This is a genomic window from Cupriavidus sp. FW305-27 (genome assembly GCF_058787995.1).
The window spans coordinates 56,248-112,713 of record NZ_JBYTAG010000011.1; the positions used below are offsets into that span (position 1 = coordinate 56,248).

At 66.1% G+C, this 56,466-nt stretch carries 52 protein-coding genes (1 of these 52 only partly in view); 24 read left to right on the forward strand and 28 right to left on the reverse strand.

The features are described 5' to 3' along the window. Positions 1-10 precede the first annotated feature (10 nt). Positions 11-1,045, forward strand: coding sequence for an endonuclease/exonuclease/phosphatase family protein (locus AC3WRI_RS07535; protein ID WP_439669909.1), 1,035 nt, complete (start codon positions 11-13; stop codon positions 1,043-1,045). 56 nt (positions 1,046-1,101) lie between these two features. On the opposite strand, the gene ppk1 is transcribed toward AC3WRI_RS07535, so the two are convergent. Then, positions 1,102-3,237: a polyphosphate kinase 1 gene (gene ppk1, locus AC3WRI_RS07540; RefSeq protein ID WP_011616956.1), complete on the reverse strand. Its 2,136-nt coding sequence runs from the start codon at positions 3,235-3,237 to the stop codon at positions 1,102-1,104. Between the two features lie 200 nt (positions 3,238-3,437). Here ppk1 and AC3WRI_RS07545 point away from each other — a divergent pair, with 200 nt between their 5' ends. The 5 genes from AC3WRI_RS07545 (at position 3,438) to AC3WRI_RS07565 (ending at position 8,447) form a co-directional block, all read left to right on the forward strand. Beyond that, on the forward strand, positions 3,438-3,719 hold the full coding sequence (locus tag AC3WRI_RS07545; RefSeq protein WP_010809744.1) for a hypothetical protein: 282 nt from the start codon (positions 3,438-3,440) through the stop codon (positions 3,717-3,719). A gap of 85 nt (positions 3,720-3,804) precedes the next feature. After that, a complete protein-coding gene (locus AC3WRI_RS07550) occupies positions 3,805-4,035 on the forward strand; it encodes a hypothetical protein (RefSeq protein ID WP_041688054.1) in 231 nt (76 codons plus the stop codon). Then, positions 4,036-5,568 (forward strand): CYTH and CHAD domain-containing protein, encoded by a 1,533-nt coding sequence (locus AC3WRI_RS07555; protein ID WP_492292955.1) that lies wholly within the window; start codon positions 4,036-4,038, stop codon positions 5,566-5,568. Positions 5,569-5,894: 326 nt separating this feature from the next. After that, complete coding sequence (locus AC3WRI_RS07560; protein ID WP_492292957.1) at positions 5,895-6,935, forward strand: isocitrate/isopropylmalate dehydrogenase family protein; 1,041 nt, start codon at positions 5,895-5,897, stop codon at positions 6,933-6,935. A gap of 189 nt (positions 6,936-7,124) precedes the next feature. Then, positions 7,125-8,447, forward strand: a complete 1,323-nt coding sequence (locus AC3WRI_RS07565) for a CitMHS family transporter (protein ID WP_492292959.1) — start codon at positions 7,125-7,127, stop codon at positions 8,445-8,447. Between the two features lie 131 nt (positions 8,448-8,578). Here AC3WRI_RS07565 and AC3WRI_RS07570 read toward each other — a convergent pair whose 3' ends face one another. Then, positions 8,579-8,884, reverse strand: coding sequence for a hypothetical protein (locus AC3WRI_RS07570; protein WP_136227858.1), 306 nt, complete (start codon positions 8,882-8,884; stop codon positions 8,579-8,581). Between the two features lie 225 nt (positions 8,885-9,109). Here AC3WRI_RS07570 and AC3WRI_RS07575 point away from each other — a divergent pair, with 225 nt between their 5' ends. Then, positions 9,110-10,333: a polyhydroxyalkanoate depolymerase gene (locus AC3WRI_RS07575; RefSeq protein ID WP_011616952.1), complete on the forward strand. Its 1,224-nt coding sequence runs from the start codon at positions 9,110-9,112 to the stop codon at positions 10,331-10,333. A 426-nt stretch (positions 10,334-10,759) separates the two neighbouring features. Continuing rightward, the gene (locus tag AC3WRI_RS07580; RefSeq protein ID WP_492292960.1) at positions 10,760-11,980 is read left to right on the forward strand and encodes a cyanophycinase; all 1,221 of its coding nucleotides are present in this window, start codon (positions 10,760-10,762) and stop codon (positions 11,978-11,980) included. A 60-nt stretch (positions 11,981-12,040) separates the two neighbouring features. On the opposite strand, the gene AC3WRI_RS07585 is transcribed toward AC3WRI_RS07580, so the two are convergent. Further along, on the reverse strand, positions 12,041-13,315 hold the full coding sequence (locus AC3WRI_RS07585; RefSeq protein WP_492292962.1) for an MFS transporter: 1,275 nt from the start codon (positions 13,313-13,315) through the stop codon (positions 12,041-12,043). Next, a complete protein-coding gene (locus tag AC3WRI_RS07590) occupies positions 13,293-13,550 on the reverse strand; it encodes a hypothetical protein (RefSeq protein ID WP_136227857.1) in 258 nt (85 codons plus the stop codon). The genes AC3WRI_RS07585 and AC3WRI_RS07590 overlap by 23 nt, the downstream gene beginning before the upstream one ends. Positions 13,551-13,837: 287 nt before the next feature. Here AC3WRI_RS07590 and AC3WRI_RS07595 point away from each other — a divergent pair, with 287 nt between their 5' ends. Then, positions 13,838-14,281: a cupin domain-containing protein gene (locus AC3WRI_RS07595; protein WP_010809735.1), complete on the forward strand. Its 444-nt coding sequence runs from the start codon at positions 13,838-13,840 to the stop codon at positions 14,279-14,281. 80 nt (positions 14,282-14,361) lie between these two features. On the opposite strand, the gene AC3WRI_RS07600 is transcribed toward AC3WRI_RS07595, so the two are convergent. Continuing rightward, positions 14,362-15,009, reverse strand: coding sequence for a TetR family transcriptional regulator (locus AC3WRI_RS07600; RefSeq protein WP_492292964.1), 648 nt, complete (start codon positions 15,007-15,009; stop codon positions 14,362-14,364). 164 nt (positions 15,010-15,173) lie between these two features. On the opposite strand from AC3WRI_RS07600, the gene AC3WRI_RS07605 reads away from it, so the two are divergent. Beyond that, entirely contained in the window at positions 15,174-18,461 is a 3,288-nt protein-coding gene (locus AC3WRI_RS07605) for a bifunctional cytochrome P450/NADPH--P450 reductase (protein ID WP_492292966.1), read from the forward strand. 28 nt (positions 18,462-18,489) lie between these two features. Here the strand turns inward: AC3WRI_RS07605 and AC3WRI_RS07610 are convergent, their stop codons facing one another. The 6 genes from AC3WRI_RS07610 to AC3WRI_RS07635 all read right to left on the reverse strand — a co-directional run bounded on the left by AC3WRI_RS07610 (position 18,490) and on the right by AC3WRI_RS07635 (position 23,464). Next, a complete protein-coding gene (locus AC3WRI_RS07610) occupies positions 18,490-18,831 on the reverse strand; it encodes a zinc ribbon domain-containing protein YjdM (RefSeq protein WP_010809729.1) in 342 nt (113 codons plus the stop codon). Between the two features lie 57 nt (positions 18,832-18,888). Next, complete coding sequence (locus AC3WRI_RS07615) at positions 18,889-19,272, reverse strand: hypothetical protein (RefSeq protein WP_010809728.1); 384 nt, start codon at positions 19,270-19,272, stop codon at positions 18,889-18,891. A 122-nt stretch (positions 19,273-19,394) separates the two neighbouring features. Further along, positions 19,395-20,405: a Bug family tripartite tricarboxylate transporter substrate binding protein gene (locus AC3WRI_RS07620; RefSeq protein ID WP_010809727.1), complete on the reverse strand. Its 1,011-nt coding sequence runs from the start codon at positions 20,403-20,405 to the stop codon at positions 19,395-19,397. 114 nt (positions 20,406-20,519) lie between these two features. Continuing rightward, positions 20,520-21,578, reverse strand: a complete 1,059-nt coding sequence (locus tag AC3WRI_RS07625; RefSeq protein WP_010809726.1) for a beta-keto acid cleavage family enzyme — start codon at positions 21,576-21,578, stop codon at positions 20,520-20,522. Between the two features lie 50 nt (positions 21,579-21,628). Beyond that, on the reverse strand, positions 21,629-22,471 hold the full coding sequence (locus AC3WRI_RS07630; protein ID WP_010809725.1) for a TauD/TfdA dioxygenase family protein: 843 nt from the start codon (positions 22,469-22,471) through the stop codon (positions 21,629-21,631). Between the two features lie 12 nt (positions 22,472-22,483). Then, positions 22,484-23,464, reverse strand: coding sequence for a quinone oxidoreductase family protein (locus tag AC3WRI_RS07635; RefSeq protein WP_492292968.1), 981 nt, complete (start codon positions 23,462-23,464; stop codon positions 22,484-22,486). A gap of 161 nt (positions 23,465-23,625) precedes the next feature. On the opposite strand from AC3WRI_RS07635, the gene AC3WRI_RS07640 reads away from it, so the two are divergent. Beyond that, positions 23,626-24,624 carry an AraC family transcriptional regulator gene (locus tag AC3WRI_RS07640; RefSeq protein ID WP_492292970.1) on the forward strand — a complete coding sequence of 333 codons (999 nt, stop codon included), beginning with the start codon at positions 23,626-23,628 and terminating at the stop codon, positions 24,622-24,624. A gap of 10 nt (positions 24,625-24,634) precedes the next feature. On the opposite strand, the gene AC3WRI_RS07645 is transcribed toward AC3WRI_RS07640, so the two are convergent. Next, entirely contained in the window at positions 24,635-25,054 is a 420-nt protein-coding gene (locus tag AC3WRI_RS07645) for a PaaI family thioesterase (protein WP_011616948.1), read from the reverse strand. A gap of 306 nt (positions 25,055-25,360) precedes the next feature. On the opposite strand from AC3WRI_RS07645, the gene AC3WRI_RS07650 reads away from it, so the two are divergent. Then, on the forward strand, positions 25,361-26,767 hold the full coding sequence (locus AC3WRI_RS07650; protein WP_010809721.1) for a selenium-binding protein SBP56-related protein: 1,407 nt from the start codon (positions 25,361-25,363) through the stop codon (positions 26,765-26,767). Next, positions 26,764-27,429, forward strand: coding sequence for a hypothetical protein (locus AC3WRI_RS07655; protein WP_010809720.1), 666 nt, complete (start codon positions 26,764-26,766; stop codon positions 27,427-27,429). The genes AC3WRI_RS07650 and AC3WRI_RS07655 overlap by 4 nt, the downstream gene beginning before the upstream one ends. A gap of 9 nt (positions 27,430-27,438) precedes the next feature. On the opposite strand, the gene uraD is transcribed toward AC3WRI_RS07655, so the two are convergent. Further along, a complete protein-coding gene (gene uraD / locus AC3WRI_RS07660) occupies positions 27,439-27,957 on the reverse strand; it encodes a 2-oxo-4-hydroxy-4-carboxy-5-ureidoimidazoline decarboxylase (protein ID WP_010809719.1) in 519 nt (172 codons plus the stop codon). A gap of 124 nt (positions 27,958-28,081) precedes the next feature. Next, positions 28,082-29,026 (reverse strand): LysR family transcriptional regulator, encoded by a 945-nt coding sequence (locus tag AC3WRI_RS07665; protein WP_011616945.1) that lies wholly within the window; start codon positions 29,024-29,026, stop codon positions 28,082-28,084. 390 nt (positions 29,027-29,416) lie between these two features. Between AC3WRI_RS07665 and AC3WRI_RS07670 the strand changes: the two genes are divergently transcribed. From AC3WRI_RS07670 to uraH (AC3WRI_RS07680), 3 genes are read left to right on the forward strand one after another with little or no spacing between them, the layout of a single operon-like run. After that, positions 29,417-30,763, forward strand: coding sequence for an MFS transporter (locus AC3WRI_RS07670; RefSeq protein WP_492292972.1), 1,347 nt, complete (start codon positions 29,417-29,419; stop codon positions 30,761-30,763). Between the two features lies 1 nt (position 30,764). After that, positions 30,765-31,274, forward strand: a complete 510-nt coding sequence (gene uraH, locus AC3WRI_RS07675) for a hydroxyisourate hydrolase (protein WP_010809716.1) — start codon at positions 30,765-30,767, stop codon at positions 31,272-31,274. A gap of 31 nt (positions 31,275-31,305) precedes the next feature. Further along, positions 31,306-31,641: a hydroxyisourate hydrolase gene (gene uraH / locus AC3WRI_RS07680; protein WP_010809715.1), complete on the forward strand. Its 336-nt coding sequence runs from the start codon at positions 31,306-31,308 to the stop codon at positions 31,639-31,641. Positions 31,642-31,707: 66 nt separating this feature from the next. Here the strand turns inward: uraH (AC3WRI_RS07680) and AC3WRI_RS07685 are convergent, their stop codons facing one another. After that, complete coding sequence (locus AC3WRI_RS07685) at positions 31,708-32,154, reverse strand: winged helix-turn-helix transcriptional regulator (RefSeq protein ID WP_010809714.1); 447 nt, start codon at positions 32,152-32,154, stop codon at positions 31,708-31,710. 103 nt (positions 32,155-32,257) lie between these two features. Between AC3WRI_RS07685 and AC3WRI_RS07690 the strand changes: the two genes are divergently transcribed. Next, positions 32,258-33,505: an MFS transporter gene (locus AC3WRI_RS07690; RefSeq protein WP_492292974.1), complete on the forward strand. Its 1,248-nt coding sequence runs from the start codon at positions 32,258-32,260 to the stop codon at positions 33,503-33,505. Between the two features lie 47 nt (positions 33,506-33,552). On the opposite strand, the gene AC3WRI_RS07695 is transcribed toward AC3WRI_RS07690, so the two are convergent. The 6 genes from AC3WRI_RS07695 to AC3WRI_RS07720 are packed head-to-tail and all read right to left on the reverse strand — an operon-like array spanning position 33,553 to position 40,024. After that, a complete protein-coding gene (locus AC3WRI_RS07695) occupies positions 33,553-34,539 on the reverse strand; it encodes a Bug family tripartite tricarboxylate transporter substrate binding protein (protein ID WP_052181609.1) in 987 nt (328 codons plus the stop codon). Between the two features lie 59 nt (positions 34,540-34,598). Continuing rightward, positions 34,599-35,360, reverse strand: coding sequence for a cupin domain-containing protein (locus AC3WRI_RS07700; RefSeq protein WP_011616939.1), 762 nt, complete (start codon positions 35,358-35,360; stop codon positions 34,599-34,601). Between the two features lie 14 nt (positions 35,361-35,374). Next, positions 35,375-36,202 carry a GntR family transcriptional regulator gene (locus AC3WRI_RS07705; protein WP_492292976.1) on the reverse strand — a complete coding sequence of 276 codons (828 nt, stop codon included), beginning with the start codon at positions 36,200-36,202 and terminating at the stop codon, positions 35,375-35,377. Continuing rightward, positions 36,199-37,980 (reverse strand): acyclic terpene utilization AtuA family protein, encoded by a 1,782-nt coding sequence (locus tag AC3WRI_RS07710; protein ID WP_492292978.1) that lies wholly within the window; start codon positions 37,978-37,980, stop codon positions 36,199-36,201. The genes AC3WRI_RS07705 and AC3WRI_RS07710 overlap by 4 nt, the downstream gene beginning before the upstream one ends. 23 nt (positions 37,981-38,003) lie before the next feature. After that, entirely contained in the window at positions 38,004-38,771 is a 768-nt protein-coding gene (locus AC3WRI_RS07715) for an enoyl-CoA hydratase/isomerase family protein (protein ID WP_010809708.1), read from the reverse strand. 2 nt (positions 38,772-38,773) lie between these two features. Continuing rightward, positions 38,774-40,024 carry a CaiB/BaiF CoA transferase family protein gene (locus AC3WRI_RS07720; RefSeq protein WP_011616935.1) on the reverse strand — a complete coding sequence of 417 codons (1,251 nt, stop codon included), beginning with the start codon at positions 40,022-40,024 and terminating at the stop codon, positions 38,774-38,776. Positions 40,025-40,170: 146 nt separating this feature from the next. Between AC3WRI_RS07720 and AC3WRI_RS07725 the strand changes: the two genes are divergently transcribed. Continuing rightward, a complete protein-coding gene (locus AC3WRI_RS07725) occupies positions 40,171-40,764 on the forward strand; it encodes a hypothetical protein (protein ID WP_041688048.1) in 594 nt (197 codons plus the stop codon). 17 nt (positions 40,765-40,781) lie between these two features. Here the strand turns inward: AC3WRI_RS07725 and AC3WRI_RS07730 are convergent, their stop codons facing one another. The 4 genes from AC3WRI_RS07730 to AC3WRI_RS07745 form a co-directional block, all read right to left on the reverse strand. Further along, positions 40,782-42,371 carry a gamma-glutamyltransferase family protein gene (locus AC3WRI_RS07730; protein WP_439672604.1) on the reverse strand — a complete coding sequence of 530 codons (1,590 nt, stop codon included), beginning with the start codon at positions 42,369-42,371 and terminating at the stop codon, positions 40,782-40,784. Positions 42,372-42,436: 65 nt separating this feature from the next. Continuing rightward, entirely contained in the window at positions 42,437-43,414 is a 978-nt protein-coding gene (locus AC3WRI_RS07735) for a Bug family tripartite tricarboxylate transporter substrate binding protein (protein WP_439672603.1), read from the reverse strand. 273 nt (positions 43,415-43,687) lie between these two features. Next, positions 43,688-45,139 carry an NAD-dependent succinate-semialdehyde dehydrogenase gene (locus tag AC3WRI_RS07740; protein WP_010809703.1) on the reverse strand — a complete coding sequence of 484 codons (1,452 nt, stop codon included), beginning with the start codon at positions 45,137-45,139 and terminating at the stop codon, positions 43,688-43,690. A 9-nt stretch (positions 45,140-45,148) separates the two neighbouring features. Further along, positions 45,149-46,414 (reverse strand): 4-aminobutyrate--2-oxoglutarate transaminase, encoded by a 1,266-nt coding sequence (locus tag AC3WRI_RS07745; protein WP_010809702.1) that lies wholly within the window; start codon positions 46,412-46,414, stop codon positions 45,149-45,151. 140 nt (positions 46,415-46,554) lie between these two features. Between AC3WRI_RS07745 and pdxR the strand changes: the two genes are divergently transcribed. The 4 genes from pdxR to AC3WRI_RS07765 all read left to right on the forward strand — a co-directional run bounded on the left by pdxR (position 46,555) and on the right by AC3WRI_RS07765 (position 50,899). Then, positions 46,555-48,069 carry a MocR-like pyridoxine biosynthesis transcription factor PdxR gene (gene pdxR, locus AC3WRI_RS07750; protein WP_010809701.1) on the forward strand — a complete coding sequence of 505 codons (1,515 nt, stop codon included), beginning with the start codon at positions 46,555-46,557 and terminating at the stop codon, positions 48,067-48,069. A 65-nt stretch (positions 48,070-48,134) separates the two neighbouring features. Then, positions 48,135-49,319 carry an amidohydrolase family protein gene (locus AC3WRI_RS07755; protein WP_439672602.1) on the forward strand — a complete coding sequence of 395 codons (1,185 nt, stop codon included), beginning with the start codon at positions 48,135-48,137 and terminating at the stop codon, positions 49,317-49,319. Between the two features lie 136 nt (positions 49,320-49,455). Then, positions 49,456-49,797 carry a hypothetical protein gene (locus AC3WRI_RS07760; protein ID WP_010809699.1) on the forward strand — a complete coding sequence of 114 codons (342 nt, stop codon included), beginning with the start codon at positions 49,456-49,458 and terminating at the stop codon, positions 49,795-49,797. Positions 49,798-49,858: 61 nt separating this feature from the next. Then, positions 49,859-50,899, forward strand: a complete 1,041-nt coding sequence (locus tag AC3WRI_RS07765) for a ribonuclease Z (RefSeq protein ID WP_011616929.1) — start codon at positions 49,859-49,861, stop codon at positions 50,897-50,899. Here AC3WRI_RS07765 and AC3WRI_RS07770 read toward each other — a convergent pair. After that, the gene (locus tag AC3WRI_RS07770; protein WP_492292980.1) at positions 50,896-52,797 is read right to left on the reverse strand and encodes a potassium transporter Kup; all 1,902 of its coding nucleotides are present in this window, start codon (positions 52,795-52,797) and stop codon (positions 50,896-50,898) included. The two genes, AC3WRI_RS07765 and AC3WRI_RS07770, sit on opposite strands and share 4 nt — an antisense overlap. Positions 52,798-53,014: 217 nt before the next feature. Here AC3WRI_RS07770 and AC3WRI_RS07775 point away from each other — a divergent pair, with 217 nt between their 5' ends. Further along, complete coding sequence (locus tag AC3WRI_RS07775; RefSeq protein ID WP_011616927.1) at positions 53,015-53,578, forward strand: ProQ/FinO family protein; 564 nt, start codon at positions 53,015-53,017, stop codon at positions 53,576-53,578. A 27-nt stretch (positions 53,579-53,605) separates the two neighbouring features. Here the strand turns inward: AC3WRI_RS07775 and AC3WRI_RS07780 are convergent, their stop codons facing one another. Together AC3WRI_RS07780 and AC3WRI_RS07785 are read right to left on the reverse strand one after the other, a co-directional pair. Next, positions 53,606-54,745: an acyl-CoA dehydrogenase family protein gene (locus tag AC3WRI_RS07780; protein WP_492292982.1), complete on the reverse strand. Its 1,140-nt coding sequence runs from the start codon at positions 54,743-54,745 to the stop codon at positions 53,606-53,608. Continuing rightward, entirely contained in the window at positions 54,738-55,934 is a 1,197-nt protein-coding gene (locus AC3WRI_RS07785; RefSeq protein ID WP_492292984.1) for a CaiB/BaiF CoA transferase family protein, read from the reverse strand. The genes AC3WRI_RS07780 and AC3WRI_RS07785 overlap by 8 nt, the downstream gene beginning before the upstream one ends. Positions 55,935-56,049: 115 nt before the next feature. Here AC3WRI_RS07785 and AC3WRI_RS07790 point away from each other — a divergent pair, with 115 nt between their 5' ends. Further along, positions 56,050-56,466 carry the 5' portion of a LysR family transcriptional regulator gene (locus AC3WRI_RS07790; RefSeq protein WP_058698544.1) on the forward strand. Its footprint extends 489 nt past the window's final position, so the window shows 417 of its 906 coding nt (coding positions 1-417); it begins with the start codon at positions 56,050-56,052; its stop codon lies beyond the right edge, outside the window.

Consider the following 56,466-nt stretch of genomic DNA (forward strand, 5'->3'; position numbering starts at 1 on the left):
AGAGTCCGCCATGAACCTGAAGACACTAAGTATCGCGACGTTCAACCTGTACAACCTGAATGTGCCGGGCCTGCCTCTCTATACCGACCGCAACGGCTGGAGCGAGCAGGAATACGAGCGCAAGATCGCCTGGACGGCGAGCCAGCTGAAGCTGATCGACGCCGACGTGGTCGGATTCCAGGAGCTGTGGCATGGCGACGCGCTGCTCGCGGCAGTCGAGGCCGCCGGCCTGGCCGATGCCTATGACGTGCTGGTGCCGGACAACGCCAATGGCAAGGGCATTGTGTGCGCAGCCATCGTCCGCCGCGGGTTGCTCGCGGGCGAGGCCGAGTGGATCGCCGATTTTCCCGAGAAATTCGTGCTGAAATCGAAGGGAGACGATCCGCAGACACCGCAGATCAGCGTCAGTATTCGCGGCTTTTCCCGGCCGGTCCTGCATTTCACCATCCGGCCGCGCGAGGATGAGCCTGCCATGCACATGTACGTATGCCATTTCAAGTCGAAGCAGCCGACCCGGATCGATGGCGAGGCCTGGTATGAAAAGGAAATCTACGCGAAACATGCCAAAGCCGTCGGCGCTGCGTTGTCGACGATCCGGCGTACCGCCGAAGCGGCCGCGCTGCGCTTCATGCTGACCGACAGCATGAAAGACAACAACACCGCAGTGGTGGTGATGGGCGATATCAACGACGGCCAACTGAGCAATACCGCCAATATCCTGACCGAGCAGCCTGCCTATCTGGTGGGTGACTCGGTCGGTGGTGGCGATATTGCGCTCTATACCGCGCAGACATTGCAGGAATACCGGGACACGCGCGATGTCTACTACACCCATGTCTTCCAGGATTTTCGCGAATCGCTTGATCACATCCTGGTCAGCGAGCAGCTATATGACAACAGCAAGCGGCGCCGCTGGCTGTTCGACGGGCTCATTATCAACAACGATCACCTGAACTTTAGCGATCACAAGGGCCTGGGCACCAACGACCATGGCATCATCCGCGCGGTGTTCAGACACCGGCCGATCCAGGACGATCTCGGTTGAGCAGCGGCACGGCCACGCAGGCGCGGTGCCGCGCCAGCGTGGCCCTTATGCAGGGCTCACGTCAACGCCGACAGCAGGATATTCTGCGCGCCCTCGCCGTCACGCGAGCCCTGACGCTCGTATGTTCCGTCCGGCGCCATCTGCCAGGTGTCACGCCGGTCTGCCAGGTACGGTTTCAGCCCTTCCGCGATAACGCGCTCCTTCAACCCGGCATCAAGGATGGGAAAGCAGATCTCGATCCGCCGGGACAGGCTTCGCTCCATCCATTCACCGCTGGATAGCATGACCTTTTCCGCCCCGCCATCGTGAAAATAAAAGATGCGCGAGTGCTCGAGAAACCGGCCCATGACGGATTTCACCGTAATGTTCTCCGACAGGCCGGCAACGCCGGGGCGCAGCGCGCAGGCGCCCCGGATGATCAGGTCGATACGGACTCCGTCGCGTGAGGCGTCGTACAGCGCCTGAATCAGGTCGGGTTCCAGCAGCGCATTCATCTTGACCACGATCCATCCCTTGCGACCGGCCCTGGCGTGCCCGGCTTCGCGCCGGATCGCTTCAAGCAACCCCGTCTTCAAGGTGAAGGGCGATTGCCAGATATGGGTCATGCAATGGGTCTGGCCACGACCAGTCAGCTGGCTGAACACTTGCGCCACATCCTGCGTCAGCGACTCATTGCAGGTGAGCAATCCAAAATCCGTATAGGTGCGCGTGGTCTGGTGGTGATAGTTCCCGGTTCCGAGATGCACATAGCGCCGGAGCTTCCCACCCTCGCGTCGCAGTACCATCACCATCTTGGCGTGCGCCTTGAAGCCGACGACCCCATAGATGACATGCGCGCCGACTTCCTCCAGTTGCGTTGCCCAACCGATATTGGCCTCTTCATCGAAGCGGGCCAGCAGCTCCACCACGACGGTGACTTCCTTGCCGTTGCGCGCGGCCTCAATCAGTGCCGAGAGCAGGACCGAGTCGTGCCCGGCCCGATACACCGTCTGGCTGATTGCCACCACATCGGGGTCCTGTGCCGCCTGCCTGACAAAGTCCACCACCGGTGTGAACGACTGGAACGGGTGATGCAGCAGGATGTCGCCCTCGCGAATGGCACGGAAGATATCGGAATGCTCGTGCAGCACCTTCGGCAGGCCGGCCCGGAAAGGCAGGTACTTCAGTTCCGGCCGGTCCACCTGATCTGGCACCTGCATCAGGCGAACCAGGTTGACCGGTCCGTTGACGGAGAACACCTCGCTTGCCGCCAGGCCGAACTGCTGCTGCAGGAATCCAGTCATTGCCGGCGTGCAGTTGTCAGCCACTTCCAGCCGGACCGCATCACCATAATGACGGTGCGGCAGTTCGCCTTGCAGCGCCTCGCGCAGGTTCTTGACCTCTTCCTCGTCCACGAACAGTTCGCTGTTGCGGGTCACGCGGAACTGATAGCAGCCGCGCACGGTCATGCCACTGAACAGCTCGCCGACGTGGGCATGCAGGATGGAAGAAAGGAACACAAAGCCATGCTCGCATCCGGCGATCTCCGGTGGCAGGGCGATCACCCGCGGCAACGCTCGTGGCGCCTGCACGATCGCATAGCCGGAGTTGCGCCCGAACGCATCCTTGCCCTCGAGTTCAACGGCGAAATTCAGGCTTTTGTTGAGCACCCGTGGAAACGGATGCGCCGGGTCCAGGCCGATCGGCGTCAGGACTGGCATCAGTTCGGCGAAGAAGAACTCCCGGATCCATTCCGCCTGCGCGAGGTTCCACGAGGGCCGCCGCAAGAAGCGGATCTGCTGCTCGGCCATGGCCGGAATCAGCATGTCATTGAACAGGCGGTACTGCTGATCGACCAGTTCCCGGACCCGTTGGTTGACCCTGGCATAGACCGCCTGCGGCGTCAGCCCGTCCGGGCCGACCACCGGAGACTGAAGCAAGCACTGCTCCTTCAGGCCGGCCACGCGGATCTCGTAGAACTCATCCAGATTGCTGCTGAAGGTACACAGGGCACGCAGGCGCTCAAGCAGCGGCACCGCGGGATCGGCGGCCTGCTCCAGCACGCGGCCGAAGAACTCCAGCTGGCTGAGTTCGCGGTTGATATAGAGCTCATTGCCATTCAGCAGGCCATCCGGGTCGACCGGGGTGCCGAGGCGCCCCTCCTCCGCGTCAATTGGCGGCGCATTCTGCATGGGATCGGATTCGGGTTTCATGATTGAATGTCGGTGCGGGGGAATCCTTCCCGATTCTAGCTGGCGTATTGCGCATATCGAGGCGAATCTGATCGCACTGGTCCCGCGAAATACGTACCATCTTACGAGCATTCGCTGCGTAAAATGATCTGACGCGCCCACTGGAGCCGCCAATGACACACGAAATACCGTCTGCGACCGAGACCACCCCCGAAGGTCTGATGCGCTTGATCGAGCATATTGGAGGTGCTGCAGCGCAAGGTCATCTTGACCCGGAGTTTGTGCGCAAGCTGGGCAAGCGCATTGCCAACGAATTGCAGCAGATGAAAGCGACCAGGCTACCGGGTGACCGCGAGCTGGCGGGCCTGGACGACGGCATAGAGGCCCTGCTGCTGGCCGCGGACCGCAAGCACGGCGCCAGGCTGACCCGATCGCTGCAGAAGTTGCGGGAGCACGAAAGCCCCTTCCCCGGCGGGGAGTCGAATGCAAGCCAGTCGCACTAGCAGTGCTGCCTGGTGAAGTGAGTTCATTAAGCAGATGGTTCAATGACCTGGGTCGTTATTGCCACCGCAGATAACCTTGGAACCTATGTCAAAGACTGACAAGAAGCGATACCTGAAAGCACTCAACCGGCGCCTGAAGAAAGAATCGTCCGGAAAGTTCGATACGGTCTTTGTCTTCGACCCGTGCGGCTCGAAGCCGAAGAACGCCACCGGGGTGACGACCAGCGGCCCTGCCAGTGACGAGACCCTTGCAGTGATGAACGCAGTCCAGGCCAGGGTATTCGAAAAATTCGAGGGCACGGCAAAGCTCGGATAAATGGAGCGCGAACTCAAGCTCGAGTTGCTGCAGGACCAGGCCGAAGGGCTGATCGGCTTGCCCCTGGTGTCGTCCTGCTGTGTGGAGCCGCCGCACGAAGACAGGCTCGTGAGCACGTATTTCGATACGTCGGATCTTGCCTTTCGGCGTATGCACGCCTCGCTGCGTGTGCGGCAAGCAGGTGAACATTATGTACAGACGTTGAAGACCTGGGGCACGCAGCATGGGGCGCTTTACGAGCGGGAAGAGTTTGAGTCGGCAGTTCCCGGAAATACGCCAGATCTTGGTGCACTGCGAGACAAATTGCCCGAGGGCACTGCGCTGGGGACGCTGCTGCGTGAAGGCGACCTGGCGGAACGGCTGAAGCCGATCTTCATCACGGATGTCCGGCGCACGGTGCTGCTGTTGCGCTTGCCACAGGGGGACGAGGTCGAACTGGCGGTCGATCGCGGCGTTGTCCGCGCGAACGACGCCACGGAGCCGATCCGCGAGCTTGAGATGGAGATCCAGACCGGTGAGCCCGCCCATCTGTCAGCGTTTGCCCTGCGGCTGCTCGACGCAGTGCCAATGCGCCTGAGCCGCGCCAGCAAAGGCGACCGTGGCTATGCGCTGGTCGCTGACGAGGCCAATGAAGCGGTACGGGCGGAGCCCCTCAGACTGGCCGAAGCAGGGTCGGCTGAAGCCGTGTTTCAGTGCATTGCCGAGAGCTGCCTGGCGCAAATCTCGGGGAACGAACGCGGCGTGGTCAACGGCTCCAATCCGGAGAGCGTGCACCAGATGCGTGTCGGCCTGCGTCGCCTGCGCTCCGCGCTTGATATCTTCGAGCCGCTGCTGGCCTGCCCGCCGGCACTGCAATCGGACCTCAAATGGATTGCCGATGAACTGGGCCCCGCACGTGACTGGGAAGTGCTTGCCAACACCACCTTGCGTGACGCATTCGATGGGGCGCCGGAGGACGTGGGCGCGGGCGCGGTGCTTGCCGCGGCGAAGGCAGTCGCAGCCGATGCGCGGCAACGCGCGGCCCAGGCCGTGAATTCCGATCGTTACACCCGGCTGATCCTGACGCTGAGCCATTGGCTGGGCAGCGCGGACTGGCGCCATGGCCTTGACGAGGCGCAGCGCGCGGCACTCACGGGACCCGCCAGGGACTTCGCGCTGGCCACGCTGCGCAAACGGCAACGCAGGCTGCTCAAGCGGGGGCGGGGCATGGCAAAGCTCGATGAGCAGCGGCGCCATCGTGCGCGTATCGCCGCAAAGAAGCTGCGCTACGCGACCGAGTTCTTTGAATCCTTGTTTGCCGCGAATAAGGTGCGCCGCTATCGCCGGCAACTGTCGCGCCTGCAGGATGACCTGGGATGGCGCAATGATATGGCGGTTGCAGAGGGATTGTTGCTGCGCCTGGCGACAGAGCGGCAGCAGCTTGCCATTGGCTGTGGCTATGCGCGCGGCTATATCGCAAGGGCTGTCAGCGTTGACCGGCAGCCGCTGCGCTGCCTCTGGAAACAATTCAAGGCGGCACGCCTGCCCGCTTAGCGCGGCTCCGGGCGTCAGTGCACGTTCATCGTCGCGGCCAGTCCTGGCGCACTGCACCGGCGATGCTTTCACTGTCGCCGGCCCCGATTCGTCGGTCGTTCTCCGTCAGCAGGGTTCGTCGCCCTCCGCGTAAACCCCAATGACATAGCCGGCACATTGACAGTTTCCTGACAGCCTTCCCCGCCTAGAATCGGGCCCCTGGTCATCCGGACCGGCGGCAAACGCCGGAATCCGCAACCGGCGCCCCCCGGCGACGAGAAACACAGCCTCCCTGGCCCGGCGCCCTGGCCGGCCAGCGAAACGCTCAATTCACGACAGGAACGCAAATGGAAAACGGTGCACGCGAACAGATCCCGGCCACGCTGATCCCAGGCGACGGGATCGGTCCCGAAGTAGTGGACGCCACCGTCAGGGTGCTGGAAGCGCTGGGCGCCCCGTTTGCCTGGGATATCCGGCGCGCGGGGATGGCCGGCGTCGAATACAGCGGCGATCCCCTGCCGCAAGACACGCTGGACAGCATCGGCCGCACCGGCCTGGCCCTGAAGGGGCCGCTGACCACGCCGGTGGGCGGTGGCTTCCGCTCGGTCAATGTGCGCCTGCGCGAGGCGTTCAACCTCTATGCCAACGTGCGCCCTGCCCGCACGCTGGTGCCGGGCCGCTTCGAGAATATCGACCTGGTGCTGGTGCGCGAGAACGTCGGCGGCTTCTATGTGGCCCATGACTACTACATCCCGGTTGGCGACGACCCGCATGCGGTGGCGGTGTCCACCGGCACCAACACGCGCGACGCGTGCCGGCGCATTGCCCGCTTCGCCTTCGAGTACGCCGTCAAAAACGGCCGCAAGAAGATCACGGTGGTGCACAAGGCCAATATCCTGAAGGCGCTCACCGGCATCTTCCTGGAAGCGGCGCGCGAGGTCGCCAGGGACTACGCGGGCCGCGTGGACATGGACGACATCATTGTCGACGCCTGCGCCATGCAGCTGGTGCTCAACCCGTGGCGCTTCGACATGCTGCTCTGTACCAACCTGTTCGGCGACATCCTGTCGGACCAGATCGCCGGCCTGGTTGGCGGGCTTGGCATGGCGCCGGGCGCCAACATCGGCGACCAGGCCGCGATCTTCGAGGCGGTGCACGGCTCGGCGCCAGACATCGCCGGCAAAGGCATTGCCAACCCGATCTCGCTGATGCTGGCCGCCGGCCTGATGCTCGACCACGTGGGCCGCCAGGACCTGGCCACGCGCCTGCGCACGGCCATCGAGCTGACGCTGGTCCAGGACCAGGTGAAGACCGGCGACCTCCACGGCACGGCCACCACGCTGCAGTTCGCGGACGCGGTAGTGAAACGCATCGCTTCCGCCAGCTGAGCCGCGCCCGCGCGGCCCGCCCGGGCCAGCGCGCAAGACTGCCACCCTCCGCGGTCATTCCATACCCGGCACGCCCTGGCGTGCCGGCGGGATCGGCCTTGCTTTTAACCTCGTGCGCCGCACGGACGCACACACACACCCGCCCGCATGCGCCCCACGCTGCAGGGCGGCAAAGAGATACAGAAAAAGATGTTGACCCTGCTCGCCTATTCGATGGTGATCGTGTTCATGGCATTGATCATGACAAAACGGCTCTCCGCCATGGTGGCGCTGATCCTGGTTCCGATTGCGTTCGCCGCGATCGGCGGTTTCGGCCCGGAACTCGGCCCGATGATGCTGGACGGCGTCAAGAAGCTGGCGCCGACCGGCGTGATGCTGATGTTCGCCATCCTGTATTTCGGCCTGATGATCGATGCCGGGCTGTTCGATCCGGTGGTGCGCGCGATCCTGAAGATAGTGGGCGGCGATCCGGTCAAGATCATCATGGGCACCTTCGTGCTGGCCGCGCTGGTGTCGCTCGACGGCGACGGCTCGACCACTTACATGATCACCTGCGCCGCCATGCTCCCGCTCTACAAGCGCCTGGGCATCAGCCGGCTGGTGCTGGCCTGCGTGATCATGATGGCCGGCGGGCTGATGAACATCCTGCCCTGGGGCGGCCCGACCGCGCGTGCCGCCAGCGCGCTGGGCGTGGACGTGGGGTCGCTGTTCGTGCCGATGATCCTGCCGATGATTGTCACCGGCATGTGGGGCCTGTTCGTGGCATTCCTGCTCGGCCGCCGCGAACGCAACCGGCTTGGCAGCATCGCACTGATGCGCACCGGGGCCGGCGATGACGGCCATGCCATGCCGGAGGCCGCCGCCGGCGATCCGCGGATCGCCAGGCCGAAGCTGCTGTGGTTCAACTTCCTGCTGACCTGCGGCCTGATGGTGCTGCTGGTTCTCGGCACCTTGCCGCTGCCTGCGCTGTTCATCATCGCATCCGCCATCGCGCTGATGGTCAACTACCCGAGCCTGCACGAACAGAAGGAGCGCATGGGCGCGCATGCCGCCAACGTCGTGCCGGTGGTGTCGCTGATTTTCGCCGCCGGCATCTTCGTCGGAATCCTGTCGGGCACCAAGATGGTCGACACCATCGCCAACAGCGTCATCAGCGCCGTGCCGGACTGGATGGGTCCCTACATGGCCCTGGTGACGGGGGTGCTGAGCATTCCGTTCACGTTCTTTATCTCGAACGACGCGTTCTACTTCGGCATCCTGCCGATCCTGGCCAAGGCTGCCGCCGTCTATGGCATCGGCGCGGCGGAGATCGGACGCGCCTCGCTGATCGGGCAGCAGGTTCACCTGCTGAGCCCCCTGGTCGCGTCGACCTACCTGCTGGTCGGCCTGGCCGAGGTCGAATTTGGCGATCACCAGCGCTATACGCTGCTCTGGGCGCTGTCGGCGGCAGTGGTCATGATGCTGGCTACCGTTGCCTTCGGCGTGATTCCGGTCATTGGCCGGGCAGCGTGACAGCGAGGAAGCGGGACCGGGCGGGTCAACCACATCCGCCTGCCTGGCGTTTTACCCGAACGCAACTTGCAAAAATTTACAAATAGCCGAGCAGATGGCCCGGCTGCGTCCGCCCTGCTGGCAATAGAGGATCACATATCGCCTGCACATAAGGCCACATTCGCATCGAATGATCCCGCAAAGGTTCCTTCGTTGCCAAGGACGTATGCAAAGGGTTGCAATAGGGTTAGATCGAATATGTTACTGAATGTAAATGGCGTAACTTGATTGCAAGCTGTTCCGCTGGCATTGCGACGCAATGCTGGTGGCTTGAGTAGTAGGGGGGCATCATGCAGCATTCCAGCCGATTCGCGTGCGACCTGGGCCGCGCGCATCAGTCCGGCCGCAACGGCCGCCACGGCAAGACCGGAGCCTCCCGCAGCCAGTCCATTCGACATCGACGGCACCTGAGCCGCGCGCAGCACTTCTCAGTGCACCAGCGCCACCTTCCCACCTACGCACCCGCGGCAGAAGCCTGTCGCCCGCCCGCCCACCTTGCACGAAGCCGGCCATGCGGCTGTCGGGCACGCCAACTGCGCTGAAGCCCGCATTGCGCAGCACCCGGTTTGCCGGCCCCTGCGCCAGAACAACACACCAACCAATTCAAAAAGGCGGGAATCGCAATGGCGCTCTATGCTCTGCGGGAACTCACGCTGCAGTCCCTTGGCCCGCTCGGGGCGATGATCGAGGCAGGTTATCGTGCAGTCAATTTCTGGGGCGAGTCGGTCGCCTGGCTTCCGGGGCTGCGCGAGGCCGACGCCGCGCTTGAGTTGTTCACCCGGCTGACCAAGGCCTATGGCAAACCAAGCTTTGAGATCGACGAGGTCTTCGTGCGCGGCCAGCGGGTGGCCGTCACCGAGACCGCGCTCATCGAGGAGCCCTTCTGCCGGCTGCTGCATTTCAGGAAGGACATGTCCAATCCTGGCCCCCGGGTGTTGCTGGTGGCGCCGCTCTCCGGCCACTACGCCACCCTGCTGCGCCCGACGGTCGAGGCATTGCTGCCCGGGCATGATGTCTACATCACCGACTGGGCCGATGCGCGCCTGGTCCCGCTTGACGCCGGGCACTTCGATCTTGGCTGCTATGTCGATTACCTGAAAAAGTTCTTGCGATACCTCGGCGCCGGCACGCATATCGTGGCGGTTTGCCAGCCCGGGGTCCCGGTGCTTTGCGCGGTCGCCCAGATGGCCGAAGACAACGAGCAGGTGCAGCCCCGCTCCATGACCCTGATCGCCGCGCCGATCGACACCCGCGTCAGCCCGACGGCGGTCGACCAGTTCGCGCAGCAATATTCGCTGGCGTGGTTCGAGGCGAACGTCATCGAACGGGTGCCCGCCGGTTACCCGGGAAACGGGCGCCGGGTTTATCCGGGCTTCCTGCAGCTGGCAGGCTTTGTATCGATGAACGTCGCACACCATGCCGGTGCGCACCTCGACTTTTACCGCCACCTGGTCGATGGCAGGCAGAGCGAGGCAGCCAGGCACCGCAAGTTCTATGACGAGTACAACGCCGTGCTCGACGTGCCGGCCGAGTACTACCTGGAAACCATCCAGAAGGTTTTCCTGGAGCATCACCTGTGCCGCGGCCGCATGGAAGTCGGCCAGCGCCGTGTCTACCCCGAGGCCATTGCCAACGTTTCATTGCTGACCATCGAAGGCAGCGAGGATGACATCACCGGCCGCGGCCAGACCGAAGCGGCTCACGCGCTCTGCGCAGGTCTTGCCGCCGACCGGAAGGAACACCTGGTCGTCGACGGCGTGGGTCACTACGGCACCTTCGCCGGCCAGCGTTTCCGGGAATCCATCCTGCCCGCCATGACGCAGTTCATTCAACGGTGCGCCGACTGAGCGCTCCGTCGCCTTGGCGAGGCCAGTTGCGCAAGCTTCCAGGCGGGGACTGGCAAACAGTACAACGCCAACGTACGCCAGCGAACAGACCTTGCCGATGGCCGTGGCACCTTTGCTCTCATGGCGATCCGGCATGCGCGAGCGCCGCCTGTAGTGACCTTCGGAAGCAGGCCGCGATGGCGGCCTTGTTGCTGGTGGTCGTGTCTGCCTCACCGCATCTCCTGTCGGGACCAGGGTCGGCTGGAGTTTTTGTGCGCCAGCGTCTATAACGGAACGCCTGCACGTCCCGCACTTGTGCTCGGAATAACAGCCGGGAGCTTTTGCCTGGCGACGTGACATCTGCCAGCTCTTCCAGGGATTTGGCGCGTTGCTTTTCTGTCATCACCGAGTTGTACAAAGAAGATAGCGGCAGGGGGGTGTCACGTCATGGAATTCATTTCCAAGCTCACACAGCATTGCAGGGTGGTGGCGTACTACGCGGTCGCCTGTATCAGCGTGGTACTTGGGGTGCTGATGCCCCCCGCGTTTGCAGGTGACAAGACTACCTACAGCTACTTCGTAACTGGTACACGGTACTTCATGACTGGCAATCCAGTGCCGGTGCAGGCCCTCCCCACACCTCAGCCACGGGCGATACAGCCGGTGGTCATCATGGGTGGCGGGCCCGATGTCGATGGCGCGTATCGCTGGATGATTCGGCAGGCGGGCATTACCAAGGCAACGGGCGGTCGCATGGTCGTGATTCGCGCGACCGGCACCGACGCTTACGACCCTTACTTCTACTACAGCAACAAGAAGAACGCGACCGATATCCCCGCAGTGGACGGCTATGTCGGTGGCGCGTACCTCGGCCTGACTGCGGCGGAAACGCTGGTCATTACCGACACAGCTGCGGCGAATGATCCGTTTGTAAACGCCGTTGTCGGCAGCGCGAACGCATTGTGGATTGCGGGCGGCGATCAGGCCAACTACATCAAGTTCTGGAAAGGTACGAAGCTCAACGCGACCATCGCCGCGCTCATGCAGCAGAACGTTCCTGTTGGCGGCACCAGCGCCGGGGCCAACGTCCTGGGGCAGTTCGTTTTCTCCGCCATCGAAGGGACGGTCACATCGACGCAGGCGCTGAGCGATCCATACAACAAGTACATGACATTTGACCCGAAAGGGTTTTCCGGCCCTGAATTCCTGAACACTACGGCATTGGACAATACGTTCGTCGATCCTCACTTCGACACGCGCGATCGCATGGGCAGGCTGGTCACGTTCCTGTCAAGAAGCATTGCGCCATGGTCCGGTTCGGGCTGCGAGGGCGGAGTCCTGACGAACCCGTCGGCCGCCCGAGGGATTGGCCTTGACGTCGAGACAGCGTTGCAGATTCAGAATATCTCAGGCCGCTTCGTTGCACAGCGCGTCACCAACATATCCACGACATCGCCCAGCGCTGTTCACTTCCTGAGGCCACTGACTTCGCCCGCGGTCTGCGCGCCCGGCAAGCCGCTGACCATCTACGGTGTCCATGTCCAGCGGCTGGACGACGAGACTGTCTTTGATATGACAAACTGGTGGAATGGCGGCAGCGCAGGAATCGAAGCGTATGTCGTTGACGAGAACGCCGGCATCCAGAGCCCGGCCACCATACATTACTAGGGCCTGCCCCCTCCTCGCCCGCCAGCGATTGCGCACGCTGGAGCAGCAGCGGGCCGACGCCTAGGCTTGGACCTCCGGACTTGGTTCGCCATCCCTGGTAGCAATCAATGCCTTTGGCGTCAGCGGGATCAAAAGCAGGATCAGTGCGTACACCACGGTAGTCGTGATCACGCAATATGTGAAACCGTGCGTTGGGCTGCTGTTATAGATCCATGAGCCCAGGAGATCGCCGGCACGCGCCGAGAGCGCGAGAACGCCATCCACCAGCATCATCAAGGTTCCTTGCAGGCCCGGCGGACAGGACCGCATCGCGAGATCGAAGTATGCTGCCGTGGCGACACCGCCCATCAGCCCTATCGGTGCCGCCAATACCAGGGCAAGATTGGCTGAGTGGATGAATGCCAGCGGAACCATCTGCGGCACTGCGACGATCGTTCCCCACCACAGCAGCTTGTTCAGCGATACCTTCTTGCACAGAAAGCCATACAGCAGAAATGTCGGGACGAACGCGGCGGCAAAGATCCCGTTGTAGTACGAGTAAACGGAATCCGATGCATGCAGCTCATTGCTCAGGTAGAACTGCAGCGGCGTGGCCGCTCCTGGCGCAAAGTTCCACAGAAAGCAGATGAGAACCGCTGGATAAACAGCCTTATGTCTCACCAGCCGCCTGACATTGCCAACGAGATCCGTGCCCCTGGCTTGCGGCTTCTCGTAGATATGGCCGAAGACCGAAACGGGCTTCCAGAGCGCCAGGACCGCAATCAAAAAGGCGAACATCGCCATCAGCAGGAAGGCTTCTTTTGCGGCGAGATGATCGGAGATGTACCCGGAGGCGAACGCTCCCGCAACGACCGGGACGGAGCCGACCACGTTCAACAGGGCGCTCAGGCGCCCGGACATGAGCTTCTCCTGGCCCACCAGGGCGATCAACCCCTGATAGGCTGCGGCGATGAACCGGGACGACAGCATTGCCAGCAGCATCCCGATGACCAGCCCCGCGTATGAGAAACCTGAATACGCCATCCAGATGAATGCCACCGCGGTCGCCGGGGCGAAAATCAGGAAGAAGCCACGATCGCGCAATCCCAGCGGATTCCATTGGTCGCGCGCGAGGCCAAAAACGAACGCAAGGTAGACTGGTATGCCCGTCACCAGCCGGAATGTCGAGATCTCCGTCGCCGTCGCATGCAGCTGGTTCTTGAGCAGGTACGACGTCTGTATATCGACCAGGTAACCGGCCGGCGTTGCCAGAGCGATGAACAGGGTCAGCCAACCGAAATACAGCAGGGTCCGGTCGCTGCCCTCGGAACCATCATGACCAGAAGCGGCCGGCATTTTCGTCGCTCAGCGTTGCACGTATCGGGGCCAGGCGAATTCGCTCGGCGATGCATTCGGTATCAGGGCCGTATGTGACGCCGGAGAGGCGTCGGACGCGTTCGACTGCGGTTTCCCGCAGTGCGGGCTGGCCCATGAAAGGCAGATGGCTGTTGGCGTTACGCATCGAGCCAGCCTTGTCGGTCATCCTGTCAACCCCGATGCCGGGAATGCTCTGCAAGCGAGTGACTGCCATGATCTCATCCCTTCTCCCTGTCAACTCCATTGAAATGGGAAAGCGAGCCAGGGGCAAGTGACATTGCGCATGGGAGGAACGTTTGCTGACGCACATTGGCCGTGGCAATCCTCATTCCTGGCGATGACTTCCGATCGTGGGCCGCCTAAAATTCCCACACATCAAATAAGCGGGCAGCCCATGCCCCGCCCGTCCGGCATCGTGGCCGGCTCGCTTTGGAGCTGCCGCATGCCTCACACCCGGATAGCATCGCCACGTCGGCGCTCTCACTGACGGAGCAGAAAATCATGAAACCAGAACCATTTGCGGTGACTCCGGAAGCGTATGGACGCGCGCTCAACGTGGTGGGAGAAAGGATCACGGTGCTGGCATCCAAGACCGCCACGCAAGGCTATGAGGTGTTTCTGCAGCAGGGCGAAGAAGGCAGTGGCCCACCGCCGCATAGCCATGACTGGGACGAATCGTTCTTCATTACCAAGGGGACGGTCGAGATCGGCTATGGCGATCAAGCGATCACTGCTGCCGCTGGCACCTTTGTCCATGTGCCAGCGGGCACGGTGCATTACTTCCGTTTCGGCTTCGGCGGCGGCGAAATGATTTCAGTCACCAGCCACGGCGGAAACGCATCGCACCTGTTCACGCGGCTCGATGAGGAAATTCCGCCAGGCGCGCCGGACATGGAAAAGCTCCTGGCGGTGGCGCAAGAGTGTGGCATCACGATTTCAGGGTGAGTGCTGGCCCGGACACACGCCTTCGCTTCGGCCACTGCTTCGGCTGAGTTTCTTCCTTCTGCGTGTTTCGTCGCAACAGGCTACGCCGCCACGGCCTTGCGCTCCCTGCCTGATTTCGCTCCCGGCTGGGCATTCGGCCCTGCCGCGCCCTGCAGCAGCCAGCAACTCAACTGCACCGAGCGCGCCATCAGCCTGCGCCGTCCGGCGGCATCGGCTTCGATGTAGTCGACGCATTGATGGAAAAGGTAGGAAACGACGTACGCGCAGACGTCGTCAATGACCGGGCGTGAGAGCTTGGGACACAGCCCCAGCCGCTCGATGTCTTCCGCCATCTCGGCGGCGATGTCATCCAGCACCGTGCGAATGGCAACGCGAAGCGCGGGCTGCGGGCCCGTGATCCCGCACACACCAACGATGAATGCATCCGGGTGATGCTGCGCGTACAGGAACAGCGCTTCGCACGCACGCGTGGCCACTTCACCCGGGTTGTCGCGGGCAGCGGCCCATCGGACCGCGCGCAGCATCGGCCGCAGTTCGGCGCTGACCTCGTCCATGGCGGTGATGGCCAGGTCTTCCATGTCGCTGAAATGCCGGTAGAACGTGTTGGGGTTCAGGCCGGCCTCGCGCGCGATCTCGCGCAGCTTGAGTGCCGCAAAGCTGCGCTTGGCTGCGGCCAGCCGCAACGCGGCGTCGATCAGGCGGCGTTTGCCGTCGGCAATGGCTTCCATGAATGCGGTTTAGTAGCAGGACTCGGTTTTTGCCCGACATGCTTCGTTGACAGCATGTCTACGGTTGTCTACGCTTGCGCCGGTAGACAGATGTCTACGTTAAATGAAACGGCCGCACGTGGCAAATCGCGTGTCAGCGCCAGTTCAGGAGACACCGCCCCGCCATGCCGCCGCCCATTGAGCTATCCAGCCCCGACCAGGCCTCCGACGCGCCGCATCAAACCCCTGCCCGCTCCATCCATGCAACCATCCCCGAACCCATCCCGCGCGACCCGGGTTGGCCGCTGGTGGGCAACCTGCTGCAGATCACACCCGGTGCGCTGGGCCAGCACCTGCTGGCGCGCAGCCGGCACCATGATGGCATCTTCGAGCTGAATTTCGCCGGCCGGCGCGTGCCGTTCGTGACGTCGGTGGCACTGGCCTCCGAGTTGTGCGATGCCGCGCAGTTCCGCAAGTACATCGGCCCGCCGCTGTCCTACCTGCGCGGCATGGCCGGCGACGGGCTGTTCACCGCACGCTCCGACGAGGCCAACTGGGGCAAGGCGCACCGCATCCTGATGCCGGCGTTCAGCCAGCGCGCGATGAAGGGCTACTTCGACGTCATGCTGCGCGTGGCCAACCGGCTGGTGGACAAATGGGACCAGCAAGGCCCGGATGCCGATATCGCGGTCGCTGACGACATGACGCGGCTGACGCTCGATACCATCGCGCTGTCCGGCTTCGGCTATGACTTTGATTCGTTCGCCAGCGCGGAACTGCACCCCTTCATCGAGGCCATGGTGGGCGCGCTGGAAGAGGCGATGTCCAAGCTGACGCGCTTTGCCCTGCAAGACCGCTTCATGCATGCGGCGCACCAGAAGTTCGACCAGGACACCCGCTTCATGCGCGACCTTGTGGACGACGTGATCCGGCGGCGGCGCGCGGGCGACGCGGCGGAACGCCCGGGCGGCACCGCCAACGACCTGCTCGGCCTGATGCTGGAAGCGCGGGATCCGGACACCGACCAGCGGCTGGACGACGAGAACATCCGCAACCAGGTGATCACGTTCCTGATTGCGGGCCACGAGACCACCAGCGGCCTGCTCACCTTCGCGCTGTATGAACTGCTGCGCAACCCGGGCGTGATGGCACAGGCCTACGCGGAGGTGGACGCCGTGCTGCCCGGCGACGCGGCGCCGGTCTACGCCGACCTGGCGCGGCTGCCGGTACTGGACCGCGTGCTGAAGGAAACGTTGCGCCTGTGGCCCACCGCGCCTGCCTTCGCCGTGGCGCCGTTTGAAGACACGCTGCTGGGCGGCCGCTACCTGATCCGCAAGGACAGGCGCCTGTCGGTGGTGCTGACCGCGCTGCACCGCGACCCCAAGGTGTGGGCCGACCCGGAACGCTTTGACATCGATCGCTTCCTGCCTGAGCAGGAGGCAAAGCTGCCGCGCCACGCCTACATGCCTTTCGGCAACGGGGAACGTGCCTGCATCGGCCGCCAGTTTGCGCTGACCGAGGCCAAGCTGGCACTGGCGCTGATGCTGCGCAATTTCCAGTTCACCGACGCGCACGACTACCAGTTCCGCATCAAGGAAACACTGACGATCAAGCCCGACGGATTCACGGTGCGTGCGCGCCGGCGCCGGCCGCATGAGCGCATCGCTGCGGCGCCGCTCGCCGGGACCGCGCAAGCGCCGCGGGCGGGCCCCGATGTGCAGGGCCGCGGCAGGACACTTGCCGTGCTGTGCGGATCCAGCCTTGGCACCGCGCGCGAACTGGCTGAGCAGGTGCATGCCGGCGCGCTGGCGGCGGGCTTTGATGCGACGCTGCGCGACCTGGACGACGTGGCCGACGCGCTCCCGACCACCGGCCTGGCCGTCATCATCGCCGCCACCTATAACGGCCGCGCGCCGGACTCGGCAAGGCGGCTCGAAGCGCTGCTCGACAGCGGCGCCGCCAGCGGCTACCGGGCAGAAGCGCTGAGCGTGGCCGTGCTGGGCTGCGGCAACTCGCAATGGCCGACGTACCAGGCCTTCCCGCGCCGCGTCTATGAATTCTTCACCAATGCCTGCGCCAGTCCGCTGCTGCCGCGTGGCGAAGCCGACGGCAACGGCGACTTCGACCAGGCCGTGGAACGGTGGCTGGCCTTGCTGTGGCAAGCCTTGCAGGCCGGTGACGGCGTGGGCGGGCCGGCCCACGGGACGCCGCCGGTCCGGGTGCAGGTGAAAGACGTCGCCGAGATCCGCGCGTCCACGCTGCCGGCAAACACCGAGGCCTTCACGGTCCTGGCCAACACCGAGCTGGTGAACGATCCGTCCGGCCTGTGGGATTTCTCGCACGAGGCGCCGCGGACTTCCACGCGCGATATCCGCCTCAGGCTGCCCGACGGCGTGCGCTACGCCACAGGCGATCACCTCGCCGTCTATCCGCAGAACCAGCCCGGGATGGTCGCGGCCCTGTGCGAGCGGATCGGCATCGACCCGGACGCAATCGTCACGTTGTCCGCCTCCGGCGGGGCCGCGCGCGGCCTGCCGCTGGGCGAGGCCCTGTCCGTGCGCCAGTTGCTGACCCATTTTGTGGAGCTGCAGGACGTGGTGTCGCGCCATACCCTGCGCCTGCTGTCGCAGTCTTCGCGCTGCCCGGTCACGCGCCAGGCCCTGCGGCAGCTGGCCTCGGACGACGCCGGGAGCGGGTACGCCGCCCAGGTGGCGCCGCGCCGGCTCGGGCTGGCCGACGTGCTGGACCGCTTTCCCGCCATCGAGGTGGATCTGGCCGGCCTGCTGGCTTGCACCGTGCCAATGCGGCCGAGGTTCTATTCGATCGCCTCATCGCCGCTGGTCTCGCCCGGCGTGGCGACCATCACCGTCGGCACGGTCTGGTCACCGGCGCTATCGGGCCGCGGACTCTTCCGCGGCGTGGCTTCCACTTGGCTGCAGGGCCTGGCGCCAGGCGCCATGGTGGCGGGTGCCATCCGCACCCCCAATCCCACCTTCGCGCCCGCGGCGGACCCGGCCACGCCCATGATCCTGATCGGCCCCGGCACGGGCATTGCGCCGTTCCGCGGCTTTCTTGAGGAGCGGGCCGCGCAACAGGCAGCCGGGCAGCCGGTGGCCCCGGTGCAGCTGTACTACGGCTGCCGCCACCCCGCGCACGACTGGCTCTACCGCAACAACGTGGAGCGCTGGCAGGCACAGGGCGTGGTGCAGGTCCACCTGGCCTGTTCAGTCGTGGATGGCGAGCCGCGCTACGTGCAGGACCTGCTGTGGCAGCGCCGTGCCGATGTCTGGGCCCGGCTGAACCAGGGCGCGATCATCTACGTGTGCGGCGACGGCCGCCACATGGCGCCCGCGGTCAGGCAGGTGCTGATTCAGATCGGCGCAGAGCAAGGGGGGATGACGCCAGAGGCGGCTTCGGACTGGCTGGCGGACCTGGTCAGCGCGGGACGCTATCGGCAGGACGTGTTCAACTGAAGGCAGGCACCGGCTCGCCGGCGCCCGCTTACACCTTCCTGACGAACTCCGATTTCAGGCTCATGGCACCAAAGCCGTCGATCTTGCAGTCGATATCGTGGTCACCGTCGACCAGGCGGATGTTCTTCACCTTGGTACCCATCTTGACCACGCCGGCCGACCCCTTCAGCTTCAGGTCCTTGATGACGGTGACGGTGTCCCCGTCCTGCAGGACATTGCCTGCCGCATCGCGATAAACCCTGGCCTCCGGTTCGGCCGGCGCCGCTGCCTGCGCCGACCATTCATGCGCGCATTCCGGGCAGATGTAGAGGCCTCCGTCTTCATAGGTGAACTCGGAATGACATTTTGGGCAGGGAGGCAAAGCGCTCATGGGGACTCTCAGGTGTCTGGCCAGGGCCGTAAAGGACCGGAAGTATACCGCCCCCGCCTATGGCAACGCATCGGGCGGCAGCACGCTCCATCCCGAAACGCTGCCGGACGTCGTCAGGCGCTGGCTCCTGAGGACGCCGTTCTCGTCGAACTCGAAGAAAACCGTCGACGACCGGATCGCGCCGCCGGCGAACAGCGGGCCAATGAACGGGATAAAGCTCTCAGGGTGCGGCCTGGAGGCCGCAAACGAATAGATCAGGATGGTCGACCCGTTGACCAGGGTGGTCTGCGACGAGGGCTTCCCCAGCTGGGCGGTAACGTCGTCGAGGGTGGAGAAACCGAGCAGGAAGTTCGCCATCTGCTCCTGTTTCACCTCGACGCCCGTCGATACGCAGGCGGCCAGCATGACGCAAGTCACAATCAATGCGTGAGCAGGCTTCATATCGTCACCGCCATACTTTTTGCGCCGTGGCCGGGACGCGCTGAAGGCGCCCGGCGCGCCATGCAGAAAGCATACAACTTTGCTGAACGATTCGCCGAGGCCCGCGCAAGGCGGGCCGCCCCCTACTCCGGCACGAAATGTATCGACCGCAGCAACTCCGCCTGCCGCTCATGGGCGGCGCGCGCATCCCTGGACAGGGCCTCGCTGCTGAGCGGCTGCCCGGCGTCCATGCCCATGGCCTCCACGCGCTCGCGGTAGCCGGGCTGCTGCACGATGGCCAGCGTGGCGTTGCGGATCTTTTCCTGCACCGCCGCCGGCACGTCCGGCGGCAGCCACACCCCCATCCAGCCGGGCTCCGTCATCGCCGGGAAGCCGACTTCGGCGAAGGTCGGCACATCTGGCAGCGCGGGGATGCGCTTGGGATACGCCACGGCATAGGCCTTGAGCTTGCCGGACTTGATCAGCGGCAGCGACGTGGCCAGGCCGTCGAACATCAGCGGCACATGGCCGCCCATCACGTCCTGCAGCGCGGGCGGCGATCCCTTGTAGCCGACATGCTTCATATCCACGCCGGCCAGGCGGTTGAACTGGACGCCGATGGTCTGGCCGCGCATGCCGGCGGCATAAGAGGCATAGTCGATCTGCCCGGGCTTGCTCTTGATGTAGGCAAGCAGTTCGCTGAAGTTCTTCGCCGGCAGCTTGGGGTTGCCCACCAGCACCAGCCCCGTACGGGCCACCTGGGCAACGGGTTTCAGGTCCTTGAAAGGATCGAACGAGACCTTCAGCGCCAGCGGCGTTTCGGAAACGATGCCGCCCTGGATCAGCAGCAGCGTATGTCCGTCATGCGGTGCGGAAAGCAGTGTGTTGACCGCGATCGCGCCGGCGCCGCCCGGCTTCTGCTCGACGATCACCGGCTTGCCCAGCGACTGCGTCAGCCCCTCGGCCAGCAGGCGCCCGAGGATATCGGCGGTGCCGCCGGCGGGGCCGCCGACCACGATCCTGACCACCTTGGTCGGCCACGCCTGAGCCTGGGCGGTCGATGGGAGCGCAGCCGGCAGCGCCACCGACAGCGCCAGGCCGAGCATGCATGACAGCGACGCCCTGCGGCGCGCCGACGGTTGTGCTTGATTCATGGTTGTCTCCGAATGTTCGAGGGTTGTTCAGGGCAGCAGCCGGCTTCATCGTGAGCCGGTGATCTGCCACCCCTGCCCTTCTGCTGGCGCATCGCCAGTGCCGACCGACCCGGGTCAGGCGGCCTTGCGCAGGAAGCCCTGATTGCCGCCATTGCGGTTCGGCGCGAAGCCGTTGGCCTCCAGCGTCTCTTCGACCGTGTCGTAGAACACGCCGATCTTCTGGATGTCGCGCGCTTCCTGGGCCGTTGCCACCTTGCGGCCGAATTCGCCCGCGATGCGCACCAGCTGCTCGATCTGCTTCACCGTGCTCATCTTGGCCGTGCGCGACTGGTTCCACAGGCAGTCCTCGGTTCCGCACCGCACATGCAGGCCCAGGGCAATCCCCATCATGTTCACAGGCAGCACGTTGCGCACGGAGCTTTCGACGGTCAGCACCGCGCCATCCGGCACGGCGCGGACGATGTTGGCGAGGTTGAAGACGCTCGGCGCATCCATGCCGCCGCTGATCGCCACCCAGTTCATGACCAGCGGGCCCTTGTACACGCCGCGCCGGATCAGCCGCTCAACGGATTCGAAGCTATTGATGTTGTAGCACTGGAATGCGCTCTGGATGCCGGCAGCGGACAGGCGGCGGATGTGCTCTTCGACCCAGCCAGGCTGGGCGGGAACCGTCATCTCCTTGTACGCGTTGAAGATCGCGGGGTTCTCGCGCGAGGTGCCCTTGAAATCCGCGAGCTCCGCGTGCTCCGTCACGTTCATCTGCGACGTGTTCACCGTGACGGTCACCTGGTCCGGAACGGGGTCGAGTTCGGCAAGCATGTGGCGCGTGTCGTCGGAAAGCCACTTGGCGGCATCCCCCTCGTTTTCCGGCGCGAAGCTGATCGAACCGCCCACCTGGATGACCATCTCCGGCACCGCCTTGCGCACCCCGGCGATCAGCTCGTTGAACTTGGACAGACGCTTCGAGCCCTTGCCGTCGAGTTCGCGCACATGCAGGTGCAGCACAGTCGCGCCGGCGTTGTAGCAATCCACGGCCTTCTGGATCTGGTCTTCCATCGTCACGGGGATGTCTTCCGGGAAATCGGAGGGCAGCCAGCCCGGTGCATACGGTGCCGCGGTGATGATCAGCGGCTGCTGGTTTTCAGGGAACAGGGATCCATCGAGGTAGTGCACGGCATGTCTCCATTGATAAAGGCACGTGGCCTGGCGGCGGCTGGTGCGCCTCAGAACGGCTTGTCGCCGATGATGGCGGCGCGCTCCATCTTGCGCGGCGCCGGCCAGTAGTCCTGCACCGCGTAGTGCTGGGTGCAGCGGTTGTCCCAGATGGCCACACTGTTGGGCTGCCAGCGGAAACGCACCTGGTATTCGGGAATCGCCGCCTGGCTGATCAGGTAGTTCAGCAGATGGCTGGCGCCCGGGGTCTTGTCCTGTCCGTAGCGCACGTTCTCGGGCGTATGGAAGTTGGCGAAATGCGTGGAGAAGCCGCAGACGTAGAGCGCCTTCTCGCCGGTTTCCGGATGCGTGCGCACCACCGGGTGCTCGACCATGGGGTACTGCGCGGCAAGGCTGGCGCGCTTTTCCGGGCTCATCGCCGCGCCGAACGAATGCTCGATGCTGTGCTTGGCGCGCAGGCCGGCGATGCGCTGCTTGATTTCCTCGGGCAGGTGCTCGTAGGCCGCCGCCATGTTGACCCAGATGGTGTCGCCGCCGACCGGCGGGCATTCGATGCAGCGCAGCACGCAGCCCATGGGCGGGGTTTCGCGCCAGCTGCCATCGGTGTGGTAGCTGTTCTCGTAGTTCTCGCGCTTGTCGCTGCGATAGATCTGGACCAGCCCTGGATGATCGGGATCGCTGCCGGCGACGGGATGGTCTTCCAGTTCGCCGAAGCGGCGCGCGAACGCCACGTGGTCCGCGCGGGAGATTTCCTGGTCGCGCAGGAACAGCACCTTGTGCGTGAGCAGCAGGGACTTGATCTCGGCAAACAGCGCGTCGTCGCGCGCGGCATCGGCCAGGCTGACGCCGCTGACTTCGGCGCCGATATTGCAGGTAAGCGGTTGGGCTCGCATGGGGACGCTCCTTTACAGCACAAAGATCGAAGACCCGGTGGTCTTGCGTGATTCCAGGTCGCGGTGGGCCTGCACGGCATCCTGCAGCGCATAGCGCTGGTTGATTTCGATGCGGATACGGCCAGCGGCAACGTGGCCGAACACCTCGGCAGCCAGTTCGGCCTTTTCGGCGGGGTCCGCAATGTAGTCGGCCAGCGCCGGACGGGTCAGGTAGACCGAACCCTTCCTCGCCAGCAGCTGCGGATCAAACGGCGGGATGGTGCCGGAGGCCGTGCCGACGCAGACCATCAACCCGCGCCGCTTCAGCGAGTCCAGCGAGGCCATGAAGGTGCTCTTGCCCACGCTGTCGAAGACCACGGACACGCCCGCGCCATCGGTCAGCTCCCGCACCCGCTTTGCCACGTCCTCATGGCTGTAGTTGATGATGTGGTCGCAGCCATGGGCGCGCGCCACCTCTGCCTTGGCCTCGGTCGAGACGGTGCCGATCACGGTCAGGCCGAGCAGCCTGGCCCATTGCGAGACGATCAGTCCCACGCCGCCGGCAGCCGCGTGCAGCAGGATGGCTTCGCCACCCTGGAACGGGTAGATGCGGCGCATCAGGTAGGCGGAGGTCAGGCCGCGCATGGTCATCGCCGCCGCGGTCTCGAAGCTGATCGCTTCCGGCAGGCGGATCAGCGGTGCGGCGGGCACCAGGCGCTCGGTGCTGTACGCACCCAGGGTGTTGATAAAGCCGGTGTATGTGACGCGATCGCCCTCCGCGACATGGGTCACGCCCGGCCCCACCGCCTGCACCACGCCGGCTGCCTCCACGCCCATGCCGCCGGGCAACGGCACCGGGTAGGTGCCGTTGCGGAAGTAGGTGTCGGCATAGTTCAGCCCGACGGCGGCGTGGCGGATCCGTACCTCGCCCGGGCCCGGGTCGCCTACCTCGGCGTCCTCATAGCGGAGGACATCGGGCCCTCCGGTCTCGTACATGCGAATGGCTTTTGCCAAGGCTGTCTCCTGATTGTCGTGTCCTGCCCGCGCCGCTATCATTGGCGCGACGGTAACGATTGTCAGACAGCCATGGCGCGGCACCCTTGACCGATCGCGCCAGGATTTGACATTTGATGACGGACACGACCGACGCCCCCACCCACTCTCGCGGCAGCCTTATGACCGTCCTTGTTCGCAGCGCTTCCCTGACCAAATACCTGGAGATTGCCCGGGGCGCGGGCCTGGATCCGGTGCGCATGGTGGCCCAGGCCGGCCTGGACCAGGCCTGCCTGTACACCCCGGACCTGCGCATCCCGGAAGCGCGCCTGGCCGAAGTGCTGGAGGCTTCGGCCCGGGTCACCGCCTGCCATTCGCTTGGCCTGATGGTGGGGGAATCGTGGCGCCTGTCAGACTTCGGCCCGGTCAGCCTGCTGCTGCAGCACCAGCCCACGCTGCGCCACGCTCTGGCGGAGATCGAGCGCTACCGCCACTGGCTCAGCGACTCCATCTCCATCCTGGTCACGGAGTACCCCGAGATCACGGTGCTGCATGTGACGTTGCAGACCGGCCGGCACCAGCCCGGCAGGCAGGCCATGGAACTGACCGTTGCCGCCTTGTACAGCCTGATCCGCGCCATCCTGGGCGCGTCCTGGAAGCCGCACAGCGTGCACTTCGCCCATGCGGCGCCGGCCGACCTGCAAATCCACAGGCGCCTGTTCGGGCAACACATTGAGTTCGGTTCGGAGTTCGACGGGCTGGTGCTCGCCAGCGGCGACCTGGATCGCATCAACCCGCTGGCCGATGCCAGCCTGGCCGGGTATGCCAGGGGCTTCCTCGACCTGCAGCCGGGGGCCGGCAAGCCTTCGATCGCTGCCGAGGTCCGGCGCACCCTGCACCAGCTGTTGCCGCGCGGGCGCGGCGCGGTGGAACAGGTCGCGCAAAGCCTTGGCATCAGTCCGCGCACGCTGCAGCGCCAGCTGGAGCAGGATGGCGACACCTTCTCCGCGCTGGTCAATGAGGTGCGCCGCGAGCTTGCGCAACGCTACCTGCAGGATCCGCAGCGGCCGCTGGCCCGGGTCGCCACGCTGCTGGGGTTTTCGGAACCGAGCGCATTCTCGCGCTGGTTCGCGGCACAGTTCGGCAAGTCGCCGACACGCTGGCGCCAGGACGGCGCCTGAGACGGGCTGCCTACTTCAGGTACTTCATCGTGGCGACGCCGGTTGCCACCAGCAGCTCCCCATCCAGCCACACCTCTGCGCGCGAGAAGAAGATCGAGCGCCCGCGCCGGTCGACCATGCCCTTTGCGGTCAGCAGCTTGCCCGTGCCGTTGCTCAGGAAGTTCGAGGTCAGCGACAGCGTGACCGCATGGCGCGCGGCCTCGCCCGGCGCCGAGTAAAGGCCCGAATAGCCAGTGGCGGCGTCGAGCAAGGTGCAGATGGTGCCGCCATGCACCACCCGGCTGCGGTTGAGCATATTGGGCGCGAGCGGGAGCTCAAGTTCCACATAGTCGTCGCGCCACCGGGTGATCCTGACACCGATGCTCTCCAGTGCCGGATTGTCCAGGCAGAACTCATCATCGCCCTCACCTTGAGGTTTCACCGCATCCATTGCTTGGGTTTCCATTTCGCTGATCGTTTCGCTGATACCGGTGTGGCGCGCGTTGCGCGCGCTGGCCCGGAACCCCGTTTCTGCTTGATTCATGGCTTTTCGTAAATCTCTATTTCACGAAGCGAATCTTTTGCCAGCATGAATAAGCCCCCTGGGGGTCATTCACTTGCCGCGCCTGCGCCGCCTTTGACTCGGTATTGAGAACGACCTAGGCTAAGTAGGCTTACCCTGCACCTTGGCCACGCGCCAAGGGCAAGTGATGTACCGGCGACGTTGCGACGTCCTGCAAAACCAGGAGGGTTCCCCATGAACATGCGGCCAGATCCGACATTTCACGCCTCGCCGGAACTCGCGATCAGCGCACCAGCGGAATCATTTGCTTATACGGTGCTGCTAAGCCCCGACGCCTCGCAGCCAGACGCGCTCGCGGTGATCGACGCCAAACCCGGCTCGCCCACCTACAGCCAGGTGGTGCATACCGTGCCGATGACCAACAAGGGCGACGAGTTGCACCATTTCGGCTGGAATGCGTGCTCGTCGTCGTTGTCGCCGCTGACCGGCCACGCGTTTCTCGAACGGCGCTACCTGATCATTCCGGGCATGCGCTCTTCGCGCCTGTATATCATCGACACCAAGCCGCACCCGACCCAGGCACGGATCCACAAGATCGTTGAGCCGGACGAGATCTTCCGCAAGACCGGCTACTCCAGGCCCCATACCGTGCACTGCGGGCCGGAGGGCATCTACGTCAGCACGCTCGGGGGCGGTGGCCCGGATGGCACGGACGGCGCGCCCGGCATCTTCATCATGGACTGCGAGACCTTCGACGTGCTGGGCCGCTGGGAAATCGACCGCGGCGAACAGGAGAAGCACTACGACTTCTGGTGGAACCTGCCGCGCGACTACATGGTGTCGAGCGAATGGGCCCTGCCGCCGCAGTTCGAGAACGGTCTGGTGCCCGAGGACCTGCTGGGCAACCGCTACGGGCACAAGCTGCATTTCTGGGACCTGCGGGCGCGCCGCAACGTGCAGACCATCGACCTGGGCGCCAACCACCAGATGGCGCTGGAAGTCAGGCCTGCGCATGATCCGATCCGGGAATACGGCTTTGTTGGCGTGGTGGTCGATACCACCAACCTGGAGGGCTCGATCTGGACCTGGTGGCGCGAAGGCGGCAAGTTCCACGCCGAGAAGACCGCAACCATCCCCCCCGAAGCCGCCGATGCAAGCCTGCTGCCGCCGCTGCTGCAGGGCTTCGGTGCCGTGCCGCCGCTGGTGACCGATATCGATCTGTCCCTCGACGACAAGTTCCTCTACGTGTCCTGCTGGGGCACCGGCGAAATGCGGCAGTACGACGTGACCGATCCGCGCAAGCCCAGGCTTTCTGGGTCGGTCCATATCGGCGGCATCGTCCGGCGCACGCCGCATCCCAACGGCAAGCCATTCGCCGGCGGCCCGCAGATGGTCGAGATCAGCCGCGACGGCAAGCGCGTCTACTGGACCAACTCGCTCTACTCCACCTGGGACAACCAGTTCTACCCAGACGGCATCCCCGGCACGCAAGTCATGGCGCATGCCGGCCCGGACGGCGGGCTGACGCTGGCCGATGACTACTGGGTCGAGTTTCCGGAAGGCTACCGCGCGCACCAGATCCGGCTGGAAGGCGGCGACTGCTCGACCGACTCGTTTTGCTATCCCTCGGTCAAGGCTTGACCGGTCACGCCTGGGAACAGATCGGTCTCTGGTCGGCAGTGCTGGCCAGCGGCCTCTATCACGGCATCAACCCGGCCATGGGCTGGCCGCTGGCGGTATCGAACGGCTTGCTGGCGCATAGCAGCCGCGCCCTCCTTGCCGCGCTCGGGTACCTGGCTTTCGGGCATGCGCTTGCGGTATTGGCGGTGACGCTGCCTTTCGGCATGCTGGCGGCCCTGGTCGCCTGGCAAGCGCAGATCCGCATCGGCGCCAGCGTGCTGCTGATCGGCTGCGGCATCGTGCTGCTGCTCAGGCGAGGCCACCCGCGCGCACTGGTGCGCATCGCGCCATCGCGGCTGGCGCTATGGTCGTTCGCGGTGGCGATCGCGCATGGCGCCGGCCTGATGCTGGTGCCGATCTATCTTGGCCTCTGCCGTGCCGAGACGGACCTGGGGCACCAGGCCGCCGCCACGCTCGCCAGCGCCAACCTGGGCATGGCGCTGCTGGTTTCCGTCATCCACACCCTGGCCATGTTCGCCGTGGGCGGCGCCATGGCGTGGCTGGTCTACCGCTACCTGGGACTGAAGTTCGTATCGCGGAGCTGGTTCAACCTGGAGGCGGTCTGGGCCGCCAGCCTCATCCTGGTGGGGATGCTGGCGCTGGCGCTTGAGGCCTTTGGATAGGCGCTGGACTCAACCGGCCAGCCGCGCCGCCAGCCGCCCTCGCGTGATCGCGGCGATCTGTGCCAGCGCTTCATCAAGCTCCTGCTGCGTGCTGCGGCCAAGCCGGCGTTCGAACGCGGCGAAGATGCCTTCGCGGGTGTAGTGGCGCACGCAGATGATGAACGGGAAGCCATGGCGCGCCTGGTAGTCCGCGTTAAGCTGGTCCAGCGCGGCCTCTTGCTGCGCCGACATCGCGTCCAGGCCGGCGCTCTTCTGCTCGGCGTTGGAATCGGCGGTCATCGTGCCCGCGCGGATATTGCGTGCCGACAGCTGCGGGTGCAGGTTCAGGAAATCGCGCTGGCGCGGTTCGTCAAGCTTGCGCACCACGTCCATCATGGCGCCATGCAGCGCCGTTGCCGATGCGAACGGCCGCTGCGCCCAGGCGCCCTCGGCAGCCTGCGGAAAGTGTTCGAACACGCTGCCGAAGGCATCGGCAAAGGCCGCTTCGTCCAGGGCGTTGACCGACGCCAGGTCGAGTGGTTGAGACATGGATGCTTCTCCCGTAGGGATCCCGCGCATGGGGAATCATTGGATACGGGGCCGAGTATAGGAACGGCCCGCCGCAGCGGCGAGAGCCCGCGCCCTATAGATCCCATAACAGAAACCGATACCGCTAGCGGCGCATATCGCGCAGGTCGCGCAGCTCCTGCGAGGCGGCGGTCAGCATGCCGCGCAGCCAGACGTGCGCGGCCGAGCGGTGGCGCGACGGGTGCCACAGCTGGTAGAAGCGCATGAACGGGAACTCGATCGGCGGCTCCAGCACCGCAAGCGGCACATGCTGCGCATGGTAGTTGGCGAAATGGCGCGCGGTGGTCAGGATCAGGTCGGTGCCGGGGATCAGGCTGGGCGCCAGGTTGAAGTAGGGACAGCTGACGCGGTTGTCCCGGTGCACGCGCATGGTGCTCAGGCCGGCATCGACCAGGCCGCGCTGGTCGCGCGAATATGGCGTGGGCACGATATGCGAGGCGCCCAGGTAGGCCTGGGCCGTAAACTTGCCGGGCTGCGCATGCACGCTGTCCTGCGCCACCACGCACACCACCTCGTCTTCCAGCAGCACCGACAGATGCAGGTGCTCAGGCGGGTTGGGCCAGTTGCCGATCACGATGTCGACCGTACCCGCCGACAGCGCCTGCTCGTAATCGAAGGTGGCCCCCAGCGGCAGCGCCGACAGCCGCGCGTGCGGCGCCGCACGCCGCACCGCGCGCACCACGTGCGCGAAGAACGGCGGCGCCAGGTAATCAGGCATGGCCACCACGAAGCTCTGCTCGGTGGTGGCGGGATCGAAGCGCTCGTCCGAGACCAGCAGGTTGTCCAGCGCGCTGAGCGCGGCCTGGGCATTGCGCGCCAGCTGCAGCGCGCGCTCGGTCGGCACCATCACGTTCTTCTCGCGCGTGAGCAGCGGGTCGTTGAAGATCGCGCGCAGGCGCTTGAGCGCGGCGCTGATGGCCGGCTGCGACTGGTTCAGGCGGATCGCGGTGCGCGACACGCTCTGCTCGGCGATCAGGATGCACAGCACGCGCAGCAGGTAGGTATCGAACGGGTCGTCGGCGCGAATCATGTTGGGTCCGTGGCAGCAAAAGTGGAGGCCTGGCGGGTGCGGCCGCCGCCGCTCCGGGCGGCAACGCCATGCCAGGCAATGGCGACTTTGTAGCGTGTCGCGCACCGCACGGCAACCGGTACAACCCGCACGAGCCTGCCCGATGCGCGTGCGCGCACCCCGGAAAACGGCCCGCCTAGGGTAATCCATAGGTCCGCCCGGCCCCGGCCGGAGCACCCGCAAACCCGCGCCACACAAGGGATTGCAGCCCATATCGGTGCTGCTATGGGGCCTATACCAGCCCCCTCGTTTCGCATTGGCGGGCCATTCATATACTTGCTCCCAACCCGGCGGACGGCATGCACCGCCGCCAAGCAAGACCTGGCAGAACACGACAAGACAGGAGACATCATGTCGATCACGAAACAAGGCATCCCGGTATTCGCCGGCACCGCCGACGACGCCGAGGACAGCGTCTACCGCAAGGTAACCTGGCGCCTGCTGCCCTTCCTTGGGGTGCTGTGGGTACTGGCCTGGCTGGACCGGGTCAACATCGGCTTCGCCAAGCTGCAGATGCTGGACGCGCTGCAGTTCAGCGAGGCCGTGTACGGGCTGGGCGCGGGCATCTTCTTCCTTGGCTACTTCTTCTTCGAGGTGCCGTCGAACATGCTGCTGCAGAAGATCGGCGCCAAGAAGACGATCATGCGCATCACCATCTGCTGGGGCGTGATCTGCATGCTGCAGAGCTTTGTCACCACGCCCACGCAGTTCTACATCCTGCGCTTCCTGCTGGGCGCGTTCGAAGCCGGCTTCTACCCGGGCGTGATCCTGTACCTGACCTACTGGTATCCGTCGCAGCGCCGCGCGCGCGCCTTCGGCACCTTCATGTCCGCGTCGGCCATCGCCGGCGTGCTGGGCGGGCCGCTGGCCGGCTGGATCATGACCGGCATGGCTGGCGTGAGCGGCATGCACGGCTGGCAGTGGCTGTTCATCCTGGAAGGCATCCCGTCAGTGCTGGCCGGCATCTTTGCCTGGTTCTACATGACCGACAAGCCGGAGCAGGCGCGCTGGCTCTCCGACGACGACAAGCGCGTGCTGCAGGACGCCCTCAAGCGCGACAACGCCGCCCTGGGCGAGCGCGGCCACGACTGGCGCACGCTCTTCACCAACCCCAAGGTGTGGCTGCTGATCGCGATCTACTTCTGCCTGCTGTGCGCCAACTCGACGCTGACCTTCTGGATCCCGACCGTCATCAAGGACGTGGGCTTCACCACGCCAATGGCGGTGGGCTGGATCGCGGCCGTGGCCTACCTGTGCGGCGCCGCCGGCATGATCCTCAACGGCGCGCATTCCGACCGCCGCAATGAAGTGCGCTGGCACTTCAGCGGCTCGGCGCTGGTCGGTGGCGGTGCCATGGCGGTGCTGGCCGTGCTGCTGGGCGCGCAGGTGCTGTCGCCGGTGATCGCACTGCTCGCCATGACTGCCGCGCTGGTCGGCACCATGAGCGCCATCCCCGTGTTCTGGCAGCTGCCTAACCGCTACCTGGCAGGCAGCGCCGCCGCGGTGGGCGTGGCCCTGATCAACTCGGTGGCCAACCTGGCCGGCTTTGGCGCGCCTTATGTGATGGGGCTGATCAAGAACACCACCGGCAAGCTCACCTCCGGCCTGTACCTGGTGGCGGTGATCGAGGTGCTGGCCGCGGTGCTGGTGCTGGCCGGCATCCGCAAGCTGGGCAAGCACGGCAAGCAAGGGGCCTGACATGGACAACCATAGCTTCGATCCCACCCGCCGGCGCTTCGCGCTGCAATCGATGACGCTGGGCGGCGGCGCGCTGCTGGCTGGCGCCAGCTGGGGCGCAACGCCCGATGCGGCGGCCCCCAACCAGACCGCTGCACCGGTGCAGCAAGGCGGCCTGAGCCCGCGCCTGACGCTGCACGCGCTGGACACCTATAACGGCACGCCCGCGGCCGGCATGCGCGTGGAGATGTTCCGCATCGACAATGGCCAGCGCACGCCGCTGCAGACCGTCACGCTGGCCGCCAACGGCCGCAGCGAACCGCCGCTGCTGATCGGCGACAGCTACCGCACCGGCACCTATGAGCTGATCCTGCACGCGGACGAGTACTTTGCCGCGCGCAAGGCCAGCCTGCCGCAACCGTCGTTCCTGTCGAAGATCCCGCTGCGCCTGCGCGTCACCGACGCCAGCCAGCGCATCCACCTGCCCGTGCTGTTCGGGCCGTGGAGCTACAACTACTACCGCGGCAGCTGACGCCGCGGCCCAACCCGGAGACCAACGCATCATGGCAGGCATCAGCACACATGTGCTCGACGTATCCCTGGGCCGCCCCGTGGCCGGCATGCAGGTGGAACTGTTCGACGTTGCCACCCAGCCCCCGCGGCTGATCGCGCGCACCCGCACCAACCACGACGGCCGCACCGACGCGCCGATGCTGCCGCCGGCGCAGGCGCGCACCGGCGAGTTCGAATTGCGCTTCTGGGTAGCGGACTACTTCCGCACCCCCGACGTGTTCGCCGATATTGTTCCCGTGCGCTTTACCATCGCGGACGCCGCGCAGCACTACCATGTGCCGTTGCTGTGTTCGCCGTGGAGCTTCGGGACTTATCGGGGCAGCTGAAGGCAGCAGCAGGTCGCCCGCGCTGCAAAGCGCGGCGACTGTTGACGACCTCGCCGCCGCCCCCTCCTAGCGCGGCTTGCGCACTTCCGTTTCCCCGGGCAACAGCACATCACCGTCGCTGGTCCGGGGTATCATCAGCGGCACCGGCTTCCCGGTCCGCTTCTCCACCATCAGCGAGCGCCGCTCGCCGCGCGCAAACAGATGTTGTTCGCCCCATTGGCGCAAGGCCAATACGATGGGGAACAGGCTCTCTCCCTTCTTCGTCAGCACATACTCGTGATACGCGCTGCCATCGGAAGCCGGCTGCGTCGTCAGGATGCCGGCTTCCACCAGCCGGCGCAGGCGGTCGGACAGGATGTTGCGCGCGACCGCCAGGCTGCGCTGGAAGTCGCTGAAGCGGCGCATGCCGTCGAAGGCATCGCGCACGATCATCAGCGACCAGCGCTCGCCGACCAGTTCCAGGGTACGAGCAACGGGGCAGGTTTCATCGCTCGGGTCTTTGCGGGTGGCCATGTCTTGGTTGCCTTGGGGCTGTGCAGCCCGTCAATGTAGTTGCATTTTAAAACCAGTACGCTTACGCTTCAACTGGTTTTGTTTTGCAACCACATGGACTGGTATGAAAACCTCCCCCGCTACGCCGGTGACGGCACCGCCTCCGACTTGCCCTGCGACACCGTGTGCGAACGTGCCGCGCGGCGCGGTGCTGCTGTTCGCCTGCGCCAGCGGCCTGAGCGTCGCCAATGTCTATTACGCCCAGCCGCTGCTGGATGCGCTGATGGCGGATTTCTCCATCAGCGCCGGGGCCATCGGCGGAGTGGTCACCGCCACCCAGCTTGGCTGTGCCCTGGCGCTGCTGTTGCTGGTGCCGCTGGGCGACCTGGTGCAACGCCGCCGCCTGATGCTGGCACAGGTGCTTGCCCTGGCCGGCGCGCTGGCTGCCGTGGCGCTGGCGCCGTCCGTTACGGTGCTGCTGGCGGGGATGCTCCTGACCGGCTTGCTCGGCACCGCCATGACCCAGGGATTGGTCGCCTATGCGGCCGCGGCTGCAGGACCGCATGAGCGCGGGCACGTGGTCGGCACCGCGCAGAGCGGTGTCTTTATCGGACTGCTGCTGGCGCGTGTCGTGGCCGGCGGCGTCAGCGACGTGGCCGGGTGGCGCAACGTCTATGTCTGCGCCGCAGCGGCGATGCTGGTGCTTGCATGGCTGCTATGGCGCACGCTGCCAGTGGTGGCCAGCGCCGGCCAGCGCATGCGATACGCCAGCCTGGTCGCATCGATGTTCCTGCTGCTGCGCCGCAACCGGGTCTTGCAGATCCGGGGCACGATCGCGCTGCTGATGTTCGCGGCGTTCAACATCTTGTGGAGCGCGCTGATATTGCCGCTGAGCGCTCCGCCCTATGGGCTCTCGCATACGGCCATCGGCGCCTTCGGGCTGGTTGGCGCGGTGGGCGCCCTGGCGGCTGCGCGTGCGGGGCGCTGGGCGGACCAGGGCTTCGGGCAGCGCACCACGCTCGCGGCACTGGTGCTGCTGGTGGCGGCCTGGCTGCCGCTGTCATGGCTGGAGACCTCGCTGTGGCCGCTGGCCATCGGCATCGTGCTGCTCGACCTGGGCGGCCAGGCCATCCACGTCACCAACCAGAGCATGATCTTCCGCACCGATGCCGCGGCGCACAGCCGGCTGGTCGGCGCGTACATGCTGTTCTACGCGGCGGGCAGCGGGCTGGGCGCGATTGCCACCACGGCGGTCTATGATGCTGCCGGCTGGCGGGGCGTGTGCGCGCTGGGCGCCGTGGTCAGCTTGCTGGCACTGGTGTTCTGGGCCGCTACCCGGCGCTTCATGCCGGCGCAAGCACCTGAGGTGTAGGGGCAGGCCTGCAGGAGGCGTTCTGCGCATCAACGCCCCCCCCTACGTCACTCGGGCTCGATTCCCGCTGCCTTGATCACCTTGGCCCATTTCAGGGTCTCGCTGCGGACAAAGGCGGCCAGTTCCTCGGACGTCGATGGCGCAGGCTGACCTCCGGTGCGGGCAAAGTAGTCGGTGGCAGCCGGCCCGGTCAGGCCGTTCCGCATCAGTTCGCTCATGCGGTCCACCACGGGCTTCGGCGTCCCGGCCGGGAAGAAGGCCGCCGACCATGCCACCATCTCATAGCCGGGCAGGCCGCTCTCAGCCATCGTGGGGACATCCTTGAGTACCGGATTGCGCTGCGCAGTGGTCACCGCGACCGCGCGCAGCTTGCCGCCCTGGATCAGCGTCATGGCCGGAGAAATATCGGAGATCATGAAATCGATCTGGTGCCCCATCAGGTCGGTCAGGGCCAGCGGCACCCCTTTGTAGGGCACGTGCAGCGCCTGCACGCCGGCCAGCATCTTGTAGAGTTCGCTGGCGATGCGGGTCGACGAACTGCCGCTGGCAAACGTCAGCGTCCCATTTCTTGCCTTGGCCAGCGCCGTCAGGTCTGCCAGCGTGCGTACCGGACTGTCGGGCGGCACCACCAATACCAGCCCGCTCTTGGCGATCAGCGATGCCGGGGCGAAATCCTTGATCGGGTCATAAGGAAGCTTCTTGAACAAGGACGCATTGGCAGCATGCGTGGTGTTGGTCGTCACCAGCATGGTGTAGCCGTCGCCGGTTGCGCCGGCCACGGCCTTGGCGGCAATGAAGCCGTTGGCGCCCGGACGGTTGTCCACCACCACGGGCTTGCCCGTCTGCGCGGTGATCCGCTCGGCGACAAAGCGCGCACTGCTGTCGGTGCCGCTGCCCGCGGGAAACGGCACGATGACGCGGACTGGCTTGTCCGGATATTGGCTGGCGTCCGCGGCCTGCGCCGTCGCGGCTGTGGCCGCGGCCAGCGGCAACAGCAGCCCGATGGCCACTTTACGCATGCATGGATGAATCATGGTCTGTCTCCTCGTGCCTTTGGCATCTGTTCATTGTCTGGGCCCTGCGCGGGCCGGATTCAGGGCACCGCGTCGTGCGCCCGCACCAGGATGGCCTCGCACGGGCCACCTTGCGCCGCAAAGCTGAAAGTGCCGCCCTCCGGCACAAAGACCCAGTCCCCCGACGTCGCGGTGAACTGCTGGTCGTTGATCTCGCCGCTGACCGAACCCGACTGCAGGAACAGCACCTGCTCAGTCGCCGCCACCGAGTGCGCTTCGGCACCGCCCGTGGCTTCGAGCTCCAGTGCGCGAATATCCAGATGCCGAGCGCCGACCGTGTCGCGCGTAATCACGGGTCTGGCACGGACGCGATGGTAGTGAGGCAGGCTTTGGGCCGCCTCATGCATCGGCACCTCGCGCAAGCTGTCCGCCTGCGCGCTGCTGCGGGGATCATCCGCTGCGCTGGCCACCACGGCCGCGTTCGGGTTTTCGCTGTACGGTGGGGCGTACACCACCATGACCTGCACCGGCTCGTCGCTGACGACCTCGAAGCGGTGGAATACACCCATCGGATTGAAACCCCAGTCGCCCGCACGCAGGGTGCGCGCCCTGCCGGCGACCTCGCCGATGCCCTCGCCCGCCAGCAGGTAGGACGCCTGCTCCAGGTTCGGATGCGCATGGGGCAAGGCGCCATGGCCGCGAGAAATCGTGCCCAACAGCACTTCGATGCGCCGCGCGCCGACCGTCTCCCTGCCGATCACGCGCTGGTTGGCGGTTCCGGTATGGTTGGCCGGGGAATAGGCGGGCACATCGGCGGCGCGTCGTACGAATTGCGATGTCATGCGTTGTCTCCTGGTTAGTCGTCTTGCCGGGCAGCAGCTTTCGGCACGGCCAGTTCGGGGTAGCGCTCGGTAAGCTGCGCGGGCATCTCCACGTCGAGGATGAAGCGGTCGCCGCGGTACCAGAAGCGGCCCGCCGTGAGCACGTTGCCGTCGATACCCAGCGTGGTACGGACAATGCGCGCGACCGGTGCCGCGAAGGCATAGTCCAGGTCGCGCGCCAGCATGGCGTCGGCCGGCTCAACGGTCATGGTCTGGCGCATCGTGCCAAGCCGGTCGCCCAGCTGCTCCCGCAGCAAGTGGGCAATCTTGTGATGCTTCTCAGCGCCGCGCGGGAACCTGGCGAACACCGCGTCGGCCACATACAGCTCGATCAGGCAGAACGGCATCCCGTCATGCACGTGCAGCTTGCGCAGCATCACGTAGCGGTCCATCGGCGCGCCGCAGGTGGCAAGGCCGGGCGGCAGGGCCATGTTCTTGCGCTTTTCCAGGATGCGGATCTCGAGGCCGCTGGCGCCAACCGAGACATCGTTGATGGCCGAGCGCATGCCTTCGCCCGGGCCGGACGGCACCATGATGACGTGCGTGCCGCGCCCGCGCTGGCTGCTGATCAGCCCTTCCTCGGTCAGCAAGGCAAAGGCCTGCCGCACGGTGACCTTGGCAAGGCCGTACGCCTGCGCCAGGTGCTCGACCGTGGGCAGCTGGAACCCGACCGGATACTCGCCGGCGACGATCTTGTGGCGCAGCACGCTTGCCAGTTGCCGGTAGCGGGTCACGCCGCCGGCGTTATCGTCGGCCAGCGCGATGCCGCCATTGGCTGCGACCTTGGCGCTGGCGCGTGTCATGACAGCAGGCTCCGCGGCACGCGCACCGGCATCGTCAGCAGGATCTGCGCCATCCCCTTGCCTAGCGGGTCATTGCGCAGCGATGCCATGCCGCCGCCATCGAGCGCCGACTCGCAGACAAAGTTCATCGCGTCGAAGCCCGGCAGGTCATAGCGCGAGACCGGCCCCAGCACCAGGTGGCCCAGCCAGTCGGCCACGCGCGCCGCCGTGACCTCGGCGCGCAGCAGCGGGAGGTATTCCGGCCGGCGCGCAATCAGGCCGATATTGGAGATATCGCCCTTGTCGCCGCTGCGCCCGTAGGCAAGCCGGACCAGGGGGACTTCAATGCGGTCGCCACCGGCAGGGATGGCGGCAGCCTGCGCCGCGGCGGGGGCGGCGGCGTCCGTCGCTGCGTGCCCGGCCGGGATGGAGACGGCAGTCCACATGCCATCCATGACCACCGTCGGCGACAGCGCACCCTTGTCCAGCAGGAAGGCGTATTGCCGGATCGATGGCGACGGGCTGGCGCGTCCGCCGCCCGATCCCGTGGTGCCGGGCGACCAGCTCGTGCCGGCCGCCGCGATTTCGCGGGCGAATAGTTCAAGCGCCGCCTTCTCGGGATGCGTGACCGCAAGCCGCATGATGGCCTCGCGGGTATGGCGCGCCGCAGCGTGCGGCCCGAAGCAGGATTCGGCTCCCAGCACTTCGACCCGGGTGCGGGTGTAGTCGCCCCAGCCGTTTTCCGCGAAGAGCCTGCGCGTGCGGGCCAGGATGGCCTCGGCCGTGCGCTCGGCCTTGGCCGCCGCGTCAATGCCGACGATGGTCAGCTGGGCATTGCAGCGGAAGCCTTCCATATAGGTGGCACTGACCTTGTAGCAGTTGCCCGGCGCACGCCCACGGGCGCCGCGCACCTCGACCAGGTCCGGCCCGGCCTGGCGCAGCGCCACCTGCGTGAAATCGCAGGTCACGTCCGGCAACAGATAGGCCGAAGGGTCGCCGATCTCGTACAGCACCTGCTCGCCCACCGTGGCAGTTGTGACCAGTCCGCCGGTAGCGGGTGGCTTGCCCACCAGGAAGCTGCCGTCCGCCCGGCACTCCACCACCGGATAGCCGATGTTCGGCCAGTCCGGCACCTGCTCCCAGTCGGTATGCAGCCCGCCTGTCGCCTGGCAGCCGCACTCGATGATGTGGCCGGCCAGGCTGCCCTGCGCCAGCCGGTCATAATCGTGCGCCCGCCAGCCGAATTCGTGCATCAGCACGCCCAGGGTCACCGCGCTGTCCACGCAGCGGCCGGTAATGACGATCTGCGCGCCCTGGTCCAGCGCCTTGCAGACCGGCAGCGCGCCGAGATAGGCATTGGCGCTGACCAGCTTGTCCGGCAGCGGCAAGCCCTTCTGCATGTCGGTGATGCCTGCCTCGCGCAGCGATGCCACCAGCGGCATGACATCATCGCCCTCGACCACGGCGATGCGCACCGCAATGCCCTGCTCGGCGGCGATCGCCGCCAGCGCCTGCGCGCAGCCCTGCGGATTGATGCCGCCGGCATTGCTGACCACGCGGATGTTGCACTCAACGATCTCCCGCAACAAGGTCTTCATCGTCACCGTGACGAAGTCGGTGGCGTAGCCAAGCTCCGGCTTGCGCAGGCGAGCCGCGGCCAGCACGGACATGGTCAGCTCCGCAAGGTAGTCGAACACCAGGTAGTCGATCCCGCCATGGCGCACCAGTTGCGGCGCGCCCACGCTGCTGTCGCCCCAGAATCCGCAAGCGCCGCCGATGCGCACTGTCTTGTCATGCATGGTCCTGTCTCCTTGCCTTTCTCTTACTTGCCGGTCCAGTTCGGCTTGCGCTTTTCGCGGAAGGCGAGCTGGCCCTCGCGCGCGTCCTCGGTCATGGCGAACAGGCCGATCTGGCTTTCCGTGAACGCCATCGACTGCTCGAAGGACATCGCATCGATATGCTTGAGGGTATAGAGCCCGCGCCGGATCGCAGCGGGCGCCTTGTCGAGCAGCCGGCCCAGCAGCCAGTCAAGCTTGCCGTCCAGGTCCGTACTGACGTGGTTGACCAGCCCTGCCGCCAGCGCTTCCTGCGCGGTCAGCGGCTCGCCGCAGAGGCACAGCTCATTGAGCACGCGCCGCGGCACCAGATGCTGCAGCACGCTCAGCACCTGCGCCGGGAACACCCCCACCTTGACCTCGGGCAGGCCGAACACAGCCCGCTCGCTGGCCACCGCCATGTCGCACATGGCCATCAGCCCCATGCCGCCAGCCATGCAGGCGCCATTGACGCGCGCGATCAGCGGCACGTTGGAGCGCCGCGCGCAGCGCAGCAGGTCGGCAAGCCGCTGGCTCGGCTCCGAATAGTCGAACGCAAAGGACTTGCCGCTCTGCAGGTCGGCGCCCGCGCAAAAGGCCTGGTCTCCGGCACCGGTGATGACCACGGCGCGGATGGCGTCGTCGTGGTTGGCACGGTCGATCCCCGCGTGCAACCCGTCCAGTACCGCCGGATTGATCGCGTTGCGGCGCTCGGGCCGATTGATGGTCAGCCAGAGGACCGCGCCGCGGACTTCGCACAGGAGTTCTTCATTCATGTTCAGGCCTCGCTTGCCGTGCCAGCCGTATGCACCGATGCCTGGCGCGGTTCGCGCGATGCGCCGGATGCCATCAGGCTGTCGATGTCGGCCTCGTTGTAGCCGGCCTCGCGCAGCACTTCGCGGCTATGCTCGCCCAGGGCCGGGGCATGGCGGCGCTGCGATGGCGGCGTCCCGTGCCATTCGCTGGGCACCGACATTTCGCGGATGCGGCCCACCGCCGGGTGGTCGGATTCGCTGAAGAAGCCGATGTCATTCAGGTGCGGATCATCGAGCAGCGATTCAAAGGTGTGCATCGGGAACACCGGGATATCCGCCTCCTTCAGCAGCACTTGCCATTCCTCCGTGGTCCGCCTGGCCAGTTCGTCGCTGACCATGCCGTAGAGCTCGGTGATGTGCGCCGTCCGGGTAGTGATGTCGGCGAAGCGCGGGTCGGTGTCGTACAGGCCGGGCTTGCCGATCACCTTCAGGAAGGCACGCCAGTGATGGTCGTGATAGATCAGGCAGCAGACATGGCCGTCGCGGGTCCGGTAAGGCCGGCGCTCGGGAGACAGCAGGCGTGGATAACCGAATCCGCCCTTGGCTGGCACGAAGGTCTCGCCATAGAGATGGTCGCCCATCACGTAAGGCACCATGGTTTCGAACATCGGCACATCGACGCGCTGGCCGCGGCCGGAGGTCGCCCGCGCGTAGAGCGCGGCGCAGATCACGCCGAAGGCATAGAGTCCGACGGAACGGTCGGCAATAGTCAGCGGAAGATAGCGCGGAATGTCGCCGGTGCCCATGGCAACCGCCTGGGGCAGCCCGGTGGCGGCCTGGATCAGGTCGTCGAACGCCGCTTGCGGGGCATAGCGTCCGCGCTGCGAGAAGCCGAACATGCCGACATAGACCAGGCGCGGATTGATCTGCGCCAGCGTCTCGTAGTCCAGCCCGAGCCGTTGCATCGCCTGGGGCCGGACGTTGTACGCCAGCACGTCCGCATCCGCCACCAGGCGCAGCAGCGCCTCGCGCCCCTGCGGCGACTTCAGGTCCAGCACGATGCTGCGCTTGTTGCGGTTCAGCCCGAGGAAAAGCGGCCCCATCTTCTCATTGCCGCAGGGCCCGATGCCACGGGTGCTATCGCCCGCGGGCGGCTCCACCTTGATCACATCCGCGCCGAGGTCGCCGAGCATCTGCGTGGCCGAGGGGCCCATGAACACCGCCGTGATGTCCACGACCTTGACGCCAGCGAGTGCTCCAGTCGGTGTCTCCATCCTTGCTCCTGCCTTGTTTCTATAGTTCTATTAATAGGACTATATGACAAGCGGACCGGGTACGCAAGGACCACGGGCAGACGTGAAGATGCATGGCAGGAAACAAGAAAGCCGTAGAATCCTGGCTGACAACTTCCCTCAAGACCGTGAAAGCACTTTCCCGCCTGAACCTGCAGCAGGCCGCCCTGCTCTGCGCCACCCTGCTGACATCCGTTTCGATCCATGCCGCGCCCCCTGCCCAGCCTGACGCAGCCGGCAACACCGCTGCGCCGCTGGGACTGGAGCTGGGCAAGGCCAGGTGCTCTCGCCTGGCGCCGCCGCAGAATCACGCCAGGACCGGCAAGTCCGAGTGGGCCGGTGGCGACGCCGTCGAGCTCAGGCACCTGGAGCGCTTCCACCTGCAGGGCCTGACGCGCGTGATCCTGAACTGCGATGCGCAGGACACCGTGGCGTTGATCACGATGACGTTCGAGCGCCCGGCGCTGGATGAGGTGCGCAAGAAGCTCGACGAGCGCTATGCGTCCCTGCGCAAGACCGAAGGCGCGGCGGAGAATGGCTATGCCGAGTGGTCCGCCGCCAATGGCAGCCTGGAGTTGCTCTATGGGCGCGACAGCAAGCACTTCACGGTGGCGTACTGGGCCAGGGGCGCGAAGGCGAAGTACTTCTCATATAGCGGCACTGACAACAAGAAGCCCGCCGCGGCCACGCCTGCCAGCCAGCCTCAGCCGGCGCCGCTGTGACCGCGGGCGGCTCGCCCCTAAAACCCCACTGCCTGCCCGTCGCGCCGCGAGTCCGAGGCCGCGATGTAGCCGTCCGGCGCCTTGTAGATGAGCTGCGCCGAGCCGAACTCCAGGCTGTCGCGCGGCGCCACTTCAACGCGATGGCCCATGCCGCGCAGCGTGGCGACCACATCCGGCGGCAGATGCGCCTCGACATTGACCACCGGCCCGTGCTCAACGCGGAAGCGCGGGGCATCGCTCATGGCCTGCGGATTCTGGCCGAAGGCGGCAAGCCGCGCCATCATCTGGACGTGGCCCTGTGCCTGCATCGAGCCACCCATCACGCCGAATGACATCACCGGCTCGCCATTGCGGGTGACGAAGCCCGGGATGATGGTGTGCATCGGCTGCTTGCCCGGCGCCACGCAGTTGGTGTGGCCGGGCTTGAGGTTGAAGCCCGCGCCGCGGTTATGCAGCGCGATGCCGGTGCCAGGCACCACCACGCCGGAGCCGAAGCCGCGGTAGTTGGACTGGATATACGACACCATCGAACCCGCCGCATCCGCGCTGGACAGGTAGACGGTGCCGCCGCTCTTCGGGATGCCAGCGGTAGGTGTGCCGGCGCGTTTCATGTCGATCAGCGCCGCGCGCTCGGCAAGATAGGCCGGATCCAGGAAGGCGGCGGGCGCGTGCTGCATGGTGGCCGGGTCCGACACGTGGCGGTGCAGGTCGGCGAAGGCCAGCTTCATCGCCTCGATGCTGGCGTGATAGAAGCCGGCGCTGTCGCAGCCCATGCCTTCCACGTCGAAGCGGTCCAGGATGCCAAGGCCGATCAGCGCGGCGATGCCCTGGCCGTTCGGGGGAATTTCATGGAGCGTGTAGCCGCGGAACTGCTGCGCCATCGGCTGGACCCAGGCGGCGCGATGTGCGGCCAGGTCGTCGGCACGGATGGCGCCTCCGGTTTCCTCGGCGAACGCGACGATGCGCGCGGCGAGTTCACCCGTGTAGAAGCTCTCGCCATCGCTCTCGGCAATGCGCTGCAGCGTGGCGGCCTGCTCCGGGAAGCGCCAGCGCTCGCCCGCCTGCGGTGCCCTGCCGTCGCGCAGGAACGCCTTGGCAAAGCCAGGCTGGCCGGCCAGCACCGGCACCTGTGCGGCCCATTGCCGTGCGATCTGCGGCGACACCAGGAAGCCCTGTTCAGCGTACTCGATGGCCGGCGCGAACAGCCGCGCGAACGGCAGCTTGCCGAAGCGGGCCGACAGCGCCTTCCAGCCCGCGACCTGGCCCGGCACGGTGACCGTATCCCAGCCCACCTGGGGCATGCTGTCGTGCCCGGCGAAATGATCCAGGGTCCAACGCGCCGGCGCCCGGCCGCTGGAGTTGAGCCCGTACAGCTGCCCCTCGTGCCAGACCAGCGCGAACATGTCCCCGCCAATGCCGTTCATCACCGGCTCCACCACGGTCAGCGCAATCGCACTGGCAATGGCGCTGTCGATGGCATTGCCGCCTTCGTACAGCATGCGCAGCCCCGCCTGCGCGGCGAGGGGCTGGCTGGTGCTGACCGCGTTGGCGGCCAGCAGCGGCATCTTTTGCGACGGGTAGGGAAAGGTCCAGTCGAAAGGCAACATCGGGAACTCCATTCAGAACAGGTAAAGGGGCGCGCGGGCGGCGCCCCAGGGTTGCTGCACGCGGCTTATTGCAGGGTCACGCCGGACTGCTTGACCAGCTTTTCGGTGCGCGGGATCTCCGCGCTGACCATCGCGCTGAAATCGCCGACGCTGCCGCCGCGCGGCTCGGCGCCGGTGGCAGCCAGGCGTTCACGGAACTCCGGCGCCTTGAGCAGCTTGTTGATCGAGACATTGAGCTTGCTGACCACGTCGGCCGGCGTGCCCTTGGGCGCGACAATGCCGTACCACGGCGCGATATCGAAGCCGGCATAACCCTGCTCGGCAATCGTCGGAATCTCCGGCGCGTTGGGCGAGCGCTTTGCGGTGGACATGCCGAGCGCGCGCAGCTTGCCGGCCTTCACATACGGCAGGCCGGTCATGATGGTGTCGAAATACATCGACACCTGGCCCGACAGCAGCGCCGGGATCGCTTCGCCGGCGCCCTTGTACGGCACATGGACGATATCGATGCCGGCCGCGGCCTTCAGCATCTCGCCGGCGATATGCGAGGTGGTGCCGGCACCGAACGAGGCATAGGTCAGCTTGCCCGGATTGGCCTTGGCATACGCGACCATCTCGGGCAGCGTCTTGAACGGCAGCGAGGGGTTGGACAACAGGATATTCGGCGTGACCGCGACCACTGCCACCTTCTCGAACGCATCCGGGTCATAGCTGAGCTTCTTGTACAGGAACCGGTTGGTCACCATCGACGCCGGCCCGGACATCAGCAGCGTATAGCCATCGGCCGGCGCGCGCGCGGCCGCCTCGCTGCCGATCATCGCGGCGGCGCCCGGGCGGTTTTCAATCACGAAGGTCTGGCCGTATTCCTTGCCGAGGCCAAGGCCGATCTGCCGCGAGATCAGGTCTGTGGCCGAGCCGGCCTGGAACGGCACGACAATACGCACCGGCTGGCTGGGCCAGTCGCGGGCGCCTTGCGCAAGTGCCAGTGAAGAGGCCGCCAGCATGGCGACTGCAAGCAGGCTGCGGATAGCAGTGGAACGCATCTTTGTACCCTCATCGATAGAAGAAATGGCATCCGCTGACAGCAACGGATGGCACTTCCCAGTCCGCAATATGCGTGCCATTGGCGTTGGGCCGATCGCGGCGCGCGTCCTGTCCGCCCCCTTCCGTTTCCTGGAAGTTTGCGCAGGTCTTGCACCGGAGTCGCCCACCTGGCACCGGCATTCGCCGGACTGTCTTGTCTCCGTGGGGCCAGCGCACTGCGTGGGTGCGCCGTGCCCCGCCCTGGTGGTGGGGTGTTCCTCACCCCATTGTTGTTATTCGACTTCCATGCAGAGGTACTTCGTCTCCAGATACTCGTCGATGCCATGGCGTGAGCCTTCCCGGCCCAGCCCCGATTGCTTGACGCCGCCGAACGGCGCCACCTCATTGGAGATCAGCCCGGTATTGATGCCGACCATGCCGTACTCGAGCCCCTGCGCCACGCGCCAGATCTTCGCCATGTCGCGCGAGAAGAAGTAAGCGGCCAACCCGGATTCGGTATCGTTGGCCATCGCCACCACTTCTGCTTCGCTGGTGAAGCGGAACAGCGGTGCCAGCGGGCCGAAGGTCTCCTCGCGCGCGACCCGCATCGATGCAGTCGCATTGGCCAGCACCGTGGGCGCGAAGAAGGTGCCGCCCAGCGCATGGCGCTGGCCGCCCGTCAGCACCGTGGCGCCTTGCGCGAGCGCGTCGGCGATATGCGCTTCGACCTTGGCCACCGCGTCGGCGTCGATGAGCGGGCCTTGCGTGACCCCGCTGTCGACGCCATGGCCCGGCCGCAACTGCTCGACCGCGCTGACCAGCCGGCGCGCGACCTCGTCGTAGACGCGGTCGTGCACATAGATGCGGTTGGCGCAGACACAGGTCTGGCCGCTGTTGCGGAACTTGGAGGCAAGGATGCCCTCGACCGCGCGATCCAGGTCCGCGTCATCGAAGATGATCAGCGGCGCATTGCCGCCCAGTTCCAGCGAGAGCTTCTTCACGGTGCCTGCGCACTGCGCCATCAGCAGCTTGCCGATCGCGGTCGAGCCGGTAAAGCTGAGCTTGCGCACCACCGGGCTGGCGCACAGCACGCCGCCGATCTGCACGGCGTCGCCGGTCACCACCTGCAGCACGCCACGCGGCACGCCGGCCTGTTCGCCCAGCACGGCCAGCGCCAGCGCCGTGAGCGGCGTCTGTTCGGCCGGCTTGACGATGATGGTGCAGCCGGCGGCGAGCGCCGGGCCGACCTTGCGCGTGATCATCGCCGCGGGGAAGTTCCACGGCGTAATGGCCGCGCACACGCCCACCGGTTCGCGCAGCACCAGCATCTTCTGGCTGCTGCGCGGGCTGGCCAGCACCTCGCCATCGACCCGCTTGGCTTCCTCGCCAAACCACTCGAGAAAGCTCGCGGCATAGGCCACCTCGCCACGCGCCTCGGGCAGGGGCTTGCCTTGCTCTGCGGTCATCAGCCGGGCCAGGTCTTCCTGGTGCGCCAGCATCAGGTCGGCCCAGCGGCGCAGCACGGCGGCACGCGCCTTGCCCGTCTGTGCGCGCCACGCCGGCAGCGCGCGCTCGGCGGCGCGCACCGCCTGTTCGGCTTCGGCCGCGCCGGCCAGGGGCACCGAGCCGATCCGTTCACCGGTTGCCGGGTTGCAGACGGCGAGCTCTGCGCCGCTTTGCGCCCCGGTCCATTCCCCGTCGATCAGGCAATGGCTGCGCAACAGCGCGGTATGTTGGAGTTCCATGTGTTCCCCTTATTCGGCCAGCGCCTGGGTCAGCACCGCCAGCGCCGCGTCGAACTGCGCCTGCGGGATGGTGAGCGGATAAAGGAAGCGGATGACATTGCCGTAGGTGCCGCAGGTCAGCAGCACCAGTCCGGCTTCCAGCGCACGCGTCTGCACGCGCTTGGCATGCTCGGCGCTGGGCTGGCCTGTGGCGGGATCGCAGAATTCGGCGGCAACCATCGAACCCAGCCCGCGCACCTCGGCCATTGCGGGGCAGTGCTTGCGCTGCGCCAGCAGGTGCTCGCGCAACTGCTGGCCCAGGCTGGCAGAGCGCTCGCACAGCTTTTCTTCCTCGATGACGTCGATGACCGCGTGCGCCGCCGCCACCGCCAGCGGATTACCGGCATAGGTGCCGCCGAGGCCGCCGGGCAGCGGTGCATCCATGATCGCGGCCCGGCCGCTGACCGCCGACAGCGGCATGCCGCCGGCCAGGCTCTTGGCCATGGTGATCAGGTCCGGCTCCACGTCATGGTGCGACATCGCGAACATCTTGCCGGTACGGCCAAAGCCGGTCTGCACTTCATCGGCGATCAGCACGATGCCGTGCTGATCGCATACGGCCCGCAGCCCCCGCATGAAATCGGCCGGCGCCGCCTGGAAGCCGCCTTCGCCCTGCACCGGCTCAACGATGATCGCGGCCACGCGGGCCGGATCGATATCGGTCTTGAACAGGCCTTCAAGCGCCTGCAGCGCCCGCTCAGTGCTGACGCCATGCAGCGCGCTGGGGAACGGAGCGTGGTAGATGTCGGAGGGGAACGGGCCAAACCCGATCTTGTACGGCGCCACCTTGCCGGTCAGCGCCATGCCCAGCAGCGTGCGTCCATGGAAGGCGCCCGAGAAGGCGATCACGCCGGGGCGGCCGGTATGCGCACGGGCGATCTTGATGGCGTTCTCCACGGCCTCTGCGCCGGTGGTGAACAGGGCCGTCTTGTTCAGGCCCTGGATCGGCACCAGCGCGTTGATGCGCTCGGCCAGCGTGACATAGCCCTGGTAGGGCACGATCTGGTAGGCGGTATGCGTGAAACGCTCCAGCTGCGCGGCGATGGCCTGCATCACGCGCGGGTGGCGATGGCCCGTGTTGAGCACGGCGATGCCGGCGGCGAAGTCCGTGTAGGCACGGCCTTCCACGTCCCACAGCGTGGCGTTCTCGGCGCGGTCGGCGTAGAAATCGCACATCACGCCCACTCCGCGCGGCGTCGCGAGGGTACGGCGTTGGTTCAGTTCGAGGTTTTTCATGGTCATTGTGCGGTAAGGACTGTCGGCACCGGCCGACTCGCGAAACGGGCACCGCTGGCAGGGGCCCAGCGATGACAGCCATTTCAACCGGCCTTGGCCCTATAATCCAGTACCGCTTTCGCAATTCCGATGGTGCCAATTTGAAATCGATCTGCGGCGACCAGCTGCTCCAGCGCCTGGGCCCCGAAGGCACGGCGGCACTGGGCAAACCGCTCAACCGCGGCCTCTACGAATGCATCCGCGGCGCGATACAGGACGGCAGCCTTGCGCCGGCCACCCGCTTGCCGCCGCAACGCGACCTGGCCGCCGAACTGGGGCTGTCTCGCAATACGGTGATGTTTGCCTACGACCAGCTGCTGGCCGAGGGCTACCTGTATGCACGCACCGGCAGCGGCACCTTCGTTGCCGCCACCGCGCCGGAGCGCTACCTGAACGCCGCCGCGGTGCCGGCGACCGAGGTCGGGCCGCAGGCCATGCCCGGGCTGTCACCGCGCGGACAGCGGCTGCTGGCCAATGCCTCGGCCTCGCCCACGCAATGGGGCGCATTCATGCCGGGCGTTCCCGACGTCACGCGCTTCCCGCATCGCCGCTATGCACAGATCTCGGCCCGCGTGTGGCGCAACCCGCACCCGGAGTGGCTGAGCTACAGCCATGGCGGCGGGCTGCCGGCGCTGCGCGAAGCCCTGGCGGCGCATCTGCGGGTAGCGCGCTCGGTGCGCTGCGATCCGGACCAGGTGCTGATCACCGAGGGCATACACCAGGCCATCGACCTGGTGGTGAGGATGCTGGGCTCGCCCGGCGACCAGGCGTGGGTGGAGGAACCCAGCTATTGGGGAATCCGCGGCGTGCTGCAGGTCAGCGATATCGGCATGGTGCCGAAGCTGGTGGACGACGAGGGCCTGACGCTGCCCGACACGGAGGCCGGCGGGGAGATGCCCGCGCCGCGCTTTATCTTCGTCACGCCCTCGCACCAGTACCCGCTTGGCGCCGTGATGAGCCTGAAGCGCCGGCGCGCGCTGCTGGAGTACGCCCGCCAGCGCGGCAGCTGGATCGTGGAGGACGACTACGACAGCGAGTTCCGTTTTTCCGGGCAGCCGATCCCGTCGTTGCAGGGCATGGAACCGGATGCGCCGGTGATCTATATCGGCACCTTCAGCAAGACCCTCTATCCGGGCTTGCGCATGGGCTACCTGGTGTTGCCGCGCAGCCTGGCCGGCGCCTTCCAGACCGCGCACGCCGAGCTATACCGGGCCGGCCACCTGATGACGCAGGCAACCGTCGCCGAATTCATGCAGGCCGGCGACTATGCCGCCCACATCCGCCGCATGCGGCCGCTGTATGCCCGACGGCGCGCCATCCTGGCCGCGTTGATCGAGCGCTATCTCGGCCCCGGCGCGCTGCATGAGCACGGCAGCAATGCCGGCCTTCACCTGGTGCTGCGCCTGCCCGACGATGCCGACGACGTGGCCATCACCGCCGCCGCCCGCGCGCGCGGCATCATGGTGCGGCCGCTGTCGCGCTATTTCATCGGCGATGCCGTGCAGCGAGGCCTGCTGCTGGGGTATGCCTGCGTGCCGGAGGAGGACATCGCGCCGGCCTTCGACAGGCTGCTCGGCTGCCTGCCGCGCGGCGGCATGCGCGCCCCGCAGCGTTGAACCGTGCCGAGAGACAAGCCCCGCCGTCCTGAAGGCGGCTTCATCCTGAAATAACGGAAGATGCAATGAATCAACTGTTGGTCCGCAATGTCCGGCTCGCAGCCGGGAACCAGGTCGATATCCTGATCGCAGACGGCCAGTTCGCGCGCATCGGCACCGGGCTTGAGGCGCCGGCCGGATGCCAGGTCGAGGACGGCGCCGGCACGCTGGCGCTTCCCGGCCTGGTCGAGGCGCACACCCACCTGGACAAGACCCTGTGGGGCATGCCCTGGTATCGCAATGAGGTCGGCCCCAACCTGACCGACCGCATCGACAACGAGCGCCGCTGGCGCGCCGCCACCGGCCACGATGCCCGCACGCAATCGCTGGCGCTGGCGCGCGCCTTCCTTGCGGCGGGCACCACGCGGCTGCGCACCCACGTCGATATCGACACCGACGCGGGCCTGCGCCATCTGCAAGGAGTACTTGCCACGCGCGACCAGCTGTCCGCGCAGATGGACATGCAGATCGTCGCGTTCCCGCAGTCGGGCGTGCTGGGGCGCCCCGGCACGGAAGCGCTGCTGGATGCGGCGCTGCGCGATGGCGCCGACATCCTCGGCGGGCTGGACCCGTGCGCCATCGAAGGCGACCCGGTGCGCGCACTGGATGTCCTGTTCGGCCTCGCGCAGCGCCATGGCCGCCCGCTCGACATCCATCTGCACGAGCCCGGCACCATGGGCGCCTATTCCCTCGACCTGATCCTGCAACGCACGGCCACGCTGGGCATGCGCGGCATGGTCACGGTCAGCCATGCGTTCTGCCTGGGCGACATTGCCGATCGCGAGCGCGACGCGCTGCTGCGGCGCATCGCCGACCTTGGGGTTGTCATCGTCACCACCGCACCGCCGTCGCGCCCGGTGCCGCCGGTCGCCGCGTGCCGCGCGGCAGGCGTCAGGATTGCCGGCGGCAACGACGGCATCCGCGATACCTGGACCCCATACGGCTCGCCCGACATGCTGGAGCGGGCCATGCTGATCGGCCTGCGCAACAACTTCCGCCGCGATGACGAACTCGCGCTTGCGCTCGATTGCGTGACGCACGCGGCCGCCGGCGCATGCGGCTTCCAGCGCTATGGCCTGGCGCCGGGCGACCGGGCGGACCTGGTGCTGGTCGCCGCGCAAACAGTGGCCGAGGCGGTCGTGGCAAGGCCGGTGCGGCAACTGGTGGTGTCGGCCGGCCGGGTCGTGGCACGCAACGGCGCGCTGGCATGAACGCATCCGTCAAATAGACTAGCTGCAGGGCGGCGTTGAGATCGTGCACTTGCGTTGCGCGGTAGTCGCTTGCAAAGCACATTGGCCGTCGGGCCCGGGTGACAAGCGGGCCACAACCACACGGAGGTGGTAGTCGATGAAGCCTCGTCACGATCCACAGCAATGGCGCCGCTTCTATATCCTTGATGAGAAGAACCGGCCAGTGCAGGTAGCCGACCACGACGAATGGTCGCGCTGGATGGCGGACAACGACCTGGTATTCCGCCGCACCCTGCTGGAGCAGTCCGGCGGCACGGTGACGACCCGCTTCCGGGGCGTGTCGGAGGCCGCGCCGACGGACACCCCCTTGTTCATCACGCGCGTGACCGGGCTGGCCGAGCAGGACAATGAAAGTTTTGGCGCGCAGACGCTTGACGCGGCGCTGGAACAGCATGAGCGGATCGTGCAGAAGCTGCTGCGCCAGCTGACCGGGCGGTGACCGGCAGCCGGACCAGTGCGCCCTTGCCTGAGCCTTAGCGTCGGTCGCACCGCGAGTGAACATGCGCCCCCTGCTGGAAGCCCGCCTCGTCAACGATGCCTTTGGCGATCCAGGGCTGTTCGTAGACTTCCTGGACGAACGGCGCGCGCTGCTGTTCGACCTGGGCGACATCGCCCGGCTGATGCCGCGCGAGCTGATGCGCCTGTCGCATGTATTTGTCACGCATGCGCACATGGACCATTTCTCTGGCTTCGACAAGCTGCTGCGTGTGCTGCTCGGGCGCAAGCCGCGCCTCGTGCTGGTCGGCGGGCCAGGATTCCTGGCACAGGTCGAGCACAAGCTGCTTGCCTATACCTGGAACGTGGTGCATCGCTACGCCACCGAGCTGGTCATCGAAGTGGCCGAACTTGGACTGGACGGGCAGATGCGGCACGCCTGCTTTTCCAGCCGGCACGGCTTTGCCAGGGAGGCCGAAGCGTGTGTCGAGAGGGCCGGCGATATCGTGCATGACGAAGCGACGTTCCGGGTGCGCGCCTGCTTTGTCGATCACGGGATTCCATGCCTGGCCTACCTGGTGGAGGAAAAGGCCCGGCTCGGCGTCAACAAGGAGCGCCTGGCTGCATCGGGCCTGACCACCGGCGCCTGGCTGCGCGAACTCAAGCATGCGGTCCTGACCGGCGCGGCCGCCGATGCCCCGATCCTTGTGCAATGGCGGGACAGGAGCGGCGACCATGCATCGGCGCGAACGGTCGGCGAGCTGAGCCGGCTGATCCTGGATACCGAGCCCGGCCTGCGCATCGGCTACGTGACCGACCTGCGCTATACGAGCGCGAACGTGCAAGCATTGTCGCAACTGATGCAAGGCGTCGACCAGCTCTTCATCGAGAGCGTGTTCCTGGATGTCGACCGGGCACACGGCCTGCGCAAGAACCACCTGACCGCCGCCCAGGCCGGGCGGATTGCGCGCAGCATAGGCGCACGCGCGGTGACGCCGTTCCATTTTTCGCCACGCTATCAAGGGCGCGCCGATGAACTGGCTGCCGAGGTACGGGACGCCTGGGGCACGGAGTCCTTTGCAGAACAGGTACCGCCGGCGGTCTAGATCTTGATCTGCGTGCCAATCTCGATCACGCGATTTGCCGGTATGTTGAAGTAATCAGCAGCATTGCCGGCGTTCCTGCTCATCGTGGCAAACAGACGTTCACGCCATGACGCCATGCCACTGGGACCGCCGGCTGCAGCGACGATGGCCTCGCGACTCAGGAAAAACGAGGTGTCCATGATGTCAAACTCCAGGCCAGCCGCCGGAGGCAGAGCGCCGAGCGCCTGCGCGACATCGGGCCGGTTCATGAAGCCGAAGCGCAGCGTTATCCTGTAGCAGGCGTGTCCGAGCGGCTCAACGGCTGCGCACTCGGTCGCCGGCACCGATGGCACATCCTTCATTCTCACGGTAAGAAACACGACGCGCTCGTGTAGCACCCTGTTATGGTTGAGGTTATGCATCAACGCGTGTGGCACCACATCCGGTGTCGGGGTGAGGAACACCGCCGTGCCGGGCACGCGCGGTGGTGGTGCGAGAAACAGCGAATCCAGGAACGACTTGAGGGGCACGTCGGTACTTTGGAGCCGCTCCAACAACGCTTGCCGGCCGCGAACCCATGTCAGCATCACGACGAATATCCCAGCCCCGACAACGAGTGGGAACCAGCCCCCTTCGGCAACTTTCAACAGGCTGGAGGAAACGAAAGCCATATCCACCGCAATAAAGAAGCCGGTTGCGACAAGGCTTAGCAGCAGGTTGTAGCGCCAACCGTAGTGGATCACAAAGAAGGTGAGAAGCGTCGTCACCAACATCGTGCCGGTGACCGCGACCCCGTACGCCGAAGCGAGATTGGACGAAGATCCGAAGCCGAGCACGGCAACCAGAACCGCAACAAGCAACATCCCGTTGAGAGTCGGTATGTAGATCTGACCGATCGCTCGCTCCGATGTGTGCACCACGTTCATGCGTGGCAGATAGCCCAGCTGGATTCCCTGTTTCGTCAGCGAGTAGGCACCCGAAATCGTCGCCTGCGACGCGATCACTGTTGCCGCTGTCGCGAGTGCAACCATCGGATAAAGGGCCCACGACGGATACAGCAGGTAGAAGGGGTTCTCGATTGCTTTTGCATTCACAATGATCAGCGCGCCCTGCCCCAGGTAGTTGAGCGCAAGCGCCGGGAATACCAGCCCGAACCAGGCCAGGCGAATCGGGGCACTGCCGAAATGCCCCATATCGGCGTAGAGCGCTTCGGCACCGGTGAACGCGAGCAGCACCGCCCCAAGCACCGCGAACGAGGCGAACCCGTGCTGCGTGACGAAGCCGAGCGCGTGCAGCGGGCTGAGCGCGCCCAGGATTGCGGGATACCGGGCGATGCCGTGGATGCCCGCGGCGGCCAGGGCGAGAAACCACACGATCGTGACAGGCCCGAACAGCGCGCCGATGGCGGCGGTGCCATGCCGCTGGAACAGGAACAGCGCGATCAACACACCCACGGATGCCGGCAAGACATAAGGCTGCAGCGCGGTAGTGCCCACCTCGATGCCTTCGAGCGCCGAGAGCACCGACATGGCAGGTGTCAGCACGGCATCGCCATAGAAGAGCGCCGCGCCGAACAGGCCCACCAGCAGGATCGGCGTCGGCGAGCGACCGACCTTTTTCACGGACGACAGGGCGAGCGCGAGCAGTGCCATGATGCCACCTTCGCCCCTGTTGTTTGCCCGCATGATGAGGATCACATACTTGAGCGAAACCACCACCATCAGCGCCCAGAGGATCGCGGAGATACCGCCAAGTATGTTCTCGGTTACGAGCGGGATCCCGTGGGCCGGATTGAAGGTCTCCTTGACCGCATAAAGGGGGCTCGTGCCGATATCGCCGTAGACCACGCCCAACGCAGCAAGCGTGAGCTCTGCACGGGATTGCTGCGGATGCGACGCGTCTGGCGTTTCACCGTTCATGGCATGGGAATCCACCGCTGCTCCTCGATTTTCGAACGGATGGTCCGCCTGCTCAGGGCAATCACGTGAGGGCGCCCCCGCCGAGAGCCCTTCTGTCCGGCCCCGCCTTGCGGCAGCGAGAGACGTATTCGACCCATGCCCGCCGCATGCAAAATGCCGCCAAACCTGTCGTTGGCCCAGCCTTGCTACAATTCTGGTTCACAGAACGGCAAATATCATGGGCTTTGAACAACTCGCAGCACTAAGGGATCAACTGGCAAACAAGGCAAAGGCCGAATCCAAGGCAAAGGCCGAATCACGGGCGGAAGGCAAGCGCCGGCGCCCTGCGCCGGCTGCCGCGCAGGCTGCGGCACCCGCGAAGCCGCCCGTCGATCCTGTGGTGCATTCCATTGCCCGGCTGCAGAAGCACTTCCCCAAGGCGTTTCCGAAGAACCCGGCGCCCAAGGTGCCGCTGAAGGTCGGCACGTTCGAGGATCTGGCCCAGCATGCGGGCAAGCTGGCCCTGACCGAGGCGGAGCTGCGTGAAGCGATCCGCACCTGGTGCAGCGGCGCACGCTATTGGTCGTGCATGGTGGAAGGCGCCAAGCGGCTGGACCTGGAGGGCAATGAGGCCGGCGTCGTCAGCCTGGCGGATGCCAAGCGGGCCCAGCAGCTGAAGGCCCGCCGCGGTGCGGGCACCCGGCCGCGGAAAGCCAAGCCCGCCACGCCCGCTGCCACGCCTGACACCCCTGCCGCGCCCGACGCCACGCCTGACAGCCCCGACACGCCTGCCACGCCCTGATCCCCACCGTCGGATCTGCAGCGGCGCTTACGCCAGCACCGCGCGCGCGATCACCGTCCGCTGGATTTCCGACGAGCCTTCATAGATGCGCAGGATCCGCGCATCGCGCACCAAGCGCTCCAGCGGCATTTCGCGCGTGAAGCCGTAGCCGCCGTGGATCTGCAGCGCGGCGTCGGTGACAAAGCCGACCATCTCCGAGGCATAGAGCTTGGACATCGATGCCTGCTCGGTGAAGGGCTCTCCGTCCCGGCGCCGCACCGCCGCCTGCAGGGTCAGCAGCCAGGCCGCCTCCAGCCGCGTGCGCATGTCGGCAAACATCCATTGCAGGCCTTGCTTGCGCGCCAGCGGCTCGCCGCCGACCTGGCGCTGCCTGGCCCAGTCCGCCGCGCACGCCAGCGCTGCCTCGGCAATGCCCAGGCTGGTGGCAGCCACGTCCAGGCGGCTGTTGTCCAGCACCTTCATGGCGGTACGGAAGCCCGTGCCTTCCGGCCCCAGCCGGTTGGCGGCGGGAACGAAGCAGTCCAGCGCCACCTCATGGGCCGGCGCCCCGCGAATTCCCATCAGTTTCTCGGCGGGCGCGATCTGCACGCCCTCGCTGTGCCGGTCCACCACGAAGGCGCTGATGCCGCGCGTGCCGGCGGCGGGATCGGTCTTGGCGTAGACGACGATAAAGTCCGCAGCGTCCGCGTTGGAGATGAAGTGCTTGACCCCGCGCAGGCGGTAGCCGTCGCCCTCCGGGGTGGCGCGCGTGGCCATGTCCGCCGGGTTGGAGCCGGCGCGCGGCTCGGTCAGCGCAAAGGCGCCCAGCTTGCCGCCGGCGGCCGCATCCGGCAGGTAGCGCTCGCGCAGGCTGTCGTCGCCGCCGATCAGGATGGAATCGGTAGCCAGGTAGTGCGCGCCGATCATCGACGAGGTCGAGGCGCAGGCCTTGGCAACCTCCGCCAACGACAGGATCAGTGCCACCGGCGAAGTCTCGGTCCCGCCCCAGCGCTCCGGCAGGTTCATCCCCATCAGGCCGAGCTCGGCAAGTTGCGGCACATAGCACGTGGTGGAGGCTTCGGCCCGGTCCACCTCGGCCGCCTTCGGCGCCAGTTCGCTTTGCGCGAAGCGTCCGATGGCATCGGCAATCTCAAGATCGCCCGGCTCTACGCCCAGTCGCTTATGCATGTTGTTTCTCCTTGCTGAACACTTGCGGATGCGCCGTGGCAGCATTGGCCAGCTCGGCCAGGATGGCTTCGGTGTGCTGCCCCAGCGCCGGCGCGGGCGTCACGCGGTTGGCGCCGTAGCCGGAGAACTTCACCGGCTGCGACGGCAACCGCACGGTGCCGCCCTCCGGCCCGGGCACTTCGGCAAGCAGGCCGCGGTGGGCGGCATGGTCGCTCTCCAGGGCTTCCTTGACGTTGCGGATAGGCGCGACAGGGATGCCCGCCTCGCTCAGCAGGCGGTTCACCTCGGCCACGGAACGGCTGGCCGACCAGGCTTCGAGACCGGCGCGCAGATCGCCCTCGAAGCGGCAGCGCGTCTCGTCGTCGGCAAAGCGCGGGTCCTGCGCCATCTCCGGCCGGCCGATGGCATTGGCCAGCGCCTGGAACAGCTTGTTGTTCAGCACCGCCACCACATAGAAGCCGTCCGCGGCGCGGTACACGCCGAACGGCGCGGACGAGGGATGGCGGTTGCCGACGCGCAGCGGCGCCAGGCCGGTCGCGGCATAGCGCGCGACCAGGGTGGCGCTCAGGCTCAGGGTGGCGTCGAACATCGAGACATCGACATGCGTGCCCCGCCCGGTCTTCTCGCGCGCCAGCAGCGCGGCCAGCACGCCCCATGAGGCGAACAGGCCGCTGACCGCATCGGAGACGGCCTCGCCCAGCATGGTCGGGGCGCCGTCCGGGGCGCCGGTGGCATCCATCAGCCCGCACATTGCCTGCAGGATGATGTCGTAGGCCGGACGGTGCGATTCCGGCCCGGTCTGGCCGAAGCCCGACACGCTGGCGTAGACCACCGGCGGATTCAGCGCACGCAGCGCCTCATAGCCGATGCCCAGCTTGTCCGCGACACCCGGGCGGAAGTTCTCGACCACCACGTCGGCCCGGGCGCAGAGCGAGCGCGCCAGCTCCAGGCCCGCTGCCGTCTTCAGGTCGATCACGATGCTCTGCTTGTTGCGGTTCATGGCAGAGAACAGACCGCTCTTGCCATCGACGAAGGGACCGACCGCGCGGTAGTCATCGCCGCCAGGCGGTTCGATCTTGATCACCTCTGCGCCAAGGTCGCCGAGCAGCGCCGTGCAGTAAGGGCCCGCCAGCACGCGCGAGAAATCGATCACGCGGATGCCGGCAAGCGGCAGGTCGGAATGAGTCACGTCTTGGCCTCCAGGCTTGCAAACCCGCGGGCTTGCGTTTCAGTGACACCGATTCTGCGCAGCGCATGCTATCAAGTAAAATATTGAATTCGACTAGCACCTATAGGATTTTTTGATGCGCGTCTCCTTGCGGCTGTTGCGCTACTTCGCCGCGGCGGCCGAAACCGGCAGCACCACGGCGGCTGCGCGGCTGCTGAACGTCTCGCAGCCCTCCATCTCCGTTGCCATCCGCGAACTGGAGACGCTGTTCGAGGAAGCCTTGTTCGCCCGTGATGTCGGCGCAAGGATGACCCTGACCCGCTTCGGCGTACGCAAGCTGGCGGAAGCGCGCCACATCCTCGGGGCAGCAACGGCATTTGAAGTGGACAAGAGCGGCGATGCCGCTGCGGGCGAGGTGCAGATCGGCGTCTTCCGCACGCTGGCGCCGGTCTATCTGCCGGTGGTGCTGCGCCTGGCACGCGAGCGCTATCCCAAACTGTCGGTACGCTTTGTCGAAGGGGATCTCGCACAACTGGAAGACTGGCTGCACGGC

Coding starts and splice junctions, on each gene's coding strand:
- AC3WRI_RS07535 (WP_439669909.1), top strand. CDS start 11: ATGAACCTGAAGACACTAAGTATCGCGACGTTCAACCTGTACAACCTG.
- ppk1 (WP_011616956.1), bottom strand. CDS start 3,237: ATGAAACCCGAATCCGATCCCATGCAGAATGCGCCGCCAATTGACGCG.
- AC3WRI_RS07545 (WP_010809744.1), top strand. CDS start 3,438: ATGCGCTTGATCGAGCATATTGGAGGTGCTGCAGCGCAAGGTCATCTT.
- AC3WRI_RS07550 (WP_041688054.1), top strand. CDS start 3,805: ATGTCAAAGACTGACAAGAAGCGATACCTGAAAGCACTCAACCGGCGC.
- AC3WRI_RS07555 (WP_492292955.1), top strand. CDS start 4,036: ATGGAGCGCGAACTCAAGCTCGAGTTGCTGCAGGACCAGGCCGAAGGG.
- AC3WRI_RS07560 (WP_492292957.1), top strand. CDS start 5,895: ATGGAAAACGGTGCACGCGAACAGATCCCGGCCACGCTGATCCCAGGC.
- AC3WRI_RS07565 (WP_492292959.1), top strand. CDS start 7,125: ATGTTGACCCTGCTCGCCTATTCGATGGTGATCGTGTTCATGGCATTG.
- AC3WRI_RS07570 (WP_136227858.1), bottom strand. CDS start 8,884: ATGTCGAATGGACTGGCTGCGGGAGGCTCCGGTCTTGCCGTGGCGGCC.
- AC3WRI_RS07575 (WP_011616952.1), top strand. CDS start 9,110: ATGGCGCTCTATGCTCTGCGGGAACTCACGCTGCAGTCCCTTGGCCCG.
- AC3WRI_RS07580 (WP_492292960.1), top strand. CDS start 10,760: ATGGAATTCATTTCCAAGCTCACACAGCATTGCAGGGTGGTGGCGTAC.
- AC3WRI_RS07585 (WP_492292962.1), bottom strand. CDS start 13,315: ATGCCGGCCGCTTCTGGTCATGATGGTTCCGAGGGCAGCGACCGGACC.
- AC3WRI_RS07590 (WP_136227857.1), bottom strand. CDS start 13,550: ATGGCAGTCACTCGCTTGCAGAGCATTCCCGGCATCGGGGTTGACAGG.
- AC3WRI_RS07595 (WP_010809735.1), top strand. CDS start 13,838: ATGAAACCAGAACCATTTGCGGTGACTCCGGAAGCGTATGGACGCGCG.
- AC3WRI_RS07600 (WP_492292964.1), bottom strand. CDS start 15,009: ATGGAAGCCATTGCCGACGGCAAACGCCGCCTGATCGACGCCGCGTTG.
- AC3WRI_RS07605 (WP_492292966.1), top strand. CDS start 15,174: ATGCCGCCGCCCATTGAGCTATCCAGCCCCGACCAGGCCTCCGACGCG.
- AC3WRI_RS07610 (WP_010809729.1), bottom strand. CDS start 18,831: ATGAGCGCTTTGCCTCCCTGCCCAAAATGTCATTCCGAGTTCACCTAT.
- AC3WRI_RS07615 (WP_010809728.1), bottom strand. CDS start 19,272: ATGAAGCCTGCTCACGCATTGATTGTGACTTGCGTCATGCTGGCCGCC.
- AC3WRI_RS07620 (WP_010809727.1), bottom strand. CDS start 20,405: ATGAATCAAGCACAACCGTCGGCGCGCCGCAGGGCGTCGCTGTCATGC.
- AC3WRI_RS07630 (WP_010809725.1), bottom strand. CDS start 22,471: ATGCGAGCCCAACCGCTTACCTGCAATATCGGCGCCGAAGTCAGCGGC.
- AC3WRI_RS07640 (WP_492292970.1), top strand. CDS start 23,626: ATGACCGTCCTTGTTCGCAGCGCTTCCCTGACCAAATACCTGGAGATT.
- AC3WRI_RS07645 (WP_011616948.1), bottom strand. CDS start 25,054: ATGGATGCGGTGAAACCTCAAGGTGAGGGCGATGATGAGTTCTGCCTG.
- AC3WRI_RS07650 (WP_010809721.1), top strand. CDS start 25,361: ATGAACATGCGGCCAGATCCGACATTTCACGCCTCGCCGGAACTCGCG.
- uraD (WP_010809719.1), bottom strand. CDS start 27,957: ATGTCTCAACCACTCGACCTGGCGTCGGTCAACGCCCTGGACGAAGCG.
- AC3WRI_RS07665 (WP_011616945.1), bottom strand. CDS start 29,026: ATGATTCGCGCCGACGACCCGTTCGATACCTACCTGCTGCGCGTGCTG.
- AC3WRI_RS07670 (WP_492292972.1), top strand. CDS start 29,417: ATGTCGATCACGAAACAAGGCATCCCGGTATTCGCCGGCACCGCCGAC.
- uraH (WP_010809716.1), top strand. CDS start 30,765: ATGGACAACCATAGCTTCGATCCCACCCGCCGGCGCTTCGCGCTGCAA.
- uraH (WP_010809715.1), top strand. CDS start 31,306: ATGGCAGGCATCAGCACACATGTGCTCGACGTATCCCTGGGCCGCCCC.
- AC3WRI_RS07685 (WP_010809714.1), bottom strand. CDS start 32,154: ATGGCCACCCGCAAAGACCCGAGCGATGAAACCTGCCCCGTTGCTCGT.
- AC3WRI_RS07690 (WP_492292974.1), top strand. CDS start 32,258: ATGAAAACCTCCCCCGCTACGCCGGTGACGGCACCGCCTCCGACTTGC.
- AC3WRI_RS07695 (WP_052181609.1), bottom strand. CDS start 34,539: ATGATTCATCCATGCATGCGTAAAGTGGCCATCGGGCTGCTGTTGCCG.
- AC3WRI_RS07700 (WP_011616939.1), bottom strand. CDS start 35,360: ATGACATCGCAATTCGTACGACGCGCCGCCGATGTGCCCGCCTATTCC.
- AC3WRI_RS07705 (WP_492292976.1), bottom strand. CDS start 36,202: ATGACACGCGCCAGCGCCAAGGTCGCAGCCAATGGCGGCATCGCGCTG.
- AC3WRI_RS07710 (WP_492292978.1), bottom strand. CDS start 37,980: ATGCATGACAAGACAGTGCGCATCGGCGGCGCTTGCGGATTCTGGGGC.
- AC3WRI_RS07715 (WP_010809708.1), bottom strand. CDS start 38,771: ATGAATGAAGAACTCCTGTGCGAAGTCCGCGGCGCGGTCCTCTGGCTG.
- AC3WRI_RS07720 (WP_011616935.1), bottom strand. CDS start 40,024: ATGGAGACACCGACTGGAGCACTCGCTGGCGTCAAGGTCGTGGACATC.
- AC3WRI_RS07730 (WP_439672604.1), bottom strand. CDS start 42,371: ATGTTGCCTTTCGACTGGACCTTTCCCTACCCGTCGCAAAAGATGCCG.
- AC3WRI_RS07735 (WP_439672603.1), bottom strand. CDS start 43,414: ATGCGTTCCACTGCTATCCGCAGCCTGCTTGCAGTCGCCATGCTGGCG.
- AC3WRI_RS07740 (WP_010809703.1), bottom strand. CDS start 45,139: ATGGAACTCCAACATACCGCGCTGTTGCGCAGCCATTGCCTGATCGAC.
- AC3WRI_RS07745 (WP_010809702.1), bottom strand. CDS start 46,414: ATGAAAAACCTCGAACTGAACCAACGCCGTACCCTCGCGACGCCGCGC.
- AC3WRI_RS07755 (WP_439672602.1), top strand. CDS start 48,135: ATGAATCAACTGTTGGTCCGCAATGTCCGGCTCGCAGCCGGGAACCAG.
- AC3WRI_RS07760 (WP_010809699.1), top strand. CDS start 49,456: ATGAAGCCTCGTCACGATCCACAGCAATGGCGCCGCTTCTATATCCTT.
- AC3WRI_RS07765 (WP_011616929.1), top strand. CDS start 49,859: ATGCGCCCCCTGCTGGAAGCCCGCCTCGTCAACGATGCCTTTGGCGAT.
- AC3WRI_RS07770 (WP_492292980.1), bottom strand. CDS start 52,797: ATGAACGGTGAAACGCCAGACGCGTCGCATCCGCAGCAATCCCGTGCA.
- AC3WRI_RS07775 (WP_011616927.1), top strand. CDS start 53,015: ATGGGCTTTGAACAACTCGCAGCACTAAGGGATCAACTGGCAAACAAG.
- AC3WRI_RS07780 (WP_492292982.1), bottom strand. CDS start 54,745: ATGCATAAGCGACTGGGCGTAGAGCCGGGCGATCTTGAGATTGCCGAT.